Below are 57,426 nucleotides of genomic sequence, written 5' to 3'. Positions count from 1 at the left end.
GAAGAACAAGCTCAAGACACTTTCCGATCTGGGAAAGTCGAAGCTCAAGGTCAAGATCGCGGCCGGTGACGAATGCGCGACCCGCCCGTTCTGCGCGCCCGGACTCAAGAAGACCTACGGCATCGACGTCACCGGCATCGACCCGAAGGGCGTCGGCACGCCCCAGTCGAAGCAGGCCGTCAAGGACGGCACGGACCAGCTCGCGCTGACCACGACGACCGACGCGACTCTGGAGAGCTACGGCCTGGTCGTCCTGAAGGACGACAAGAAGCTCCAGAACGCGGACAACATCCTGCCCGTGGTCAACACCAAGGACGCGGGCGGCCAGGAGACAGCCGACGCCCTCGGCGCACTGACGAAGACCCTCACGACCGAGGACCTCGTGGACCTCAACCGCAAGGTCGACGCCGAGCGGCTCAAGGAGAAGGACGTCGCGGCGGACTACCTGAAGGCCAAGGGACTGATCAAGAAGTAGTCCGGGGCCGACCAGGAAGGGGGCCGGAGCCGACCAAGAAGGGGGCCGGAGCCCGGGTCGGCAAGCAGGGCCCTGGGCACGGCTCGGCAGCAAGCCCGAGGGCTCGGTCTGCGGCAGGAAGTGGCGGAAAGCAGTCGGCGTGGGACCGGTGGGGGGAAGCAATCGCCTCCTCACCGGTCTTCTCACCGCTCTTCTCACCGCTCTTCTCGCCGGTCACATCCTTCCGCGATTCCGCTGCCTCCCCCATACGGATCCTTCCGGTCGCGGTCCCTTCCGGTCGCGGTGACTCCCCGTCCTTCTCGGCCCGTCCGCAGCCGCCCCAATCCGGGTCCTCGGCGGGCCCTCGATCCGGAATATTGAGATCCGTAAGTGCGGGCTTGGGAGAGTTCCGGAACTGACGGGTCAACAGATTTCCGGCCGGGGGTCCGTAAATCGCCTACGCGCGGTAAGTTTCTGGCCATGCCACACGGACGTCACCGCCACTCTCCTCCCCTGCACCGGCTGATGCCTCCCACGACCATCGCCGTGGTGGCCGTCCTGGGCGCCGGAGGTACCTGGGTCAGCTCACAAGCCCTCGTCCTGCGTGCCCTGGCCGCGGTCGTGGCGCTCGCCGCGCTGGCCGGTTCCTTCGTCATGCGCCGCTGGGACAGCGTCGCCGGGCTGCGGGTCGCGGAGCTCGGACGGGCGCGCGAGGCCGACCGGTGGCGGCACGAGGAACAGGTCGCGGAGCTGGAGAGCGAGCTGGAGGAGTCCCGCGAGCTGCGGGCCAAACTCGCCGGGAAACTGCGCGCCAAGCGCGGTGAGCTGTCCGCGCTGCGCGGGGAGCACGCGGCGCTGCTGCGGCGGTACGCGACCGCCGAGACCGAGCGGGCCAGCGCCCTCGAAGGCCGCAGGCAGCTGGCCATCGAGGCCTCTACTCCGGCCAGGGCGCTTCTGCCCGCCGCACCGTCAGCCGGTGCCTCCACGCCGGTGAGCCTGTCGCCCGGTGCTCGCGACGCCGCTCCGGCACAAGCGACCGCCGGCCTGTACGCGCGGGCCAACGCCGCCCTCGACCGCCTGGCATCCGGCCCGCGGCCCACCGGGGCCGAGGAGCCGAGGGACGAGGTCGCCGTCGCGCCCGCGGTGCCCTTCCCCGTGCCGGTGGCCGCCGCCCCGATCACGCACGGACGTCCGCAGATCGCCGCCGCGACGGCTGTCGCCCCGGCCCCGCCGGCCCGGCGCAGCCTGCCGCAGGGCGGTTTCGACTTCTTCGGTACGCAGGCGGGGGAGAGCGCCGCGCACAGCGAGGCCATCGAGGCCGTCCAGCGGGAGGACCTCGCCGACGTCGTCGGCCACGAGAGCGTCGCGCAGGCGCGGGCCCAGGACCAGGCGCCCGCGGGCCCGCAGGCCGGACCGGAGTCCGAGGAGCGGCAAGTCGCGGACGGGGCCGGGTCCGGGTCCGGTGGCGCGACGGGCGAGGTCATCGACCTGACCGCGCACGACGAGACCGAACAGTTCGACGTCGTCGGACTGCGCCAGGCCATGCGGGCCTGAGCGGAACGACAACGGACGGTACCGGCCGAGCCGTTGGGTCTGCTGGGCCCACTGGGCCACTGGCCCGCTGGGCCACTGAGCCCGCCGAGCCGCTGAGAACGACCGAGCGCCGGGGCGCGTACGACGGTGAAGGCCGCGTACGCACCCCGGCGCTCTGCCGTCGTGCGGTGTGGTCGTGTGCGTGCGTGGTGCATGGCGGTGGGACCGCGTGCTCAGTCCCCGGTCCCGGGAGTCTCCGCCGCTCCTCCACCCGGCCGCATCCACTGGTCGGGGAGCGCGAGCCGGCGGCCGGTGCGGGAGCGGTCGGCCTGTTCCAGGAGCAGGGCCCGGGACTCGTCGACGTCCCGCAGGCGCAGCCGTACCGTCTTGTTCGCCCCCGTGTCGACGGCCGCGCCGCCCAGCCGCAGCGCCCGCTCCCACGGCCCCTGCTCCCAGCGGACGCTCTGCACCTTCGCGTGCGGAACGAGGGAGGTGGTGCGCCGCACCAGCCCGGACCGCGAGACGAGCACCTCGTCCGTGACGGCGAGACCGTGCCCGCGCCACCACAGCGGCAGCCGCCAGCGCGCCCGGCGCGGCGGCCGGGACAGGACGGTGGGCACGGCGGCCCCGGGCAGCACGCGCGCTATGACCCGCTCGGCCCGCTCACGCGGGGCGACCGGAACGAGGACGGTGTTCGAGGAGCCCGCGACGTGGAGTTCGACGCGGACCCAGCCGGCCCGCCGCCACAGCACGGGTTCGACGATCCGCACCGTCTGCACCCGGCCGGGCGGCACCGTCTCGTGCGTACGGTCAAGCAGCCCGTGGTCCAGCCGCAGCCCGTCGGGCGACTCGCCGACCGTCCAGTCGTACTCGGTGACGAACCGGCGCACCGTCCGCGTCGCCCCGGCCCCCACGATCGGCACGGCGGTGACGAGGATCGACCACACGCTGTGCGAGGCGAACCACAGCATGGCCGGGACCAGGACCGCCGCGAGCAGGGTGCCGCCCGTCGAACCGCTCAGCAGGACCGAGACCGCGAGACTGCGCGGCGGTACCCGCAGCAGTTCGCTGACCTCCGCCTCACCGACCTCGCGGGCCGCGTCCGGCGCGAAACCGGCGGCGCGGGCCAGCAGCTCCGCGCGCAGCGCCCGGGCCTCCGGTGCGCCGAGGAAGGCCAGCTCGTCCTTGGACTTCGCGCCGACCACGTCCAGCTTGAGCTTCGCGACCCCCGCGATCCGCGCGAGCAGCGGCTGCGTGATGTCCACGGCCTGGAGACGGTCCAGGCGGATGTGCGCCGTACGCCGGAACAGCAGTCCGGTGCGGATGCGCAGCTCCGTGTCGGTCACCGCGAAATGCGTCACCCACCAGGACAGCACGCCCCACAGACACGCGGCGGGCACCACGACGGCGACGGCGATCAGGAGCGTGCTGGTCGCGAGCGAGGAGAGACGCTCGTACGCGCCGTTGGGATCGTGCACGGCCCAGCCCGCGACCACCGCGACCGGCGCCCAGGCCCGCCGCAGCGGCGTGAGCGGATGCAGCCGCCGCTCCAACAGCGCGATGTCGCCGGGGCCCGTGCCCGGCCCCCGCGCACCGAGCCTCTCCGTACCCGGCTTCTTGAGTCCGGCCGGTTCGGGCGCGGCCGGGGTGCCGTCGGCGAGGCCGCTCACAGCCCGGCCGATCGCGCCTGGCCGAGTTCGGTGAGCCGGTCCCGCAGCCGTTCCGCCTCGACGGGCAGCAGACCGGGGATACGGGCGTCGGTGGCGGCGGCCGCCGTGTGCAGCTGGACGGTCGCGAGCCCGAAGCGGCGCTCGACCGGGCCGGAGGTCACCTCGACGAGCTGCATCCGCCCGTACGGCACGATCGTCTGCCGGCGCCACAGCACGCCCCGGCTGATGAGCAGGTCGTCGGCGCGCTCCCGGTAGCGCCACGAGCGCCAGTTGCGCGCCAGCAGCCGCCGGCCCCAGGCGAGGACGAGCAGCGGGAGCAGCGCGAAGAGGACCCACGCGGGGCCCGCGAACAGGCCCAGCAGTACCCCGAGGAGCGCCGCGACCGGCACCGTCGCCAGGGCGAGCAGCAGTCTGCGCAGGCCGAGCAGTTGCCGGGGCAGTTCGTGCCAGTCCCCGGCCACCGGTGTCGCGGCGTGCTCGGCGCCGCCCGGTTCGTCTCGCGTCCCCGTCTCCATCGCTCCAGCGTAGGTGCGAGACACTGACTCCCATGACGGAGACCACGATCGGTATCGGCGGCGCGGCGGAGAGCACCGACATGGTGCTCAACATCGGACCGCAGCACCCTTCGACGCACGGCGTGCTGCGGCTGCGCCTCGTCCTCGACGGAGAGCGCATCGTCAGCGCGGAACCCGTCATCGGCTACATGCACCGGGGCGCCGAGAAACTCTTCGAGGCCCGCGACTACCGGCAGATCGTCATGCTCGCCAACCGGCACGACTGGCTGTCCGCGTTCTCCAACGAACTCGGCGTCGTCATGGCCGTCGAGCGGATGCTCGGCATGGAGGTCCCCGAGCGGGCCGTGTGGACGCGCACCCTGCTCGCCGAACTGAACCGGGTCCTCAACCACCTCATGTTCCTCGGCTCCTATCCGCTGGAGCTGGGCGGCATCACGCCTATGTTCTACGCCTTCCGCGAGCGCGAGGACCTCCAGGCCGTCATGGAGGAGATCTCCGGCGGCCGCATGCACTACATGTTCAACCGGGTCGGCGGCCTCAAGGAGGACCTGCCGCTCGGCTGGCTCGGCCGGGTCCGCCAGGCGGTCGCCACGGTCCGCTCCCGCATGGACGTGTACGACCGGCTGATCCTCGGCAACGAGATCTTCCGGGGCCGCACCCGGGGCGTCGGCGAACTCTCCGTGCGCGACGTGCACGCCTACGGGGTCAGCGGCCCCGTCGCCCGCGCCTGCGGAGTCGACTTCGACCTGCGCCGCGACGAGCCCTACCTCGCGTACGGGGAACTCCAGCGGGACCTGAGGGTCGTGACCCGCGAGGAGGGCGACTGCCTGGCCCGCTTCGAGTGCCTGCTGGAGCAGACGTACAACTCCCTCGACCTCGCCGACGCCTGCCTGGACCGGATGGCCGAACTGCCGCCCGGGCCGGTCAACCAGCGCCTGCCGAAGGTGCTCAAGGCGCCCGAGGGCCACACCTACGCGTGGACCGAGAACCCGCTCGGCATCAACGGCTACTACCTCGTCTCCAAGGGCGAGAAGACCCCGTACCGGCTCAAGCTGCGCTCCGCCTCGTACAACAACATCCAGGCGCTCGCCGTGCTCCTGCCCGGCACCCTCGTCGCCGACATGGTCGCGATCCTCGGCTCACTGTTCTTCGTCGTCGGCGACATCGACAAGTAGCGCCCGCAACACCTCCGACGCTCCGGGCCCCGGCTGCGCCCCGGGCCCCGGCTGCGGCGTGGGCAGCCGGACGGGCTGGAGCAGCCACAGGAAGTCGCCGAGCCCGCCGCGCCGCGTCAGCTCCGCGCCCTGACCGGCGAGCGCCAGCTCCCGGACGTACGCCGCCGGATCGCGGGTCGCCAGCGACAGCGGCGGGCGCCGCCCGTCCACCCCGAGCAGCCGCAGCGCCTCCCGCTGGGTGCGCAGCACGCCGCGCCCCAGGTGCGCGCCCGCGGCCGCGCAGGCGTCGAGTGCGACGTGCGCGGTCAGATCGCAGCAGCCGTCCGGTACGGGGGTGACCTCGCGGCCCTCCCGGAAGCCGGTGAGCGTCCCGAACGGGGGCCGGGCGCCGGCGAGGTGCGCGTAGTCCACGGCCACCGCGAGGCCCCTCTCCAGCCCGGAAGCGGCGGCGGCCCACGCCTCGTCCCTGGGCCGGCCGATCTCCGCGCGCCGCCCCGGCTCCGCCGCCGGTCCGGGCCCCTCCACCGGCCACCAACGGCGCAGCCACCGCGCGTCCTCGCCCACCACGGGCGGCCCCGGACGCTCGCTGCCGTCCGGGGCGACGAGCACCTGCCGCACCACCCCCTCGGCGTCGGTCTCGGCGACGTCCAGCGGAACGTTGTCCAGCCACTCGTTGGCGAACAGCAGGCCGGTGATCCCGGACGGGGGCCGCGCGCACCACTCGACGCGCGGATCGAGCCCGGCGGGACGCGGCGCGCGTTCCACCGCGTACGCCCGGACCCGGGCCGCGAGCCCCTCGGGGAGCGCCGCGAGGACCCCGGCCGCCAGCTCCCCGTGGCCCGCGGCCATGTCCACGAAGTCCAGCCGGGGCGGTGCGCCGAGCAGCGCGTCCACCTCCCCGAGCAGCCGCGCCACGGCCCGCGCGAAGCGGCCCGAGGCGTGCACCGAGGTACGGAAGTGCGCGGCCGGTCCCGCCGTACCCCGGTAGAAGCCGTCCGCCCCGTACAGCGCTTCCTCGGCCGCCGCCCGCCAGCCCCGCCACTCGTCGTCCACGTACCGAAGGTTAGGCTCCGCTTCCGGGGTACTCCACCTCCACCTTGGGGAGTACGCCCCGACTCCCGGATCGACCCTCCGGGCGACTCCCGCCGCCTTTCCTCCTGCCTACGCTGGGTGACGTGCAGCGTCTCTACGACTTCGTCCGCAGACACCCGACGTGGGTCGACGGCATCCTCGCCGTGCTCCTCCTCGGGCTGTCCGCGCCGGGCATCGCGCAGACCTGGCACCAGCGGAGTGCGGTCGCGCAGGTGGCCGTCTTCCCGGTCCTGCTGCTGCTCGGCGTCGTCGTCACGCTGCGGCGCCGGGCCACCGGGCACGTGCTGCTGCTCGCCGCCTTCGCCGGGGTCGCCCAGCTCGCCTTCGACGTGCAGGTGCTGCCCGCCGACTTCGCGCTGCTCGTCGCGATCTGCACCGCCGCCGCCGAGGGGCCGCGCTGGGCCTCCCGCTTCGCCCTCGTCGGAGGGCTGTTCGCCGCGCCGCTGGCCCAGCTCAGGTGGCCCCCCGACATCCACGGCACCTCCCAGTGGCTCTTCTTCACCGGCATCATGGTGGTGCCCTTCGTCCTCGCCTGGGTGCTCGGCGACTCGCTGCGCACCCGCCGCGCCTACTTCGCGCAACTGGAGGAGCGGGCGGCGCGTCTTGAGCGGGAACGCGAGGCCCAGTCGAAGGTCGCGGTCGCCGCCGAACGCGCCCGGATCGCCCGGGAACTCCACGACGTCGTCGCCCACAACGTGTCCGTCATGGTCGTGCAGGCCGACGGCGCCGCCTACGTCCTCGACGCCTCGCCCGAGCAGACCAGGGCCGCCCTGGAGACCATCTCCGGCACCGGCCGCCAGGCCCTCGCCGAGATGCGCAGGCTGCTGGGCGTGCTGCGCACGGGGGAGCACGAGGAGGGCGGCGAGTACGTGCCGCAGCCCGACGTGGGACAGATGGACGAGCTGATCGAGCAGGTGCGCGGGACCGGACTGCCCGTGGACTTCAGCGTCGAGGGCACCGCGAGGCAACTGCCCAGCGGCGTCGAGCTGACCGCGTACCGCATCGTGCAGGAGGCCCTGACCAACACCCGCAAGCACGGCGGGCCCGAAGCGGGGGCCCGGGTCCGCCTCGTCTACTTCGACGACGGGCTGGGCCTGCTCATCGAGGACGACGGGCGGGGCGCCCCGCACGAGCTGTACGAGGACGGGGGAGCCGACGGCGCCGGGCACGGACTCATCGGCATGCGGGAACGCGTCGGCATGGTGGGCGGCACCCTGGACGCCGGGCCACGCCCGGGAGGAGGCTTCCGTATCAGCGCCCTGCTCCCGCTCAAGGGGGCACACTGAACCCGGCCCGCGGCCCGGGGCCGGTGCGGCGGGGGACGGGGCCTGTGCGTCGGGGAACCGGCCCGGCGTGGCGGGGACCAGGGCGCGCGCGGTGCGGCCACCACGTACCTTCGCGGCCGGACCGCCCGGCCACCCGCGGCCCGGCCCCACCGCCGCCCTCGAACCACCGAACCCCCGCACCACGGACCGCCTCACCACCCCCGAAGGGACCTGACTCCTCATGCCGGCCACCCCCGAAGCGATCCGAGTGATGCTCGTCGACGACCAGGCGCTGCTGCGTGCCGGTTTCCGGATGGTGCTCGCCGCCCAGCCGGACATGGAGGTGGTCGCCGAGGCGGGCGACGGCGTGCAGGCCCTGGCCGAACTCGACCGGGTGCCCGTCGACGTCGTCCTCATGGACGTGCGGATGCCGCGCCTCGACGGGGTGGAGACGACCCGCCGCATCCACGAGCGCGCGACACCGCCGAAGGTCCTCATCCTCACGACCTTCGACCTCGACGAGTACGCCTTCTCCGGGCTCAAGGCCGGGGCCAGCGGCTTCATGCTGAAGGACGTGCCGCCCGGCGAGCTGCTGTCCGCGATCCGTGCCGTGCACAGCGGCGACGCCGTCGTCGCCCCCTCCACGACCCGCCGGCTCCTCGACCGCTTCGCCCCGATGCTGCCGGGCGCCGCCCAGCCCGGCCACCACGCCCTGGAACGGCTCACCGGCCGGGAACGCGAGGTCATGGTCCTGGTCGCCCAGGGCATGTCGAACGGGGAGATCGCCGCGCGCCTCACCCTGTCGGAGGCCACCGTGAAGACCCACGTCGGCCGCATCCTCACCAAGCTCGGCCTGCGCGACCGCGTCCAGGTCGTCGTCCTCGCGTACGAGACGGGGATCGTGCGCGCGGGCGGCGGCGGGGCGTAGGGCCGCGACGGGCCCGCTCCGGCGGAGTGGCGGCGCCACCGAAGCCCGGCCGGTGCCCGCTGAGGCCGCTCCGTCGGGTCCGTCCGCCCCGTGCGGTCCGTCCGCGCCGTGCGGTCCGTTTGCCCCGTCCGGTCCGTCCGCCCCGATCGCTCCGCCCGTTCTGCCCGGTCCGTCTGCCCCGATCGGTCCGGCCGCTCCGTCAGCGCAGGACGCCCTCGATGAAGTCGGTGCCGATCCGGGCGACCAGCGCCAGATCCAGCCGGTGCAGCACATAACGGCCCCGGCGGCGCGTGCTGACCAGGCCCGCCTTCTTCAGGACGGACAGGTGCCGGGAGATCTCCGGGGCCGTCATGCCGTGCGCGTCGGCCAGTTCGCCCGTCGTGTACTCGCCGCGTGCCAGCAGCCGGCACAGCCGCATCCGCACCGGGTGGGCGAGCGCCTCCATCCGCCGGGTCAGGTCCGCGACCGGGGCCGGAGCCGCCGGTCCCGGGCCGGGCAGCGGGTAGTGCACGACGGGCTGCCAGCCGTACCGGTGCAGGACCATGAGGTGCGGGGAGCCCAGCCGGGTGGGCACCAGCGTCAGCCCCCGGTCCGCCAACGCCGAGGTCCGGCCCGTCACCAGCTTGTCGACGGTGATCCGGCCCGCCGCCTCGTCCAGGGAGATCGCCGGGGAGGCCTCGTGCAGGGCCGCCGCGAGCCCCTTGCGCCGCAGCAGCTCCGCCTTGTGCCGCGCGTCGGCCGCCAGTTCCGGGCCCACCCGCCGCCAGGTGTCCGCGAAGAACGCCTCGTCGCACTCCTCCACGAGCCGCCGCAACCAGGACCGCGTCGCCTCCGGAGCGGCGAGCACCCGTTCCGTGAAGTGCGTCTGCCGGGGGCCGCGCGCCGCCGCCTGCTCCAGCGCCCGGTCCCGGCTCGCCGCGTCGGACAGCGGGCTCGGTACCGGCAGCCCGTACGAGGGATCGCAGGTGAACTCCAGCGCGGCGGCCACGAAGACCTCGTCGCTGAGCCGGTCCAGCAGGTCCAGGTCCTCGCCGACCGTCCGCCCCGGCCCGGCGGCGGCCGCCGCGGGGAGGCCGGCGAAGGGCAGGAACACGTCCGAGAACGTGGAGCCCCACAGGAAGTCCGCCTCGGCCAGCCGGTCGGCCAGGTGCGGTTCCAGGGCGCTCGCCGTGGCCGCGGCCCAGCCCGACAGGTGCGGGTGGTGGGCCGGTTCGGTGAGCGCGTGCAGCGCCATCCCCAGCTCGCTCAGCGGGGAGGGCTGGACTCTGACCCGTTCGTGCGGAAGGCCCGCGATGTCGATCGTCACGCTCACCCGTCCATGGTGCCCCAGCGCGGATCGCGGGCCGCCGCGGATTGACGGCTCCCGTCAATCCGCGCGACCACGGCCGGGGTCCCGATCCAGGCCGGCCCGCATGAGCCTCACCCAGGACCACCTCGTCGCCACCGCCCGTGAACTGCGTCACGGCACACCTCCCCCTCCGGTCTGGGGCGCCCACCCCTTCTGGCGCCCTCTGTGGTCCGCCCTGCGCGGACCCCGCCGACGTCCCCGCCCCGCCCGCCTCAGCCGCCGACCGTGATCCGCGCGAGGAACCCCCGCAGCGCCTCGTCGATCTCGGCCCGCGACCAGTCCAGGCCCGTCGAGGACACCGTGAACTCCGTCATCGACAGGCCGGGCAGGCCCGGCTCGAACCAGCGCTGGAACAGCGCCGTGCCGGTCTCCTCGGCCTGCCGCACCGCCGCCTCGGTCAGCGCCTGCGCCGGATACGGCAGCCACACCTGGAACTGATGGATGTGCGGCACCTCCGGGTGCACGCGGGACCACGGGACGCCCGCCGCCGCGAACCCCTCGCCCAGCGCCGCCGCGAAGAAGCGGGCCTTCTCGACGTACGAGGGGAGCCTCGGCAGCTCCCGGTCCAGGCCGATCAGCGCGGAGACGGCCGTCGGGAACTGCTGAAAGATCTGGCCGCCGTACCGGTGGCGCCAGGTGACCGCCTCGTCGACGAGCTGCCGTGGGCCCGCCAGGGCCGCCCCGCCGAACCCGTCGAGCGACTTGTAGAAGGACACGTACACGCTGTCCGCGAGCGCCGCGATCTCCCGCAGGCTCCGCCCGAAGTGCGTGGTCGTCTCCCACAGCCGGGCCCCGTCGAAGTGCACGACGGCGTCCCGCTCCCGGGCCGCCTCCACCACCTCCACCAGCTCCTCCCACGTCGGCAGGGTGAACCCGGCGTCGCGCAGAGGCAGTTCGAGCATGAGTGTGCCGAAGGGCTCACCCAGCCCCCGCACCTCCTCGGCGGTGGGCAGCCGGGGCGCGTGCGTCGGATGCACCGTGCGCAGGCCGCTCACCTCGCGGAGGGCGTCGCGCTCGTGCAGCTCGGGATGGGCCAGCGGGTGCAGGGCCACGGCGGGGTTGCCGGTGCGCCCGGCCCAGCAGCGCAGCGCGACCTGCTGCGCCATCGTGCCGCTCGGGAAGAAGGCCGCGGCCTCCGTTCCCAGGAGTTCGGCGACCCGCTCCTCCAGCCGGGCCACCACTCCGTTGCCGTAGATGTCGGCGGGCTCGTCGAGATCCGTCACGGAACCCGCCAGCTCGGCCAGCTCCGCGATCCGCTCACCGACCGTCGACCGCATCCCCTGCCCGGCCGGCTGCCGCCGCGCACCGGCGAACGCGGCCTGCCGCCGCCGCTGAGCCCGCTCCTCCGCGCCTTCGGCGTCCCCGTCCGCGGCCTCGTCGGCCGGGCTCTCCGCCTCGACGGCCGCCTCGTCCACGGCCCGCGCGTCCACACGTGCCGGCCCCGCCTCCGCGCTCGCCGCGGTGCCGTCGTCACTGTTCAGCACGGCTGCCCCCTCGTTTCCGGACGGGTCGTGTCCGGTGCTGTCGTTCGTGTCCCGATTCATGTGTCGATCATGGCAAAACCCACCTCCCGGCCGTCCACAGCTTTGTTGTGACAAGCGGATCAGCACACAGCTGCGCACAGCCTGTGGACAGCGGACCGCGCGTCCCGAACCATTAGCGTTAGCATGACGAGAAATCGTCCGGTACCCCGAGCGGACTGGAACGGAAGGCCCGTCGCGTGAACACACCCCACCCCCCCGACCCCAAGGACCGCCCCGCGCGCCTCACCGTCGGCGTCGTCGGCGCCGGCCGCGTCGGTCCCGCCCTCGCCGCGTCCCTCGCCCTCGCCGGGCACCGGCCGGTCGCCGTCTCCGGCGTCTCGGAGGCGTCCCGCCGCCGCGCCGCCGCGCTGCTGCCCGAGGTCCCCCTCGTCACGCCGGAGGAGGTGCTGGCCAAAGCCGACCTGGTCCTCCTCACGGTCCCGGACGACGCGCTGCCCGGCCTGGTCGAAGGGCTCGTGGACACCGGCGCCGTGCGCCCCGGCCAGCTCCTCGTGCACACCTCGGGCCGCTACGGCACGAGCGTCCTCGACCCCGCGCTGCGGGCGGGGGCGCTGCCGCTCGCGCTGCACCCCGTCATGACCTTCACCGGCACCGCCGTCGACGTGCAGCGCCTGGCCGGCTGCTCCTTCGGCGTGACCGCCCCCGAGGAGCTGCGGCTCGCGGCCCAGGCGCTCGTCATCGAGATGGGCGGCGAGCCCGAGTGGATCGAGGAGCGGGCCCGTCCGCTCTACCACGCGGCCCTGGCCCTCGGCTCCAACCACCTCGTCACCCTCGTCGCCCAGTCCATGGACCTGTTGCGCGCGGCCGGGGTGTCCGCGCCCGACCGGATGCTCGGCCCGCTGCTCGGCGCGACCCTCGACAACGTCCTGCGCTCCGGCGACAGCGCCCTGACCGGGCCCGTCTCGCGCGGCGACGCGGGCACCGTCGCCGCCCACATCGCCGAACTGCGCCGGCACGCCCCGCAGACCGTCGCCGGGTACGTCGCCATGGCCCGCGCCACCGCCGACCGCGCCCTCGACCACGGGCTGCTCAAGGCCGAACTCGCCGAGGACCTTCTCGACGTACTCGCCGACGAAACCACGGGAGGCACCCAGTGACCCCGGACCCCGGCCCCCGGGCCGACCTGGAGCGGCAGCCCGTCGGCGGCGGCACGCGCCCCTTCGCCCTCGTCCACACCGCCGAGGCGCTGCACGCCCTGGAGCGGCCCGCCGGGCGCCGCGCCCTCGTCATGACGATGGGCGCGCTGCACGAAGGCCACGCGAGCCTCGTCCGCGCCGCCAGGGAACACGTCGGCGAACACGGTCAGGTCGTCCTCACCGTCTTCGTCAACCCGCTCCAGTTCGGCGCAGGCGAGGACCTCGACCGCTACCCGCGCACCCTCGACTCCGACGTCGTCCTCGCCCAGGAGGCCGGGGCCGACGCCGTCCTCGCCCCCTCGGCCGAGGAGGTCTACCCCGGCGGCGCCCCCCAGGTCAGGATCGGCGCGGGCCCCATGGGAGAGCGGCTCGAAGGCGCCACCCGGCCCGGGCACTTCGACGGCATGCTCACGGTCGTCGGCAAGATGTTCCACCTCACCCGCCCCGACCTGGCCTTCTTCGGGCAGAAGGACGCCCAGCAGCTGGCCCTGGTCCGCCGCATGGTGCGCGACCTCGCCTTCGGCATCGACATCGTCGCCGTCCCCACCGCGCGGGAGCCCGACGGCCTCGCCCGCTCCAGCCGCAACCGCTACCTGTCGCCCGCCGAGCGGCGCAGCGCCGTGGCGCTCTCCCGCGCCCTTTTCGCGGGCCGCGACCGGCTCGCCGCGCAGAACGCGCTGCACCACCGGGCCGCCTGGGCCCCGGCGGGCCCCGGCCGCGCCCTCGCCCTCGACGCGCTCGGCGAGTCCCGGGCCGCCGCCGACGCGCACGCCGTGGCCCGCGCGGTCGCCGCCGGTCCTGAGGAGGTCAGGTCGGCCGCCCGCCAGGTCCTGGAGGAGGCGGCGCGGCTGAGCCCACCCGTCGTCCTCGACTACCTCGCGCTCGTCGACCCGTCCGACTTCACCGAGATCACCGAGGACTTCCGGGGGGAGGCGGTGCTCGCCGTCGCCGCGAAGGTCGGCGCGACCCGCCTGATCGACAACCTCCCGCTGACCTTCGACACCCCTCGCGCCCACCCCGTCCAACACCCCGGAGGCGCCGTATGACCGGCCCGTCCACCCCCCGCCCGCCCCACACCGCGATACGGCTGCCCGCCGCCCCGCCCGGCTGGGAACACGAGGCCGACGTCGTGGTCGTCGGCTCCGGCGTCGCCGGGCTCACCGTCGCGCTGCGCTGCCGCGCCGCGGGGCTGCGCACCGTCGTCGTCACCAAGGCCCGGCTGGACGACGGCTCGACCCGCTGGGCGCAGGGCGGCATAGCGGCCGCCCTCGGCGAGGGCGACACCCCCGAACAGCACCTCGACGACACCCTCGTCGCGGGCGTCGGACTGTGCGACGAGGAGGCCGTGCGTGTCCTGGTCACCGAGGGCCCCGGCGCCGTACGGCGGCTCATCGACACCGGCGCCCGCTTCGACACCGCGCCCGGCGGCGAGGAGATCGCCCTCACCCGGGAGGGTGGCCACCACCGCAGCCGCATCGCCCACGCGGGTGGTGACGCGACGGGCGCCGAGGTCTCCCGCGCCCTCGTCGCCGCCGTCCGCGAACAGGGCGTGCGCACCGTCGAGAACGCCCTCGTGCTCGACCTCCTCAAGGACGCCGAGGGCCGTACGGCCGGCGTCACCCTGCACGTCATGGGCGAGGGCCAGCACGACGGGGTGGGCGCCGTCCGCGCGCCCGCCGTGGTCCTCGCGACCGGCGGAATGGGCCAGATCTTCGCCGCGACCACCAACCCCTCGGTGTCCACCGGCGACGGGGTCGCGCTCGCGCTGCGGGCCGGCGCCGAGGTCAGCGACCTGGAGTTCGTGCAGTTCCACCCGACCGTGCTGTTCCTGGGCGCCGACGCCGAGGGGCAGCAACCGCTCGTCTCCGAGGCGGTACGCGGCGAGGGCGCCCACCTCGTCGACGCGGACGGCGTGCGCTTCATGACCGGCCAGCACGAACTCGCCGAACTCGCCCCCCGCGACGTCGTCGCCAAGGGCATCACGCGCCGCATGCTGGAGCAGGGCGTCGACCACATGTACCTCGACGCCCGGCACTTCGGCGCCGAGATGTGGCACAACCGCTTCCCGACGATCCTCGCCGCGTGCCACGCGCACGGCATCGACCCCGTCACCGAGCCGATCCCGGTCGCGCCCGCCGCGCACTACGCCTCCGGGGGCGTACGCACCGACCTGCACGGCAGGACGACCGTCCCGGGCCTGTACGCGTGCGGGGAGGTCGCCTGCACCGGGGTGCACGGCGCGAACCGGCTCGCCTCCAACTCCCTCCTCGAAGGGCTCGTCTACGCGGAGCGCATCGCCGGGCACCTCGCCGAGCGCTTCGCCGCAGGCGCCGCGAACCCCGCAGGCGCCGCGGACGCCGCGGACGCGCCCCCCGCCGAGGCGAGCCGCGCCCTCGCCGAGGCCGCCGTCCCCGACGCCGCGCTCGCCGACCTGGCCCTGGCCGACCTCGCCACGGGCACCGGAACCGGAGCGGGCCGTGCCCCCGAGGCCGCCGCGCCCCCCGCGGTCGCCGAGAACTTCGTCTCCGAGACCCTCCAGCCCGCCGAGTCCCGGTTCGCCGTCCAGCGGATCATGACCGAGGGCGTCGGCGTGCTGCGCTCCGCCGCCTCCCTGCACACCGCCGCCGAACGCCTCGAAGGTCTCGCCCTGGGGGCCGCCGAGGGCAAACAGGCCGAGCCGGGCGTCGACAGCTGGCAGGCGACGAACCTGCTGACCGTGGCCAGGGTCCTGACCGCCGCCGCCCTGCGGCGCGAGGAGACGCGCGGCTGCCACTGGCGCGAGGACCACGCCGGGCGGGACGACACCGACTGGCGGCGGCATATCGTCGTCACCCTGAACGCGGATCACGGCCTGGCGGTGCACACCACCGGCACGGCCGCGCTGCCGCCGACCCTGCCCGCCCTGCCGACCCCGAGCGCCCGTCCCCAGGAGCACTGACCGTGAGCAGTACGCCCGAACCTTCCGAACTCCCCCTCGTCTCCGCAGGAGGCTGCGGCGACGGCTGCGCGTGCGGCCACGAGGGGCCGGACGACGACCCGGCCGAGAGCGGCCTCGACCCCGCGCTCGCCGAACTGCTCACCGAGGCCGGACTCGACCCGGTCCTGGTCGAGGACATCGCGTACCTCACCATCGCCGAGGACCTCGACGGCGGCGAGGACGTCACCTCCGCCGCGACCGTCCCCGAGGACGCCGTGGCCACGGCCGACTTCACCGCGCGCGAGAACGGCGTGGTCGCCGGACTACACATCGCCGAGGCCGTCATCTCGCTCGTCGCCTCCGAGGAGTTCGAGGTCGAGCGGCACGTGTCCGACGGGGACGCGGTGCACGCCGGGCAGAAGCTGCTGAGCGTCACGACCCGCATCCGCGACCTGCTGACCGCCGAACGCGGCGCGCTCAACCTGCTGTGCCGCCTCTCCGGCATCGCGACCGCGACCCGCGCGTGGGCCGACGCCCTGGAGGGCACCGACGCGAAGGTCCGCGACACCCGCAAGACGACGCCGGGCCTGCGCGCCCTGGAGAAGTACGCGGTGCGCTGCGGCGGCGGCGTCAACCACCGCATGTCCCTGTCGGACGCGGCGCTCGTGAAGGACAACCACGTCGTCGCGGCCGGCGGCGTCGCGCAGGCGTTCAAGGCGGTGCGCGAGATGTTCCCCGGCCTCGCCGTCGAGGTCGAGGTGGACACCCTCCACCAGCTGCGCGAGGTCCTGGACGCGGGCGCCGACCTCGTCCTGCTCGACAACCTCACCCCCGCCGAGACCGAGGAGGCCGTCACGCTCAACGCGGGCCGGGCGCTGCTGGAGTCCTCGGGCCGGCTGACCCTGGAGAACGCGCGGGCCTACGCCGACACCGGCGTCGACTACCTCGCGGTGGGCGCCCTGACCCACTCCGCGCCCATCCTCGACATCGGCCTCGACCTGCGCGAGGCCACGGCCTGATGGCGGCCTCGGACAGGGCGCCCCGCGCGGGAAGGAGCCCCCGATGCTGCTGACGATCGACGTCGGGAACACGCACACCGTCCTCGGGCTCTTCGACGGGGAGGAGATCGTCGAGCACTGGCGCATCTCCACCGACCCCCGGCGCACCGCCGACGAACTCGCCGTGCTGCTCCAGGGCCTCATGGGCATGCACCCGCTGCTCGGCGTGGAACTGGGCGAGGGCATCGACGGCATAGCGGTCTGCTCGACCGTCCCCTCCGTCCTGCACGAGCTGCGCGAGGTCACCCGCCGCTACTACGGGGACGTCCCCGCCGTCCTCGTCGAGCCCGGCATCAAGACGGGCGTGCCGATCCTCATGGACCACCCCAAGGAGGTCGGCGCCGACCGCATCATCAACGCGGTCGCCGCCGTCGAGCTGTACGGCGGCCCGGCGATCGTCGTGGACTTCGGCACCGCCACGACCTTCGACGCGGTCTCGGCGCGCGGCGAGTACACCGGCGGCGTGATCGCACCCGGCATCGAGATCTCGGTCGAGGCGCTCGGCGTGCGCGGCGCCCAGCTGCGCAAGATCGAGCTGGCCAGACCGCGCAGCGTGATCGGCAAGAACACCGTGGAGGCCATGCAGTCCGGCATCCTCTACGGGTTCGCCGGGCAGGTCGACGGGGTGGTGCAGCGCATGAAACGCGAGCTGGCCGCCGAACCGGAGGACGTCACGGTCATCGCGACCGGTGGCCTCGCCCCCATGGTCCTGGGCGAGGCGACCGTCATCGACGAGCACGAACCGTGGCTCACCCTCATCGGCCTGCGCCTCGTCTACGAGCGCAACGTCTCCCGCAGGTGACGTCCCCGCGGACGTCGTCCGCCCGCTGAGGAGCGCGTCCCGCGCGACCGGGCCGAGGGCCCCGCGCGGGACGCGACCGCTACTACCGCGTCGCACCGCGTACTCACGGGCGCCCCGCCGCCCCCCGCTCCGAGGGACCCCGCCCCGCCGCCCCAATAACCCGACTTTTGTCCGCTTTGTGCGTATCGTCGGCTCATGCCCACGCCATACGGATCCTCCCGCGGCGGCATGGTGTTCGGCGCAGACGAGCTGCGTGTGCTGCGTCGTGCCCTCGCCCTCGCCCTGCTGCCGGGCCCCGCCCGTGAAGAAGACGTCCGCGACTGTCTACGGCTGGCCCGGGCGGTCGACGAGGCGGTCGAGGAGGTGGCCCGGCTGCGCGCCTTCCTCGTGGCCGATCTCGGCCGCTACCGCGCCGCCCTGCCCGGCAGCGCCGCCGGGTACCTGCCGCTCCTGGAGGAGGCCCTGGGGGCCGGTCACCGGCCGGGCCCCGACGATCTCGCCGCGCTGCGCGCCCTGCGCGGCGACCCGGCCGCCGCCCGGCTGCTGGAGCGCTGCCGCGAACTGGCCGGGCACTCCCTGCGGGGCGGCCTCGTCGGCCAGTCCGCCGCGCCCGTGGCCCGCACCCGGCTGCTCGCCCTGCCCGGGGGTCGCAAGTCCGCCGACGACCGGGGCGAGAAGTCCGGGAGCGAGCCCGTCCGCAAGCCCGCCCCCAAGGCTCCCGGCCGTCCCGCGCCCACTCCGGCCGAGGTGTTCCCGCCCAAGCGGCGCCCCGTCCCGGCCCCGCAGAAACCGGACATGCCACCCCAGAAGCTGGCGGCGGGATGACGCGGCTACTCTGAAACGTATGGACTACGTCTCCGCACTCGTACCCCCCGTGGTGATGGCCGTGTTCTTCATCGGCCTGGTCGTGACGATAGTGAAGTCGCAGGGCGGTGCGAACAAGTCCAAGGAGGACGCCGCGGTCGACGCGGCGCTCGTCCGTTCGCAGGCCGAGCCGGCCTCCGTACCGCCCGCCCAGCGCGCGGGCGACGCGGGCTGAGACGCCCGGCCCCTCTCCCCGCCACGCCGTGCGGCGTCCCGCCGCACCAGCAGGTACCGAAAGGGCGTGCGATCCGGTCCTCGACCGGATCGCACGCCCTTTTTGTCGCCCTTGTCGTCCATGCCGTTCATTCGTTGGGTTACGTCTTTTGTCAACGTAGAGTGCTTTCGTGGTCCGCCCCCTGGGAGATCTGGAAGACGCGGTGATGACCCGCGTATGGAAGTGGAACCGTCCCGTCACGGTCCGGGAAGTTCTGGAGGACCTGCAACAGGAACGCTCGATCGCCTACACCACGGTGATGACCGTTCTGGACAATCTCCACCAGAAGGGCTGGGTGCGACGCGAGGCCGAAGGGCGCGCTTATCGATATGAGGCCGTCTCCACGCGTGCCGCGTACGCCGCCGCCCTCATGAACGAGGACTGGGCGCGCAGCGACAACCAGGCCGCCGCGCTCGTCGCCTTCTTCGGCATGATGTCCGCGGAACAGCGCGAGGCGCTCCGGGACGCCGTACGCATGGTGCAGGGACCCGAGGAAACGGGGGAGGCCGGTACGCCGGACCCGGAAACCCCGAAAACCCCCGAAACCCCGGAAACGGCGGAAACGGCGGAGCCTTCGGCGACCGGCCCGGAAGGCGAGGCCCCCGGAGAACCCGGCGGGCCCGGCGAACCCGCCCCGCCACCGGAGGAACCGCGGCCGGAGTCCCAAGAACCCGGGCCGGAGCCCGAAGAACCCGGGCCGGAGTCCGAAGAAGCCGGGGCCGAGTCCGAAGAACCCCGGGACCCCCGAGTGGAACCCGCGGCATCCGCGCGCGAGGAAGAGCGATAGCGTCCCCCGCATGTCAGCTCACGCGTCCGAACTCAAGCCGAATGCCGTCACCGTGCGCCGGGCGCGGACCGCGGATGTTCCCGCCGTACGCGACCTCCTGGACGCCTACGCGCGCCGGGGCATCCTGCTGGACAAAGCCACGGTGACGCTTTACGAGGACATCCAGGAGTTCTGGATCGCGGAACGCGACGACAACGCGGAGGTCGTCGGCTGCGGGGCCCTGCACGTGATGTGGGAGGACCTCGCGGAAGTGCGGACTCTCGCGGTGAACACCGAGCTGAAGGGCGCCGGCCTCGGCCATCTGCTGCTGGAGAAGCTGCTGCACACCGCCCGCTGGATCGGCGTTCGCCGGGTATTCTGCCTGACCTTCGAAGTCGAGTTCTTCGCGAAGCACGGCTTCGTGGAGATCGGCGAGACTCCCGTCGACACCGACGTCTACAGCGAACTTCTGCGTTCTCCCGACGAAGGGGTGGCGGAGTTCCTCGGTCTCGAACGGGTGAAACCCAACACCTTGGGCAACTGCCGGATGCTTCTGCATCTCTGACCGGATGACCGCGCACGTTCCCCTGAAGCCGTGAAGCGGACTATCCGCGCTCCTCGCCGGAACATGCGGGTGCGCCGTACAACGAGCTTCCGCCGCGGTCACCGGCGGTCTCCCGCGCGCTCTCTTACGAGAGCCGACTACCGGCCGGGGTAGTCGGCCGACTACTCCGACTACCCCGGCCGACTTACCGGACTCCACAAGCGGCCGTCTTTGTCGGGGGCGCACGGAGTTCGCCGGGTGAAGGCAGGGACTTCGGGGGCCGGAGATGATCGGTCAATCACCCCCGCCTTTCCGTGCCCAGGCTGCCCCTGCTACCTATGTCCGAAACGCGCATGTTTCCCGGGCTCTTCGTCTGCGCAGGCTCTCCCCAGTCTCTCCCCCGCTCTCTCCGAAGGGTTTGTGTTTTCCCGGAAAAAGCGGTTTGCTTTCGGCGTACTGCATTTATCGATGAAAGGAAATCCTGGTGGCGCAGAAGGTACAGGTCCTTCTTGTCGACGACCTCAACGGCGGCGAGGCCGATGAGACCGTGACGTTCGCACTCGACGGCAAGAGCTACGAAATCGATCTCACCACGGCGAACGCGGACAAGCTCCGCGGTCTGCTGGAGGACTACGTCAAGCACGGCCGGCGCACCGGTGGCCGCGCGGCGGGCGGCCGGGGCAAGTCCCGCGCCTCCTCCGGTGGCAACCAGGACACCGCGGCGATCCGCGCCTGGGCCAAGGAGAACGGCCACAAGGTCAACGACCGCGGCCGCGTTCCCGCCGAGGTCCGTCAGGCGTACGAGGACGCGCACCGCTGAGCGGACCGGGCCGCAGGGCCCCACAGTCCGATCCGGTGACATTCCGTGGCCGCCGCGTCCACCAGCCGAGCGAGTCCGGGGGCGCCCCCACCGCCCCCGAGCCCGTCCAGCCCCGGAAACGACTCCGGTCGCCCGGCCCCGCTCTCCCCGGCGGCCCCGGCGTGGGGCGCGACGAGCCAGTCGCAGCGCGCCCCCGGGCCGCTTCGGGCCGGTCCTCCGCCACCGGCCCCGGTCGGCTCACGCCCCGCCCTTCCCTCTCGCGCCGCCCCGGCCGTCCCGCGCCCGGCTTCTTCTTCCCGCCCCGCCGCGGACGCCGTTCCCAGGGCGCTGCCCGTCTCCGTCCGCCCGCAGGAGGGCAGGTGCGGCGCTTCGACGCAGGCGCCCGCGCCGTACGCGCGCAGTCCGGTGGCGAGTCCTCCCCATTCCAGCCACTGAAGGAGCCCGGGCAGTTCCTCCGCGCTCCCCGCGGCCACCAGGAACCGCGTCGTCCGGCCGTCCAGGACGACGGGGGAGCCGAGGCGCAGCCTCTCCACTACGGCCAGACCGGCCGGGGCCGGGACCTCCAGTACGTCGAAGAGCGCTCCCGTCTCCAGCAGCACCGGCCCCTCGCCCCCGCCCCCTCGGACCGGCCAGCCGAGCACCGTCCGGTACCAGTGGGCCCGGGACCGCTCACCGCACCGGCACGCGGACGGCTCCGCGGGTGCCGGGCGGGACGGGGGAGAAGACGGGTGGCGACGCATGTCCGGAGCAACAGCCGCCCCGGCGCCGAAGTTACGACTGGTGATCGTCGGGTCACGTTGAGTGCGCGAAGGGTGGGCGCGCGGGCGGGCCGGACGGCGCAAGGGTGTTCGCCCGTAGCGGAGGGAACGGGGGTGCGCCGCATGGACTGTCGGTGTTTGCGGGTAAGACATCCCTAGTGGGGAGGGGCGACACGCGGTTTCGGGCGCGGTGCGTTCGCCATCGGCGTAGTGATGGCGCGGGTATCCGCTTGGCCTGCGGGAACATCGTCTCGCACCATCAGGTTGAGGCAGTTGTCGGCGTCACGGTGCAGGAGGCCATCGCAACAGTCGGCAGTTGGAATGAGCGGTCCCCGCCTGCGGGACTAAGCTGCGGAAGGACAGGGAGGGGACCGACCCCTTTACTGCCTGACCGCTCTGAGGAGCGATTAACGATGTTCGAGAGGTTCACCGACCGCGCGCGGCGGGTTGTCGTCCTGGCTCAGGAAGAAGCCCGGATGCTCAACCACAACTACATCGGCACCGAGCACATCCTTCTGGGGCTGATCCACGAAGGTGAAGGTGTCGCCGCTAAGGCCCTGGAGAGCCTCGGGATTTCGCTCGAGGCGGTCCGCCAGCAGGTGGAGGAGATCATCGGTCAGGGCCAGCAGGCCCCGTCCGGCCACATCCCCTTCACCCCCCGTGCCAAGAAGGTCCTGGAGCTGTCGCTCCGCGAGGCCCTTCAGCTGGGCCACAACTACATCGGCACGGAGCACATCCTGCTCGGCCTGATCCGCGAGGGCGAGGGCGTCGCCGCCCAGGTCCTCGTGAAGCTGGGCGCAGACCTCAACCGGGTGCGGCAGCAGGTCATCCAGCTGCTGTCCGGCTACCAGACGGGCAAGGAGACGGCCACCGCCGGCGGCCCCGCCGAGGGCACGCCGTCGACCTCGCTGGTCCTCGACCAGTTCGGCCGCAACCTCACCCAGGCCGCTCGTGAGTCCAAGCTCGACCCGGTCATCGGGCGCGAGAAGGAGATCGAGCGGGTCATGCAGGTGCTGTCCCGCCGCACCAAGAACAACCCGGTCCTGATCGGTGAGCCCGGCGTCGGCAAGACCGCCGTCGTCGAGGGCCTCGCGCAGGCCATCGTCAAGGGCGAGGTGCCCGAGACCCTCAAGGACAAGCACCTCTACACCCTGGACCTGGGCGCGCTGGTCGCCGGCTCCCGGTACCGCGGTGACTTCGAGGAGCGCCTGAAGAAGGTGCTCAAGGAGATCCGCACCCGCGGCGACATCATCCTGTTCATCGACGAGCTGCACACGCTCGTCGGCGCGGGTGCCGCCGAGGGCGCGATCGACGCCGCCTCGATCCTCAAGCCGATGCTGGCCCGCGGCGAGCTGCAGACCATCGGTGCCACGACGCTGGAGGAGTACCGCAAGTACCTGGAGAAGGACGCGGCGCTTGAGCGTCGTTTCCAGCCGATCCAGGTCGCGGAGCCCTCGCTGGCGCACACCATCGAGATCCTCAAGGGCCTGCGCGACCGTTACGAGGCGCACCACCGCGTGTCCATCACGGACTCCGCCCTGGTCGCCGCCGCGACGCTCGCCGACCGGTACATCTCGGACCGCTTCCTGCCGGACAAGGCGATCGACCTGATCGACGAGGCCGGTTCCCGGATGCGCATCCGCCGGATGACCGCGCCGCCGGACCTGCGCGAGTTCGACGAGAAGATCGCCGGCGTCCGCCGCGACAAGGAGTCCGCGATCGACTCGCAGGACTTCGAGAAGGCCGCTTCCCTGCGGGACAAGGAGAAGCAGCTCCTCGCCGCGAAGACCAAGCGGGAGAAGGAGTGGAAGGCCGGCGACATGGACGTCGTGGCCGAGGTGGACGAGGAGCTGATCGCCGAGGTCCTGGCCGCCTCCACGGGCATCCCGGTCTTCAAGCTCACCGAGGAGGAGTCCTCGCGTCTGCTGCGCATGGAGGACGAGCTGCACAAGCGCGTCATCGGCCAGACCGATGCCGTCAAGGCGCTCTCCCAGGCGATCCGGCGTACCCGTGCGGGTCTGAAGGACCCGAAGCGTCCCGGTGGCTCGTTCATCTTCGCCGGCCCGTCCGGTGTCGGTAAGACCGAGCTGGCCAAGACGCTCGCCGAGTTCCTCTTCGGCGACGAGGACGCGCTGATCTCCCTCGACATGTCGGAGTTCAGCGAGAAGCACACGGTCTCGCGGCTCTTCGGTTCGCCTCCCGGCTACGTGGGCTACGAGGAGGGCGGCCAGCTCACCGAGAAGGTGCGGCGCAAGCCGTTCTCCGTGGTCCTCTTCGACGAGGTCGAGAAGGCCCACCCGGACATCTTCAACTCGCTGCTCCAGATCCTGGAGGACGGTCGTCTGACCGACTCCCAGGGCCGTGTCGTGGACTTCAAGAACACGGTGATCATCATGACCACCAACCTGGGGACCCGCGACATCTCCAAGGGCTTCAACCTGGGCTTCGCCGTCCAGGGCGACACGAAGACCGGCTACGAGCGCATGAAGGCCAAGGTCAACGACGAGCTGAAGCAGCACTTCCGCCCGGAGTTCCTCAACCGTGTCGACGACACGGTGGTCTTCCCGCAGCTCACCGAGGCCGACATCACCCGCATCGTCGACCTCATGGTCACGAAGGTGGACGAGCGGCTCAAGGACCGCGACATGGGTCTGGAGCTGAGCCAGTCGGCGCGCAAGCTGCTCGGCAAGCGCGGCTACGACCCGGTGCTCGGTGCTCGTCCGCTGCGCCGCACGATCCAGCGCGAGATCGAGGACGTGCTGTCGGAGAAGATCCTCTTCGGCGAGCTGCGGCCCGGTCACATCGTGGTCGTCGACACGGAGGGCGAGGGTGAGAACACCCAGTTCACCTTCCGCGGCGAGGAGAAGGCGCAGCTGCCGGACGCCCCGCCGGTCGAGTCCGCGGCGGGTGGCGGCCCGAACCTGAGCAAGGAGGGCTGAGACCCTTCCCGGGGCCGTTCGACGGCCCCGGGAAGCCTCGGGCCTCAGGGCCCGGAAGGTCTGGGCAGGCCCGGCACGTCCCGGGCACGTCCGCGAAGGCGGTCCGGAACCGGTGTACGCACCGGTTCCGGACCGCCTTTCGCTTTTCCGGGGGAGACGGGGGCGGTGTACGCCCCGGCGCGGTGACCCCCCGCGCGCACAAGCCTGCGGAGGGTCACGGAAAAGGCCGTTCCCAGGGCCGGCCGAGGCGCGTCCGGGTGGTGCCGACGGGCCGGATCAAGGGCGGGAAAGCGCGAAATCCGGGCCCGTGGAGGGGCCCGCGCGTGAGGTGGGGCATAGGGCCTGCGTCACGTACTACATGCATTAGTTGGATAATACGGACTTTTCGGTACAAGTCGTCCTGAGGGTGGAGAGGGTGCGCGTGCGTCGGCAGCGGGCGCGGCGGGTGCCGCACCCGTCGTGAGCTGGTGTTTTCCTGTGTGAACGGCGTCACGTCGACTGCGTCACGGCGGCCTGGTGATCGCCCGGCGCGGTAGCCCAGGAAGGGGCTGATTACGAGGTTTGGTAGTACAAGGGCCGTTTTGGGTCCTTCTGGGGTCCGGGTTACCAATGTGAGTGTCACCCCGGCAGTGCGCCGGGTTTCCCCCACCCGGAGGTAATCCCCCCATGCTGAAGCGCGCCACGACCTCGATCTCCAGCAACACCCCCCGTCTCCGTACCCGTGCCGCCGTCATGGCCGCCGGTCTCGGTGCGGCCGCGGTGCTCGGAGCAGGGGCCGCGAACGCCGCTGACAGCGGTAAGGCCACCGCCGCTCTTCCGGGCGTGAACGCGTCCGCCGTCCAGGCCCAGGCCGATGCCCAGGCCAAGGCGGTGCAGAACACCAAGAAGGCCGCCGAGCAGGCGAAGAAGGACAAGGCCGCCGAGCAGGCCGCCGCCAAGAAGAAGGCGGCCTCCTGGATCGACCCGGTCACCAAGTACACGCTGTCCGCCAGCTTCGGCAACGACGGCTCCCGCTGGGCGCACAAGCACTCCGGCCAGGACTTCGCCGTGCCGCTGGGCACCAACGTGATGGCCGCCCACACGGGCACCGTCGTGAAGGCCGGCGGCAACGGCGCGGGCGACGGACCGGCCTACGGCAACGCGATCGTCATCAAGAACGGCAACGGCGTGTACTCGCAGTACGCCCACCTGTCGCGGATCGACGTGAAGGTCGGCCAGCAGGTCACGACCGGCCAGCACATCGCCCAGTCCGGCAACACCGGTAACTCCAGCGGTCCTCACCTGCACTTCGAGATCCGGACCACCCCGAACTACGGCTCGGCCGTCAACCCGGTGAACTTCCTGCACAAGGAGGGCGTCAAGGTCTGACCTTGGCCCCTCAGCCCACAGGGACACGGCGCCCCGCGCGTCCTGACCCGCCCCAACGGCCCCGAGGCCGGCGAAAGCCGGCCTCGGGGCCGTTGGGGTAGGGGGCGGCCCCGCCCCCTACCCGTCCGTGCTCGTCGGCGCGTGTTCCGGGAGCCACAGGACGGCGACCGCGCCCTGCGCCGGGGACTCGGGGCCCTGGGTGTCCGGGGCGGTGATGTTGCGGAAGGTGAGCCGGGCGCCCAGTACCCGGGCCTGGCCCGTCGCGATGGTCAGGCCGAGCCCGTGACCGCGCCCCGCCCGGTCCTCGCTGCCGGTACGGAAACGGCTCGGGCCCTCCACGAGCAGCGCCTCGGGGAAACCGGGGCCGTGGTCGCGCACCCGCACCACCCGGCCCTCGACGGACACCTCGATCGGCGCCCGCCCGTGCTTCGCGGCGTTCGCGAGCAGGTTGCCGAGGATGCGTTCCAGACGGCGCGGGTCCGTCCTGACCTCCGACTCGTGCAGCACCCGCACCGAGGCCGCCGGGTCGAAGACCCCGACCCGGCGCCGGACGAACTCGCCCAGCATCAGGTCCTGGAGCTCGGCGCGCTCCGCCGAACTGTCCAGCCGGGCGACCTCCAGCACGTCCTCGACGAGGGTGCGCAGCAACTGAGCACGATCCCTGACCAGCTCCGTCGGCCGCCCGGGCGGCAACAGCTCGGCCGCCGTGACCAGCCCGGTCACCGGGGTGCGCAGCTCGTGCGCGATGTCGGCCGTCACCCGGCGCTCCGCCTCCAGGCGCTGGCGCAGCGTGTCCGCCATGGCGTCCATGGCGCGCGCGAGATCGTCCGTCTCGTCCCGTACGACCCCGCCGATCGCCTGCCGCACCCGTACGTCCGTACGGCCCCGGGCCACCTCGCGGGCCGCTGCGGCGGCCTTGCGCAGGCGGCGCGAGAGCTGCCCGCCGATGAGGACGCCGAGCGCGCTGCCGCCCAGCACCACCGAGATCGAGCCGATCACGAGGGCCTGGTCGAGGTCCTTCATGATGTCCCCGCGACGCCCCGTGGAGTGCGTGTGCAGGGACAGTACGTGCCCGTTGCTCAGCGGAAGCGCCGCCCACACGTCGGGGCCGCCGCTGGCATGGTCCTGGATGTAGGTCGCGCGGCGCTTCTTCGCGACCCGGTCGCGCAGCGCCTTCGGGAGGGCCGGATCGTCGACCTTGGCGCCGAACTGGAGCCGGCCGGTCGCCTCGTAGATGCGCTGGGCGAACTGCACCCGCTGGTCCTGCACATCGCGCGAGGAGTCGAGCATCGAGACCTGCGCCGCATTGTGCACGACGAGACTCAGCGCGAGCGCCACGAGCGCGCCGACCAGCGCGATCGCCGCGCTCAGCTTCCAGCGCAGCCCCGTGCGCAGCGAGCTGCGCAGCCGGTACAGACGCGGTCGCGGACCGGTCGCGGTGGTGCCCGAGGAGGAGGCACCCGAGGAACCCGCGGAAGCGGGGCCGGTGGCTGGGCGGAAGGACGGGCCGGTGGTGGCGTGGGCGCGGCCGAAGCGGGAGGTCACGAGGTGCTCATCCGCCCGTCAGGCCCGCAGCTTGTAGCCGAAACCGCGCACCGTCTCGATGCGGTCCTGGCCGATCTTGGTGCGCAGCCGCTGCACATGGACGTCCACGACCCGGGTGTCGCCGCCCCACCCGTAGTCCCAGACCCGCTCCAGCAGCTTGTCCCGGGACAGTACGGTGCCGGGCGCCGCCGAGAACTCCAGCAGCAGCCGCATCTCCGTCGGCGTCAGCGCGATCAGCGTCCCGTCCCTGCGCACCTCCATGCCCTCGGTGTCGACCTCCAGGTCCCCGAAGCGCAGCGGGCCGTCGTCCGCCCCGCCCTCCGGCTCGCCCGCCGTCCGGTCGGCCGGGCCCGCCGCGTGCCCGAAGCGGCGCATCACCGCGCGCAGCCGGGCCACGAGCACCGACACGTCGAAGGGCTTGGTCACGTAGTCGTCGGCGCCCGCCTCCAGGCCCAGCACCACGTCGATCGAGTCGGCCCGCGCGGAGAGCAGGATCACCGGGACCGTCGACTCGTCACGGATACGGCGGCACAGGCTCACCCCGTCCATGCCCGGCACCATCACGTCGAGCAGGGCGATGTCGGGGCGTCCGGACCGGAACGCCTCCAGGCCCCGCAGCCCGTCGGGCACGGCGGTCACCGCGAAACCGACGCGTTCCAGCGCGAGCTGGGTCGCCTCCCGGATCACGTCGTCGTCCTCGACGAAGAGGACCCGTGGACCCGCTGCCTGCGCGGAAGTCTGCTCGGTCATGGTGGCGCGCTGCTCCGGTCGGTACGGCTTCTGAATCCTGCATGAGGGACGCTGAGGGACGGGGCGGTCAGTTGCCGGCGGAGCCGGACTTGTCGTCGCCGCCGACCGCCTTGCTGTAGTCGTTGTGCAGCCGGTACGTCTCCTTGAAGACGTCGCCGTGCCAGGCGTACGTGATGACCTCCTCGCTCGACGGATAGGCGACCGGGTCGCCCTTGCGGTACAGCTGCTTGGTCACCACCAGATCACCCCGGTCGATCTCCGCGTACACCGGAGGGTCCTCGGCCTGGAAGACGTTGACGTACGAGCCGTCGCGCACGCGGTACACGTACGTCGCCACGCCCACCGCGTCCCCGCAGGTCATGACGTTGACCAGGACGTCGGGCGCGGCGGCGCGCGTGAGGTCGCCGAGGCTGACGTCCACCGGGTAGTCCCGGCCGCAGGGCTTGAGGTCGTCCTTCGTCTCCTCGCTCACCTCGGGGTCGGCCCGCAGCATCCGCACCACCTGGGCCTGGCTGAGCGAGGGCACCGGCGAGGAGGTCGCGGCCGGGCTCGGCGAGGGCGAGGGACGGCTGACCACGTCGGTGCGGGCCGGGCCCTCGTCCCTGGTACCGGTGCCGGAGGCGCCGCAGGCCGCGAGCGCGACCGTTCCGAAAGCGGTCAGCACGGCCGTGCCCACCAGGGCCGGCCGCCGTCTGCGCCCGGGGTGCCTCCCGGCCCCCCGTGCGGACCACTGTCCGGAAGAACCTAGGCCGCGCACCGCTCCCGCTCCTCACGTTCCTGCGCGCGGTCCTCCCGCGCGCGGGTCTCCAGCTCCTCACGGAGCCGGGCCAGCGCACGGTGCAGCGTGCTCTTGACCGTGCCCGCCGACATGCCGAGAGCGGCCGCCGTCTCCTCCGTGGACATCTGCTCCCAGTGTCGCAGCACGACGACGCTGCGCTGCTTCGGAGCGAGAACCGACAGGATGTCCATGAGCAGGGAGCGGTCGGCGTACTGGCCGGTGCCGTCCTCGATGCTCGGCTCGGGCAGCTGCTCGGTGGGCACCTCGTCGAGCCGGCGCGCCCGCCACCACTCGGTACGGGTGTTGATCATGACGCGGCGCAGATAGGCGTCGGCCAGCCGCTTGTCGGCGATGCCCTCCCAGCGGCCGAAGGTGCGCACCAGGGCGGTCTGCAACAGGTCCTGCGCGTCGACGGGGTCGGGCACGAGACGGCGCGCGCTGCGCAGCAGGGCGTCCTGCCGGGCCCGCACGTACTCCTCGAAGTCCAGGATCTCGCCGGGCAGCCCGTCGCCCCCGCCCCGGACCTCCGTCCGCTCGTCCCCGCCGTGCCGCATCGCCGGCACCGCCCCCAGAACCTTGCCCCCGGCCACCCCGTGCGCCATGGTCTTCGCCTCCGTCGTTCCCCGTGTGCTCTGGTCGGAGCACGTGAGAAGGACGCTACGGAGGAGGTGTAACGGAGCCTCGCGCTCCACCGGTAGACCACCGCACGGCTGTGCGTAGGTTGTGTAACAGCCCAGCGTGCGCCGCTACGGGCGAGGTGTTACGGGTGATATGAGGCTTTCGCGCAGGGGGCGGGCCGGGGTGTCAAGGGCGTTCCACCGGCGCGTCGGCCGGCCGGGCCTGCGGCGGACGGCCCGCCCCCGGCGGCTGCTGCTGCCCGGCCCGTACAGCGTGCTGCGCCGCCCCGGCCGGTGACACACCGTACGGAGAGGTGCCCGGCGGCCGATGGCCCGGCAGCCGGTAGTAGCCGCCCTCCAGCGGTTCGACCAGCCCGTCCGCGACCAGCCCGTCGAGCGCCCGGGCCCGCTGCACCGGCTCGTGCCACACCCGGTCCAGCGCGGACTGCGGTACGGCGTGGTGCGCCTCGCGCAGCACCGCGAGCAGCTTCCCGCGCACCTGCCGGTCGGTACCGGCGTACGTCTGCCCGCGCCGCGGCGGCCCCACGTGCTCGGGCTTCCCGGCCAGCAGCCACGCGCAGCGCGCGGCGAGCGGGCAGTGCCCGCAGTCCTCGTTCTTCGCGGTGCACACCAGGGCGCCCAGCTCCATGGAGGCGGCGGCCCAGCGGGCCGCCGTCGCCTCGTCCTCGGGCAGGACGGAGCGGGCGAGCCGGCGTTCGGCGGCCGTCGTCGCGTTCGGCGGGAAACGGTCACCGCTCACGGCGCGCGCCAGCACCCGCCGCACGTTGGTGTCGAGCACCGCGTGCCGCTGGCCGTACGCGAACGAGGCGACGGCGGCGGCCGTGTACTCGCCGATCCCGGGCAGCGCGAGCAACTGGGCGTGCTGGTCCGGTACGTCGCCGCCGTGCCGTTCCGTTATGGCGACGGCCGCGCCATGCAGCCGCAGCGCCCTGCGCGGGTAGCCGAGCCGGCCCCAGGCCCGCACCGCCTCCCCGGAGGGTTCCTTCGCGAGGTCGGCGGGGCGCGGCCAGCGGGCCATCCACTGTTCGTACACCGGCAGCACACGGCTGACCGGGGTCTGCTGGAGCATGAACTCGCTGACCATCACACCCCAGGCCCCCGCCTCGGGCCGCCGCCAGGGCAGGTCCCGGGCGTGCGCCTCGAACCAGGCGATGACGGGGGTGTGCAGCGAGCTGGAGTCCTGGGCGGGCGAGGGGGCGGGTACGGGCGCGGTCTTCGTCGGCAAAGTCATGGCGCTCCGATCCTGCCACGCCCCACCACCACGACGCCGCCGGGACACATCGCGCCGGGCCGTGAGCAGGGGCGACGCGGGGCGCGCGGGGGGCGCGCAGGGGGCGGACGAAACGGGTGGAAGCCCCGGCGGGGGAAGGGAGGAGGCCGGTGGAGGCTACGCGCGGCCTCTTCCCGGGGGTGCCCGGCTGCCGGATGCACCGCGCGTGCGGCGGGGCGTCCGCCCGCCGGCCACCGCAAGAGCCGGACGTTCGGCCGCCGGTCGCCGCCGCGAGGTGCTCGCGCTGGTGGGCGCGGGGCTGTCCCATCCCGAGATCGCGGCCCGGCTGGACCTGGTCGAGGGCACGGTGAAGGCGTACGTCAGCGTCGTACTGGAGCGCCTGGGGGTCCGTAACCGGGTGCGGGCCGCGATCGTCGCGTACGAGGCGGGGCTTCTGGCCGACTGAGGGGGCCCGGACCGAGGGTCAGGACTCAGCGCGCGTAGGGCGCGGCGTGCGCGGCGCGGCGTTCGCCCGGGCCCGCGAGCCACTGCGCGGGGCCGAAGGAGGAGGCGCGCATCGCGCTCGCCAGGGCCGCGAGCGGGCGGCTGCCGAGCTTCACCACCAGGATCGAGACCAGCGAGCCCAGGGCCAGGCCGACCGCCACGTCGTGCGGGTAGTGCACGCCGACGAACACCCGGGAGAAGGCCATCAGCAGCGCCATCGGCACCGTCAGCCAGGCGATCACCCGCCAGGCCAGCAGCAGGCCGACCGCCGCGCCGCCCGCGATCGTCGCGTGGTTGCTCGGGAAGGACCAGTCCCCGCGCACGGGGCACGCGATGAGCGAGACCGCGCCCTGCACCGCGCGGCACGGCCGCTCCTCGGTGATGCCCGACTTCGCGATCTCGCTGATGACGTACGCCACTCCGGTACCCAGCGGGGCCAGCACCGCGACGGCCAGCGCCATCGGGTCGCCGCGCCGCGCCCGCCACCACGCCACGAGGAACAGCACCGCGAACAGCAGCAGTCCGGCTTCCGTCCAGGCTTCGGCGACGTGCTGGAACCACCCCGGCGTGCGGTGGCCGAAGTTCACGATGTCGAGATAGAGGTCTGAGTCGACGCTGGTCATGCCATCCATGGTCGGGGACGCTACGCGGTGCTCCCGACCACGCGCGTCCCTCCCCGGTGCCGTCCGTACCCCTGTCGTTCGGCAGGGGTACACCCGCCGTTCGGCAGGGGCGTCGCCTTCGGGAGGTCTCGCCCACAGGGCATAGACGGGCAATACGGGGCGAATCGAGTGGTGGGGTGGGGTGTTGGTGTCGCGCCGGGGCCGCCGGTCGGTCACCGGGGGTGCGGGCGGCGCCGGCCGGGACCGGAATGATGATCCGCAAAAGTTGTACGCCAAGCGGCGGGTGGCGCCGGAAGCCGCGGTGATCTCTCGTAGAGTTTGCGCCGTGGGATCTATGCGTAATCCGGTCGGGCCGCTTCCCTCCAGTATCTACTGGCGACGGAGGGGGATTCTCGGCGTCGTCCTCCTGCTCGTCGTCCTGCTGGTCGTCTGGTTGCTGAGTCTCGGCGGCTCGGGCGGCGGCAAGAAGGACGGCGCGAGCGGGTCCAACGGCGGCCACCCCGCGCCCTCGTCCATCACCCCCGGCCCGGGCGACTCGGGTCCCGCCATCAGCCAACACCCGGGCGGGCGGGACGAGTCGGGCGATTCCGCCGGTTCCGGGGGCGGTTCGGGCGGCGACTCGGACGGCGGCCCGGGGGACGGCTCCTCGGCGGGCTCCGGTGCTTCCGGGGGCTCGGGGGACGCCAAGGGCTCCGGCGGGTCCGGCGATTCCGCCGGTTCCGGGGGCGACAGCGGTCAGGGCGGAGGCAGTTCGGGCGCGGCGGGCTCCGGCTCCGGCGCCTCCGGTGCCGTGGCCGGCGGTCCCGCGAACCTGCTCCCGGCCGGCTCCTCGCTCGCCGACTGCACCTCCTCCTCGGTCGAGTTGACGCTGCGCAGCAAGCACAACACGTACGAGCCCGACCAGAAGCCGGTCCTCCAACTGACCGTCAAGAACAGCTCGGGCAGCGCCTGCAAGGTCGACCTGGGCCCGCGCCGTACGGTCGTGACCATCGCGCTCACCGGCGAGGACAGCAGCTTCTGGGCCTCCGACGACTGCCCCGCCGCGGGCGGCGTGCTGCTGCGGGTGCCCGCGCACGACAGCGTCCGCTACGACGTCACCTGGGACCGCGAGGCGAGCGCCGGGCAGTGCGCGACTCCGAAGGCGAAGACGAAGACGGCCAGGCCCGGCACCTACCTCGTGGAGGCCAGGGCGCCGGGACTGCCGAAGGCCCGCACCTCGTTCCGCCTCGACAAGGACTGAGGCCGCGCGGCACAAAGGCAGGACAAAGGAGGAGGGGCGGGACCCGGATCGAACGGGTCCCGCCCCTCACACGTACCGCCTGCCGCCGTCTCCCGGCCGGGGCGGGTCAGACGTAGCGCTCCAGGATCGAGGACTCCGCGAGCCGCGACAGGCCCTCGCGGACGCTGCGGGCCCGGGCCTCGCCGACGCCGTCCACCGTCTGGAGGTCGTCCACGCTCGCCGCGAGCAGCTTCTGCAGACCGCCGAAGTGCTCCACGAGCCGGTCGATGATGGCGCCCGGCAGCCTCGGCACCTTCGCGAGCAGCCGGAAGCCGCGCGGGGAGACCGCCGAGTCCAGCGCCTCGGGCGAGCCCGTGTAGCCCAGGGCGCGGGCCACCACCGGCATCTCCAGCAACTCCGTGTGGGTCAGCGCGTTCAGCTCGGTCAGCGCCTCCTCCACGGTGCGGGAACGCTTCGCGGTCGGCTCGGGCACGTAGTCCCGCACGACCAGTTCGCGTTCCGGCTCGACCCCGGCGATCAGCTCGTCGAGCTGGAGCGCGAGCAGCCGCCCGTCGGTGCCCAGCTCGACCACGTACTCGGCGATCTCGGTCGCGATCCGCCGGACCATCTCCAGCCGCTGGGCGACCGCCGACACGTCGCGGACCGTCACCAGGTCCTCGATCTCCAGCGCCGAGAGCGTGCCCGCGACCTCGTCCAGACGCAGCTTGTACCGCTCCAGCGTCGCGAGGGCCTGGTTGGCGCGGGACAGGATCGCCGCCGAGTCCTCCATGACCCGGCGCTGCCCGTCCACGTACAGCGCGATGAGCCGCATCGACTGGCTCACCGAGACCACCGGGAAACCGACCTGCTTGGAGACGCGGTCGGCGGTGCGGTGCCGGGTGCCGGTCTCCTCGGTCGGGATCGTCGGGTCGGGCACGAACTGCACGCCCGCCCGCAGGATCTTGGTCAGGTCCTTGTCGAGGACGATGCCGCCGTCGAGTTTGCACAGCTCCCGCAGCCGGGTCGCGCTGAACTCGACGTCCAGGATGAACCCGCCCGTGCACATCGACTCGACGGTCTTGTCCCAGCCGAGCACGATGAGCCCGCCGGTGTTGCCCCGCAGAATGCGCTCCAGGCCGTCCCGCAGGGCGGTGCCCGGCGCGACCGCGCTCAGTGAGGCGCGCATCAGCCCATCGGAACGGGAACCGCCGCCCGATTTGCCGGGAGCCGCTCCCCGGTCGCCTGCTGCCACTGCATTCCTCCGGTCGCAGATCTACTGTGCCTCGGGTGCCCAGGAGCCAGTCACGGGTGCGGACGGAGAGCTGCCGGCGCTCGGCGACCTCCCGACTGGATCCGATGTCCGCACGGCGGACCAAGGACGGGACACGCGGACCGCACCGTGGGGGCTGGGCCGCCGACTGACCTGTGGACTTCCGTACGGACGGGCGAGACCAGGGCAAAGTCTACCGGCGCCGCCCCCGCCGGCGGCGGGGCCGGGGCCAGGCGCCCCGCAACCAGTACCGAAATGTCCCGAAGTGCCGAGGTGAGGTCCGACGTGCTGGGCGCGTGCGCGCCCCCTCGGCGCGGGGTGCGCGCCCCGCGTCACGAGTGCGCGGACTCACAACTCCTCGGTCCGGGGCTCGCGGGGCTCCCGGGCCGGGCGCGGGGCGCGGGAGCGGCCCCGGGGCAGGACGCGCAGCGCGTCGCCCATGTCCGCGACCTCGGTGACCCGCATCCCGGCGGGGACCTTGCCCGGGTCGGAGGGGACGAGGGCGTGGGTGAAGCCGAGCCGGTGCGCCTCGGAGAGCCGCCGCTGTACGCCGGTGACCCGCCGCACCTCGCCCGCGAGGCCCACCTCGCCGATCGCCACGAGGTTCTTCGGCAGCGGCACGTCGCTCGCCGCGCTCGCGAGGGCCAGCGCGATGGCGAGGTCGGCGGCCGGTTCTGACAGCTTCACGCCGCCCACCGTCGCGCTGTAGATGTCGCGTTTGCCGAGCGCGGTGATCCGGCCGCGCTGCTCCAGGACGGCGAGCATCATCGACACCCGGGAGGTCTCCAGGCCCGAGGTGGTGCGCCGGGGCGAGGGGATCTGCGAGTCGACGGTGAGCGCCTGCACCTCGGCGACCAGCGGACGCCGCCCCTCCAGAGTCACCGTCAGACACGTGCCCGGCACGGGCTCGTCGCGCCGGGTCAGGAACAGGCCCGAGGGGTCGGACACGCCGGTGATGCCCTCGTCGTGCAGTTCGAAGCAGCCCACCTCGTCGGTCGCGCCGTAGCGGTTCTTGACGCCGCGCACCAGCCGCAGCCGGGCGTGCCGGTCGCCCTCGAAGCTCAGCACCACGTCGACCAGGTGCTCCAGCAGCCGGGGGCCCGCGATCGCGCCGTCCTTCGTGACGTGCCCGACCAGCAGCGTCGCCATGCCGCGGTCCTTGGAGGCCCGGATGAGGGCGCCCGCCACCTCGCGCACCTGGGCCATGCCACCGGGCGCGCCGTCGATCTCCGGTGAGGCCACCGTCTGCACCGAGTCCAGGATCAGCAAGGAGGGCTTGACGGCGTCGAGATGGCCGAGGACGGCGGACAGGTCCGTCTCCGCCGCGAGGTACAGCTCGTCGTGCAGGGCGTGGATGCGGTCGGCCCGCAAGCGCACCTGGGAGGCGGACTCCTCGCCCGTGACGTAGAGCGTGCGGTGCTCGGGGCCGGCCGCCTTCGCCGCGACGTCCAGCAGCAGCGTCGACTTGCCCACGCCCGGCTCCCCGGCCAGCAGCACGACCGCGCCCGGCACCAGCCCGCCGCCCAGCACCCGGTCCAGCTCCGGGACGCCCGTGGAGCGCGCGGTGGCCTGCCGGCTGTCAACCTGGCCGATCGGCAGGGCCGAACTCGTGACCCGGCCGGGCGTCGTCGTCCGCACGGCGGGCGCGCCGTACTCGTCGACCGTCCCCCACGCCTGGCACTCGGGGCAGCGACCGAGCCACTTGGCCGTCTGCCAGCCGCACTCGGTACAGCGATAGGAAGGACGGTCTTTCGCGGACTTGGTACGGGCAGCCATGCCGTCACCGTAACGGGCGCCTCGGACAGCGCCGTACCGCGCGCCCGGGCCCGGTCGGCGCCGGGTGTGCGAGACCCGTGCGCGGGTCCGTGACAGCAGCGAAACCCTGTCCCCTTTCGAGTGATCTGTTCACCCGTAAGGATTAAAAGGGCTCAAGCTGGGTCAAGTGGTCGCGCGCGGGCGCCTACGGTCGCCGGGTGATGAGCAGCAGGACGGACCACGCCACGCGCACGCCCCGTGCACGCCGACGGCGCCCCGACGCCCCGTCCGGCCCGGACTCCGGGACCGGACGGGGGGCCGGGTCCGGGGCGGGCGCGGACCCGGCGGCCGACGTGGGCCCCGGCGCGGGCGAACAGCCCTTCTCCCGTCACCAGAACCCGCACGGGGACCGTGTCGGGGCCCCCGGCGCGGACGGGCACCGGAGCCCCGGGGGGGACCGGCCGGGAGGGCCGCGCGGCGACGTGCGCAAGGGCCGCTCCGAGGGCCGGCACGAGGGCCGTCACGAGGACTGGCTCGACGGGCTGTTCACCTACTGCCTGTCCGTGCTGTGCGACCACGACGCCGCCCTCGACGTCCTGCGCGAGGTCCTCGACCTGGCCGAACGCCGCCACACCCGCGCCCCCAAGGACGCGGACGACCTGTGCGCCTGGCTCTACGCGCTGGCCCGCTGGATCTGCCTGCGCCGCATGGCCGAGGACCGGCGGCTCCGGCACACGGCGAGCGCGACCGCACGGGCGGGCGGTCGCGCGGGCCGGTTGCCGGAGCCCGACGAGGAGACCGCGCACGCCCGGCGCCTCGAACTGGCCTCCCTGGCCTGGCCGGAGGCCGCGGGCACCAGCCCCGAGCAGCGCGAGGCCCTCGAACTCGCCGTCCGGCACGGGCTGAGCCCGCAGCAGGTCGCCTCCGTCGTCGGGCTGGCCCCGATCGCCGCGCGCGAACTGCTCGCGGCCGCCGCCTGCGAGGTCGAACGCACCCGCGCCGCCCTCGGGGTCGCGGCGACCGGCGGCTGCCCCGTCGCCATCCGGTACGCGGGCGACCGCCGTATCCCGCTCGGTGCCGCCCTGCGCGGGGAGCTCGTCCGGCACGTCGACGACTGCCCGCGCTGCCGCCGTACCGCGGAACGGGCGGGCGCGGGCGATCCGTGGCCGGGCACGGCGGTCACCCCCGACTCGCTGCCCGTGATCCCCGCCCCGAGGGCCGCGCTCGTCGCCCTCGCGAAGCTGCCCGTGCCCCGCCGCAAGGGCGCCGCCGCCCCGCGCTTCGACCGGGGCGGCTTCCCGATGGACCCCAAGGACCGGGCCGCGCGCCGCGAGCGGCTGCGCGCCCGCGCGGTGACGACGACGGTGGTCGCCACGGTCGTCGCCGCGCCCGTCTTCGCGCTCTGGGCCGCCTACCGGGGCGTCCCCTTCACCGACCACAGCCCCGAGGGCCGTCACGCGGTCACCGCACCGGACGCCGACGGCCGCGGCGGCCCGGGCCAAAACCGGTACGAGGACTCGGGCGGCGCCAAGGGCGGTGACGGCCGCCCGGGGCACCGGGCGGGCAAGGGAGCCAAGGGCGTGTCCGCCACCGTCATCGACCCGGGCGGGAAGCACGGCAAGGGGACGACGGGGCTGGCCGTGGCCGCCCGTACCAGCGGCGACACGACGTTCGTCACGCTCACCGCGAAAGGCGCGGGAGACATCCGCTGGACGCTCGCGAGCCGCGCCGCCTGGCTGAGCATCGGCCGCTCCTCGGGCCGGCTCGCACCGGGGGAGTCGGTCACCGTCCCGGTCCGCGTCGTACCCGACCGCACCCCGGAGCGTCCGTGGAGCGCGGCCGTCACCGTGGCCCCGACCGGCGCGCTGGTCCAGGTCAGCGGCCCGGGCCGGAGCAGGCCCGCACCCCCGCGTCCGCCGGCGGGCGGCAACGGCGCGGGGCACTCGACGGCCCCCACGCCGCAGGTGACCGACGAGGCCCCGCAGCCGCCCCCGGAACCCGAACCGCAGCCCAGCAGCCCCGAACCCGAGCCCACCGAACCGGCCGCCACACCCCCGCCCGACCCGCCGGTCACCGAGCCGACGACGGCGCCCACCGAGGAACCCGCCCCGGCCCAGGACGGCGCGGTCCGCAAGCACCGGCACCACTGAGGAGCCGGGGCGGCACCCGCCCACCGGACCGGCGCCGGGTCACTTCGCGGGGGGCCGTACCGGGTCCGCCGGGTGCGGGGCGACCAGCGGGAGCTGGGAGGCCAGCCGCGCCTCGCACAGTTCGACGAGCCGTTCGTAGCCCGCCTTGCCCATCAGCTCGATCAGCTCGGGCCGGTACGACACGTACACCGGATCGCCCGCGCCGTGCGCCGAGGTCGCCGAGGTGCACCACCAGTGCAGGTCGTGGCCGCCCGGGCCCCAGCCCCGCCGGTCGTACTCGCCGATGGACACCTGGAGGATCTGCGAGTCGTCGGGCCGCTCGATCCAGTCGTAGGTCCGGCGCACCGGGAGCTGCCAGCACACGTCCGGCTTGGTCTCCAGCGGCTCACGGCCCTCACGCAGCGCGAGGATGTGCAGGGAGCAGCCCGCGCCGCCCTCGAAACCGGGCCGGTTCTGGAAGATGCAGGAGCCGTTCCAGCGGCGGGTCTGCCGCTCGCCGTCGTTCTCGTCCTCCTGGACCCAGCCGCTGTCGGTGCCGACGTCGTGGTGCTGCCAGATGTCGGGGGTCAGCCGCTCGACGAAGCCGGCCACCCGCCGCTCGTCCTCCTCGTCGGAGAAGTGCGCGCCCAGCGTGCAGCAGCCGTCGTCGGCCCGGCCCGCCTGGATGCCCTGGCAGCCGCTGCCGAACACGCAGTTCCAGCGCGAGGTCAGCCAGGTCAGGTCGCAGCGGAACACCTGCTCCTCGTCGGCCGGGTCGGGGAACTCGGCCCAGGCGCGGGCGAAGTCGATCGGCTGCTCGTCGGACTCGGCGATCAGCGCCACCCGCGGCTCCTTGCCGGCGGCCTTCCGCTTCTTCCCGCCCGCCTGCTTCGGCCGCACCGCCTGCTGCCCGGTCCGCTGCTCGTCCTGCTTCCGCTTCCGCTTCTGCTGCGGCATGTCCGGCTCTGCGTCGCGCGGCATTTCTGCGGGCTTCGCCTTTTTCGTCTTCGGCACGGGGCCCAGCGTAAGCGCGCGGGGGCCCGCACCGGGAACGACGGCCCCGCGCGCCTCGCGGTAGTGCCGGGGGAGGCACGCGGGTCCGGGAGGCGCGCGGGGGCCGTCGACCGCGTCACCTTCGCGGGAACGCGGGCCCCGGGGCCCCGTGGCGGCAGTAACGTTCGCGTCCATGAGGCTCGGAGTTCTCGACGTCGGCTCGAACACGGTGCACCTGCTGGTGATGGACGCCCACCCCGGCGCCCGCCCGCTGCCCGCGCACTCCCACAAGGCGTACCTGCGGCTCGCCCAGCTCCTCGACGAGCGCGGCGCGATCGGCCCGGACGGCGTCGACGCCCTCGTCCGCACCGTCCACGAGGCGCTGCGGGCCGCCGAGGACAAGGGCGTCGAGGAGCTGCTGCCCTTCGCGACCTCCGCCGTGCGCGAGGCGGTCAACGCCGACGAGGTCCTGCACCGCGTCGAGACGGAGACCGGCGTACGGCTCGACGTCCTCAGCGGCGCCGACGAGGCCCGGCTCACCTTCCTCGCCGCGCGCCGCTGGTTCGGCTGGTCGGCGGGGCGCCTGCTGCTGCTCGACATAGGCGGCGGCTCCCTGGAGATCGCGTACGGCATGGACGAGGAGCCCGACACGGCGGTGTCGCTGCCGCTGGGCGCGGGCCGCCTCACCCACACCTGGCTGCCCGGCGACCCGCCCGCCCCGGAGAGCCTCCGGGAACTGCGCAAGCACGTACGCGCCGAGATCGGCCGCACCGTGGGCGACTTCGTCCGCCTCGGCCCGCCGGACCACGTCGTCGCCACCTCCAAGACCTTCCGGCAGCTCGCGCGGATCGGCGGCGCCGCCCGCTCCTCCGAGGGCGTCCACGTCCACCGCGAGCTCAAACGCCGCTCCCTGGAGGAGTGGGTCCCCCGGCTCGCCGCGATGAGCACACGGGAACGCGCGGAACTCCCGGGGGTCTCCGCCGACCGCGCCGGACAGCTCCTGGCGGGCGCGCTCGTCGCCGAGGGCGCGATGGACCTCCTGGGCGTGGAGAAGGCCGAGATCTGCCCCTGGGCCCTCAGGGAGGGCGTCATCATGCGCCGCCTCGCCCACCTGCCGACCGCGAGCGCGAAGCAGGCGACCGCGAGCCAGAGCAGCCCGTCCGGCGTTTGAGGACACGGAGGCCGCAGGCCGACGACGCCCGGGCCCCCAGGGCCCGGGCCCAGGGGTGTCCAACCGCACACCCCTCACAACCCCCCAGCTGAGCCCCCGGGCCGGCCCGCCCCGCCCCGCACCCCTGACCCCCGGTCCGCCCCCACGCCCTTACGCTGGTTCCGTGGCAGAACCAACCGTGCGCGTCCCGGATGCGAAGGTCGCCCTGTCGACGGCCTCGGTGTACCCGGAGTCGACGGCGACGGCCTTCGAGATCGCCGCGCGCCTCGGATACGACGGCGTGGAAGTCATGGTGTGGACCGATCCGGTCAGCCAGGACATCGAAGCGCTGCGCCGCCTCTCCGACCTGCACGGCGTCCCGGTGCTCGCCGTGCACGCCCCCTGCCTGCTGATCACGCAGCGCGTGTGGACCACCGACCCGTGGACGAAGCTCCAGCGGGCCGGGGCCGCCGCCGAGCGGCTCGGCGCCTCGGCCGTCGTCGTGCACCCGCCGTTCCGCTGGCAGCGGCAGTACTCCCGGGACTTCGTGAACGGGATCTGGCGGATGGCCGAGGAGACCGACGTCCGCTTCGCCGTCGAGAACATGTACCCGTGGCGCTACCGGGACCGGGAAATGCTCGCGTACGCGCCCGACTGGGACGTCACCAAGCACGACTACCGGCACTTCACCGTCGACCTGTCGCACACCGCGACCGCCCGCACCGACGCGAGCGACATGATCGCGCGCATGGGCGACCGCCTCGCCCACGTCCACCTCGCGGACGGTTCCGGCTCCGGCAAGGACGAGCACCTCGTCCCGGGGCGGGGCACCCAGCCCTGCGCGAAGACCCTGGAGAACCTCGCGGACTCCGGTTTCACCGGGCACGTCGTCATCGAGGTCAACACGCGCCGCGCCATGTCCAACGCGGAACGCGAGGCCGACCTCGCCGAGGCCCTCGCCTTCACCCGGCTCCACCTGGCCACGCGCCAGCGGGAGCCGGACCCGCAGCAGGCACGGAAACCTTGACGGGCCAGGGCCAGGGGCCCGTCGAAGCGTCCGGGGCGGGCTCCGGCTCCCGGCCCGGCTCCGGCTCCGGACCCGCCCCCGGCAGGCCCGCCCGCCGTCGCGGCCGCCCCCCGAAGACCGCCGCCGAGGACGGGCCGGGGGCCCGCGACCGTATCCTCGACGCCGCCCGCACCGTGTTCGCCGAGCGCGGCTACGACAAGACCTCGGTCCGGTCCATCGCCGCGCTCGCCGGGGTCGACGCCTCGCTCGTGCACCACTACTTCGGCACGAAGGACGAGGTGTTCGCGGCGGCGATCGAGGTGTCCTTCGAGCCCGCCGCCGGGCTGCCCGGGGCCCTCGCCCACGACCCCGGGCGGATCGGAGAGCGGCTGGCCCGCTACTTCCTCGGCGTGTGGGAGGACCCCGTCACCCGGGCCCCGCTGCTCGCGATCGTCCGCTCGGCGCTCACCCACGAGGCCGCCGCGAAGGTCCTGCGCGGATTCGTGCTGCGCCGGCTGCTGGAGCGCATCGCCCACGAACTCGACGTGCCCGACGCCCGGTTCCGCGCCGAACTCGCCGCCTCCCACATGGTCGGCATCGCCGTCCTGCGCTACGTCGTCCAGGTCGAGCCGATGGCCTCCGCCGACCCCGAGCACATCGTCGCGGCCGTCGCCCCCGCCCTCCAGCGCTACCTGACCGACCCGGAGCCGCAGGGACCGCTCCCGGCCCCCGGCGCCGGAGACTGAGGTCCGGCCGCCGAGGTAGCCGCGAGACCGCTCCCGGCCGCTCTCCGAACTCTGAGACGATTCCCGCACATCTGTCCCGGATTCCGGACGCCCTGTCCAGATCTTGGAGACGCGGCGTACGCTCGACCACAGTCACCCTGGCCGCACCGGAGCCCGGGACACCCGGAGAGGCCACGCGCCGACCCGGCGAAACCCTGGCCCCCATCTGTCTTACGAGGAGCGAGCGACGATGCCCGAGCTGAGGTCCCGCACTGTCACCCACGGCCGCAACATGGCGGGTGCGCGCGCCCTTATGCGGGCGTCGGGCGTAGCCAGTGAGGACATCGGCAAGCCCATCGTGGCGATCGCCAACTCCTTCACCGAGTTCGTGCCCGGCCACACCCACCTCCAGCCGGTCGGCCGGATCGTGTCCGAGGCGGTCAAGGCGGCGGGCGCGGTGCCCCGCGAGTTCAACACGATCGCCGTGGACGACGGCATCGCGATGGGCCACGGCGGCATGCTCTACTCGCTGCCCTCCCGCGACCTGATCGCCGACTCCGTCGAGTACATGGTCGAGGCGCACTGCGCCGACGCGCTGATCTGCATCTCCAACTGCGACAAGATCACCCCGGGCATGCTGATGGCCGCCCTGCGCCTCAACATCCCGACGGTCTTCGTCTCCGGCGGCCCGATGGAGGCCGGCAAGGCCACCCTGGTCGATGGCACGGTCCGCAAGCTCGACCTGGTCAACGCGATCAGCGACGCGGTCAACGAGGACGTCTCCGACGAGGACATCCTGCGCATCGAGGAGAACGCCTGCCCGACCTGCGGCTCCTGTTCCGGCATGTTCACCGCCAACTCGATGAACTGCCTGACCGAGGCCATCGGCCTGGCCCTGCCCGGCAACGGCTCGGTCCTCGCCACGCACACCGCCCGCAAGGCGCTGTACGAGAGGGCCGGCGAGACCGTCGTCGAGATCACCAAGCGGTACTACGAGGACGACGACGACTCGGTCCTGCCCCGCAACATCGCGACCCACGCGGCCTTCGAGAACGCCATGGCCCTGGACATCGCGATGGGCGGCTCGACCAACACGATCCTGCACCTGCTGGCCGCCGCCAAGGAGGCGGGGGCCGACTACGACCTGCACGACATCGACGCCGTCTCGCGCCGTGTGCCCTGCGTCGCGAAGGTCGCGCCGAACGTCGCCCCCACCACCACGTACTACATGGAGGACGTGCACCGGGCCGGCGGCATCCCCGCGATCCTCGGCGAGCTGTACCGGGGCGGACTGCTCAACGAGGACGTGCACACCGTGCACTCCCCCTCCATCAAGGACTGGCTGGAGCGCTGGGACATCCGCAGCGGCTCCACGGCCCCGGAGGCCGTCGAGCTGTGGCACGCGGCCCCCGGCTGCCGCCGTTCCGCCGAGGCCTTCTCCCAGTCGGAGCGCTGGGACACCCTCGACACGGACGCCGCGAACGGCTGCATCCGCGACGTGGCGCACGCCTACTCCCAGGACGGCGGCCTCGGTGTCCTGCGCGGCAACCTCGCGGTGGACGGCGCGGTCGTGAAGACCGCCGGGGTCGACGAGTCCATCTGGACCTTCGAGGGCCCGGCCGTCGTGTGCGAGTCGCAGGAGGAGGCCGTCGAGAAGATCCTCACCAAGCAGGTCACGCCCGGCGACGTCGTCGTGATCCGCTACGAGGGCCCCAAGGGCGGCCCCGGCATGCAGGAGATGCTGTACCCGACCTCGTTCCTCAAGGGCCGGGGCCTGGGCAAGGTGTGCGCGCTGGTCACCGACGGCCGCTTCTCCGGCGGCACTTCGGGCCTGTCCATCGGCCACGCCTCCCCGGAGGCCGCCTCGGGCGGCACGATCGCCCTGGTCGAGGACGGCGACCGCATCCGCATCGACATCCCGAACCGCTCGATGGAGCTGCTCGTGGACGACGAGACCCTCGCCGCCCGCCGCGCGGCCCTCGGCGGGGTCTACGCCCCGAAGAACCGCGAGCGCAAGGTGTCGGCGGCCCTGCGCGCCTACGCCGCCATGGCGACCAGCGCCGACCAGGGCGCGGTCCGCGACGTGACCCTCCTCGGCGGCTGAGGGCCGCCGTACCCTCGTCCGGCGCCGTGACCCCACCAGGGTCACGGCGCCGCGCCGTTCCGCGCGCCCGGCGCCCCGGCCCCGGTGACACAATCGGCGCGTGAGCACTCAACCGGCCCGCGAGGACGAGACGACGGGCCCCGCCCCCACCCCCAAGGGCCCGCTGCCCGAGCCGATCCGCTTCTTCGGCACGACCTGGCTGCACCACGACGGCGGCTACGCCTGGCGCCGCGTCGCCGTGGCCGCGGGCTCCCTGCTCGGCGCGGTGGCCGGGGCGTACGTCCTGCGCCTCGCCTACGACGGGGTGCGCCTCTCCGAGGCCGGCGGCTTCGTCACCGTCCTGCTCGCCGGGATGTTCGCGCTCTGCACGGTGCTCGCCTTCGTCCGCACCTGGGAGTCCTACGGCACCCGCCCCGACCCCGCGACCCAGCAGTCCCTGCGCGGACTGCTCGCGATCGGCTTCGTCGGCCGCCTCGTCGCCCACTTCCTCCGCTGCCTGAGCGAGGCACCCGGCGAGGGCCTGCACCGGGCCGAGTACGAGAAGGCCCGTGCCCGCTACGCACGCCGTACCGGCGACCGCGCGGGCGGACGGCCCTCGGGACAGCGCCGGACGAAGAAGTAGGAGCCGCCGCCGGGCCCCGCCCGGAACACCCGGAACACCCGGAAGAAGCCCCTTTCCCCGCGCCCCCCGCCAGGCGCAGGATGATCACATGACGAAGCCCCCCGCCCCCGCCGCCGTGGACCGCTCCCGGGCCCACTCCTTCAACGCCGTGGCCGCCTCCTACGCCGCCAACCGGCCGTCCTATCCGGCCGCCCTCCTCGACGCCGTCGAGGAACTGTCGGGCCGGCCCCTCGCGGGCGCCCGGGTCGTGGACGTCGGCGCCGGCACCGGCATCGCCACCCGCCTGCTGCGGGAGCGCGGCGCGCGGGTCCTCGCCGTGGAACCCGGGGAGGGCATGGCCGCCGAACTGCGCCGCGGCCTGCCCGAGGTGCCCGTCGTACGCGGGGACGGCGACGCCCTCCCGCTCGCCGGGGCCGGCGCCGACCTCATCACCTACGCCCAGTCCTGGCACTGGACCCAGCCCGAGCGCTCCGTCCCCGAGGCCCTGCGCGTGCTGCGCCCCGGCGGCGCGCTCGCCGCGTGGTGGAACGTGTCGGACGCGGGCGTCCCGTGGATCGCGGCCCAGGACGCGCGGCTGCGCGAACGCTTCGGCCCGCAGGGCGGGGCCCTCGGCAAGCACGCCTCCCCGCCCGGGAAGGAGCAGGCGCCGGAGCCCAACCCGATGCCCGGCCCCGGCGGCGGCAGCGTCAGCCCGCGCTACGGCAGCGGACGCGACCGCTCCCTCGCGTACTGGCCCGAGACCCGCCACCGCGAGGTCCGCTGGAGTCGCCGCATCCCGGTCGACACCCACCTCGCCAACCTCGCGAGCCACTCGATCATGCTGATCCAGGACGAGGAGACCGCCACCGCCTTCCTCACCGCCGAACGGGCCGCGCTGCTCGCCGAGTTCCCCGACGGCCAGGTCAAGGAGACCTACGTGACCGAACTCAGCGTCGCGATCCGTCCCGCCTGAGACCGGCCCCGGCCGCCGGTGGCTTCCGGCGGCCAGGACTTCCGGCGGCCAGGACTTCCGGCGGCCGGGCACTCCCGGCGGCCGGTGGGCCGCCCCGACCTAGGTCAGGACGAGCGCGTGCCGATCGGCACCCCGGGCCCGCCCCCGGCCCCCGCGCCGACCCCGCCGCGCGCCGCCGTCCAGGTCTCCAGCGCCGCCGCCGAGGCGTGGTCCAGGTGCCGCACCCCGCTCAGGTCCAGGGCCACCGGCCGGCCCGCCGGTACGGCCTCCAGCGCGTCGAGCAGCTTCGGCAGCCGCAGGAAGGTGACGTTGCCGCTGACCCGGACGACGAGCGGCCCCGTACCCTCCCGGCCGCCGACCTCCACGTGCGCGTGGCTCATGTCCCAGGCCGTCTTCGCGACCGACAGCAGCAGCCCCAGCAGGACCCCCTCGAACAGATTCGTCAGGACGATCGCCGCCGCCGTCACCGCGAGGACCACGGCCTCGCCCCGGTGCCCGCGCCACAACGGGAGCAGTTCACGCAGCGGGATCAGCTTGCACCCGGCGTGCACCAGCACCGCCGCGAGCGCCGCCACCGGGATGACCTCAAGCGCCCACGGCAGGAGCGCCGCGAACAGCAGCAGCCAGCAGCCGTGCAGGACCCGGGACGCCTTGGTCCGCGCCCCCGCCCGCACGTTGGCGGAGCTGCGCACGATGACCGCCGTCATCGGCAGCGCCCCGAGCGCCCCGCACACCGCGTTTCCCGCCCCCTGCGCGAGCAGCTCGCGGTCGTAGTCGGTACGCGGACCGTCGTGCAGCCGGTCGACGGCGGCCGCGCTGAACAGCGACTCGGCCGACGCGATCAGCACGAACGCGACGAGCGTCCCCAGTACCCCGACCTCCACGAGCCGCCCCAGCTCCTCGGGCTTCGGCGGCTGTACGGAGCCGAGCAGCCCCCGCACCTCGACCCGGTGCACCGGCAGCCCGAACCCGCCGGTCAACGCCGCCGCGAGCCCCACCGCCACCAGGGGCGCGGGCAGTACCCGGGCCCCCGCCCGCCACCTCGGCCACAGCACGAGCACCGCGAGCGTGCCCAGGCCGATCGCCAGCGCCGTCCCGTCCGCCTCCCGGACCAGTCCCGCCAGCCCGGCGAACTTCGCGGGACCGCCCGAGGGGGCCTCGACGTCCGCGAGCGCGTAGACCTGACCGGCGATCAGCACGAGGCCGATCCCCGCCAGCATCCCCTGCACCACGGCCACCGACACGGCACGGAACCAGCGCCCGAGCCGCAGCAGCCCCAGCAGGATCTGCGCGAGCCCCGCGACCAGGACCAGCAGCCCCAGCGCCCCGAGGCCGTACCGCTGCACCGCCTCGTACACCAGGACGGTCAGCCCGGCGGCGGGACCGCTGACCTGGAGGCTGCTGCCGGGCAGCGCGCCCGCCACCAGACCGCCCACGATCCCGGTGATCAGGCCCAGTTCGGCCGGCACTCCGGAGGCCACGGCGACCCCGACGCACAGCGGCAGCGCCACCAGGAAGACGACGAACGAGGCCGTGACATCGGCCCGCCACCTGCCGGGCCCGGCCCCCGTGGCCTTGGCGGAAACGGGACGAGGGACATCAGGGGAGTCGACGGGATCAGGGAGATCAAGGGGATCAGGGGGATCAGGGGGAGAAGGAACGGACGGGGTGGACGACATGGCACCTCCAGCTGCACGGACGGAGAGGAGACGCGTGGGTCGCCGGTGCGGGGGAGCACACCGGCCGGCCGACCACGGCACCCCCGAACACGCGGAGCGCCACCGCACAGTCGACCACCTGTGACGAGAGCCATCCTCTCCGTGACCGGAACGCCCTGTCCGGGCTTCGCGCACCTCCGCCCCCTTGACGGAAGCACAGGGCCGCGCCCGCCCCGCCCCGTGCTTCCGCCGCGCCCCTTCGAGCCCCCTCCCTTGGCGGCACTGTTCTCCCGAAGCTACGACGAAGTGACAAGTAGCTCTCTGTCATCAGAGTGACGCTCGGTAAGGGATAGTGGGGCGGGGTCCGGGGACTTCGCCGACCTGGAGGGCGGCGAAGTCGGCGTGGGCCTGCTCGACGGCCTCGGGGTACGCCTCGCGCTTGGCGTGTTCGGCGAGCGCCCGGTAGATGCTGGCGACGGAGGGGGTCTGTCCCTTGCGCTTGCCGCTAGGAATGATCAGGCCGGGCTGGATCTGCTCGACGGACTCGCCGCCCGCGCGGCGACGCGGCACGGTGTGGAGCATGTCATCGGTGATGACCGGGGGCCGGCCGCCGTGCTTGCCCTTGCGGGCCGCGGTGTCGAGCCCTTCCAGCGTGGACTCGCGGATGTTCTCCCGCTCGGTCTCCGTCATCGCGGCGAAGAACGCGTACAGCGGCTTTCCGGGGCCCGTGGGGTCGTAGATGCCGGGCAGGGGCCCGGCGAGCATCTCCAGGACGAGGCCGTGGGCGGTGAGGTGGTCGGCGAGCGCGGTGAGTTCGGCGGCGTCGCGGCCGAGGCGCTTCATCTCGTACACGGTGAAGATGGCCCGGCAGTGCGGGGCGTGCGCCTTGACCTCCCGCGCGGTCGGCAGCGCCTCCTCGAACTTCGGTCGGACCCGCACCCGGGTGCTGATCTTCTCACTGAAGATCTTCTCCCTCGGGATGCCGTGCTTGCTGAGCGCATCGAGCTGGGAGTCGAGTTCCTGCCCGAGCGTCGGGCACCTCGCGTAGCCGATGCGGATGTCCGCGCTCGGCAGGTCCGGGTCGATCGGCGCCGGCGGCGGGGTGCCCGGCCGCCACAGCCGCCCAGGACCTCGGCCGGCGGGGGACGGGCGGCCGGTGATTGATCTTGCTCGCGCAAAGGATCGTTTGGGACAGCCCTTAGGCGTCGCGCCGACGGTTCCGGCTGTGGGGAACGCCGGTACAGCGGATACCGGTGAAGATCATCAGTGGTCGGCGGGGGCGGCTGGGGTCATCTGTTCGGGCTTCGAGGGCAGCGGCTTGCAGTCGGCGACGGCGTCGTGCGGGCCGCCCGGAGGGTTGGTCGCGGTAGGCGCCGCGCTTGACTGCCCATCAGCAGCTCCCCGACCTGTCATGACCGCGCGGCGAGGCCGCGTCAAGGAGAGCACGTCCAGCCTTGGTGAGCTCGTGCGTGGCCGTGCGACCGGCCCGGCTGCTGTCGATCAACCCGGCGTCTCGCAGGATTGCCAGGTGTTCGCTGGCCGTCGGGGGAGTGACGCTCACCAGTCTGGCCACAACGGTCGTCTGCAGCGGAGTGGCGAGCGCGGCCAGGATCCTCGATCGGGTCATCCCCAGAAGCCGGTCAAGCGACCTCGGAGTGGGAGGTGCCGCCCATAGGTACCGCCCGGATGCCGGGTAATAGATCGCCGGTGTCCAGTGGTCCGAGGTGGTGCACTGTATGCGGTCGGTGATGAACAGCGACGGAACGAGAATGAGTCCCTCAGGGCAGTCGACGTCGATGTCGACGGCCTTTTCGACGGTGATGGTGTCGCCCTCGCACGCAGCAGAAGGGTGCAGGCGCGGAAGGACTGCGCGCAGTCCCTCGCGGTTGACCTGGATGGCCCGGTCCAGCGTCTCGGCACGCAACGCCTGCCGCATGGACGGCCATTCCGGTTCGATAACTGCCTTCCAGAGGCGGCGCAGCGCATCGGCGGCCTCGGACCTGGCTCGGCCGGGGTCATCGAGCAATCGGCGGCCTATTTCTGCCCCGCGTCCCCTCGTGGCGTCGACCAGTTCGGCGTACGTCTGGTCCGCCGGCGCGGCGAGGAGGGCATCCATGCCTTCCTCGAACGTTGGCTCACTGGACATCGGCGATGGGTCAAGGAAGTCGGGTCGATACGCGCCATCGGCCATGAAGACCGTGAGCGCCCTCAGGTCCGGGAGCGAGAGACGGTGGCGGCGACGGCGAAGCCACGGGTGGAACATCGGGTGACGCTGCGGTTCGGTCAAGAGCTGGGCAAGACTGACCACTTCGTGCATCGGCGACATCGCCCACCGCACGCTCGCAGCACCAACGCCCAATCGGTAGCGGATCACTCCACCATTGTTAGGCCACCGCCGAAGTGAGCGCGAGGAGAACGGCGAAGCACCGAGACTCGGGGCATGACCGACACGGAGTCGATTGCCCGGTGTTCCACGGAGCCCGAGCGAGCTCAACAGACGCGAACGATCCGGCTGGGCGCCAGCGGGTCGACCATCGAAGTCCTCGCGGGTCCGGCGGAGACCAGCGGGATCGTGAGCATCTACCGGTGGCGCATGTCGCCCGCCAGCCGGGGACCTGCCCCGCACTTTCACACGACCTTCAGCGAAACCTTCATCGTTGAAGAAGGTGAAGTCGACTACTTCGATGGGCATGCCTGGCGAACACTGCTGCCCGGCGACACCGCGCATGCCGCGGTGGGTGACGTCCACGCCCTCCGGAAGGAGCGCGCCGAACCTGCCACCCTCCTGATGGCACTCTCGCCAGGTGTACCGCGGGAGGAGTACTTCGCACAGCTCGCCACTGTGAACGAGCGTGACCTGAACCGGCTTCACGAAGCCCACGACAACCATTTCGTCGACGACTACGGACGGTGAGGGCACTGGCAACGGCATGTGCCCCGCCCCCGGCCCACCCCACTACCTGTACTGCGGTCGTAGAACTGCTCCCGCGCGTACCGCCGAGCCGGGTCCGGAGGCCGACTTCGTCCTCAGTGGTCCTCAAGGTGTTGGTGATCTCTGCCTGCGGCCTGGTGCAGGCTGGCGAGGCGTTCGCCGCGTTCGGCGCCGGCATCCTCGGCAAGATCGCGCTCACCGTCGCCTGGTCCACCCCCTTCCTACCGGCTTCCCAGTAAAGGAATTCACTGTGCCCAGCATCGCCATCGTCGGAGCCGGCCCCGGTATGGGCCTGGCTATCGCCCGTACCTTCGGCTCCCACGGCTTCGACGTCGCTCTCATCGCCCGCAACCGCGACAAGCTCAACGACCTGGCCGGCCGGCTCGACGCCGAAGGCATCACCGCCGCCGCGTTCCCCGCGGACGTACTCGACCATGACGCACTCACCCAGGCGCTCAAGGACGCCGCCACCCGCTTCGGCGGCATCGACGTCCTGGAGTACTCCCCAGGCGGGAGCCTCGAATCCACGCCGCTCACCGCTCCGTCCGAGACCAACCCGTCCGATGTGCAGTGGGCGATGGACATCCTGCTCTACGGGGCCATTGCCGCCACACGGGCCGTGCTGCCCGTAATGCGCGAGGCCGGCGCCGGCACCCTGCTCTACACCAACGGCGCCGGCTCGGTCGACCCCACTCCGATGCTCGGCAACCTCAACGCCGCCCAGGCCGCGCTGCGCAACTGGGTGCTCAGCCTGCACAAGGAACTGGCCGACACCGGCGTCCAGGCCGCGCACGTCGCCATCGGCGTGTGGATCGGCACGGGCGGCCCACCCGGAGTACCGGCGGCCTCGGCCGAGGAGGTCGCCCCCCTCTACTGGGACCTGCACACGCAGCGCGACGAAGTCGAACGCGTCTTCACCGTGTGACGCCGTCCCGGCCCCCCGTCCCACCATCGTTGATCTCTGATCCGCCGGTACGGTGGTGGCCGGCCTCGGTACCTTGGGACAACCGATTGCGACAGGAAGTACCGAAGACGGCCGAGCTGTAGAGCCTGGACTCGAACACGCCGGTGTTCGCACAGTTCAAGGAGGAGACCGGGCCCATCGCCTGGCCAACACCTTCTTGGTTCCGAAGGAGAGGACCGAGGCGAGGCGTTCCTGACCCTCTTTCGGAGGCAGGCGGAGTTCATGACGGCTCAGCCGGGATTCGTCTCCCTGCAGATGCACAAGGGACGGCGGGCAGTCGACTTCTGATGAACGTCGCGGTCCGGGAGCCGATCGAGGCTCTTGCCACGACGTTCGGCAGCCCGAAGTCCCAGCGCATGGCTGCCACGTTCCCCGACGACGTCGTGTCGTACCCGCACATCTTCGAGCGGGTCGACGTATGGCACCGGAGCTGTAGAAGCGTCACGGTGCTCGTTAGCGACCCTGCCCTGCACGGCACCCTCGCCACTCGCTCGGCCAGCGACACTCCTGACGAACGCTCCATGCCCATCCCCTCCTCAAACCATGGCCAGGCCCTCCCCGGCCCGGCATTTCACCCCGGGAGCGACGCCAGGCGGACAGGTCTTCAGGATGCCGACCCGGCCGCACCGTCCGCAGCCGACCGTGCGGTTTCCGCCTCGGGCACGGTGCGGGGGCCGGGCGCCGCGGCCGTGGCGGCGGCGAGGTCGAGATGGGATTTCATGTCCAGCTCGAACCGGCCGTAGGGGTTCACGTGGGTCCAGAACAGCGGGGGCAGGGCCCGTCGGCCGGCGTCGGTGAGCCGCTTGTGCCATAACTCCTCGCTCAGGATGTCCTGGAGGAGCAGGGTGTTGACGTGCACCAGCGCGGACTGGAGCAGGTGCAGGGCGAGCATGGACACCTCCTGGGACTCCTTGTCGGAGCCGGTCAGGTCGCCGTCGTTCCCGTAGAACAGGTCGTGGTTCGCGCTGTTCCAGTTCTCCACGACCTGGAGCCCGTCGTTGATCTCGCGCCGCAGGTCCGCGTCGGCGAGGTAGTCGCAGATGAACGCCGTACGCACCGCGCGGCCCCGTTCCTCGATCGCGCGGTAGGTGGGGTGCTTGGGCCCGCCGCGGGTGAAGCGGCGCAGAACCTGCTCGTCCCCGGCGGTGTCCAGGCGCAGGGCGGTGGTGTACTTCACGATCTGGTCGTACTGCTGGCGGATCAGGTCCCAGTCGATCGTCTTGGTCGACAGCACCGGCGCCAGGTTCGGCCACTTCTCGTCCTCCCCGGCCGAAGCCGGTGGCGAACTCGGCCTCCTTGAGGATGTCGATCAGGTCGATGGTGCCCCAGTGCGGCGTTCGATCTCCGCCTTCAGCGCGACGAGGTTCTCCGGCTGCCACTCCTGCCGCACCCCAGGCTCGCTGACAAGCACACCTCGGATCCGCTACAGAGAGCTACTTTTCACTTCGCCGTAGCTTCGGGAGGACAGGGCCTTGACACGTGATCCGCGCCGCACGAAGAATTAACCAGTCGATGAATAAAAATCGGCCCACCGCCCGACCGGCACACATCGCACCGGAACCACCTGAACCACCCGCCCCCAGGTCACCTGGAGCCCCTGGATGCCCAGCTCAGCGTCCTCCGCGCCCGCCGCGCCCTCCGCTTCCGTCATGACGACCCGTACCGGGCCGGAACAGGGGGCCGCCGTGCACGCCCGCGGCCTCACCGTGCGGCGCGGCGCCCGCAACGTCCTGCACGCCCTCGACTTCACCGTCCCCGCCGGGACCGTCACCGGACTGCTCGGGCCCTCCGGCTGCGGCAAGTCGACCGTGATGCGCGCCGTCGTCGGCACCCAGGCCCGGGTCGGCGGACACCTCGACGTCCTCGGCGCCCCGGCGGGTGCCCCGGCCCTGCGCCCCCGCGTCGGCTACGTCACCCAGGCGCCCTCCGTCTACGACGACCTGACCGTGCGACAGAACCTGGACTACTTCGCCGCGGTCCTGGACCCGGGCCACGCCCGCGCGGGCCACCGGGACGCCGAGGTCGCCCGCGCCCTCGCCGACGTCGACCTCACGGAGCGGGCCGACACCCGCGCGGGCGCGCTCTCCGGCGGCCAGCGCAGCCGGGTCTCCCTCGCCGTGGCCCTGCTGGGCACCCCCGAACTCCTCGTCCTGGACGAACCCACCGTCGGCCTCGACCCGGTCCTGCGCCGCGACCTGTGGGCCCTCTTCCACCGCCTCGCCGAGGAACGCGGTACGACGATCCTGGTCTCCTCGCACGTCATGGACGAGGCCGAACGCTGCCACCACCTGCTGCTCCTGCGCGAAGGCAGGCTCCTGGCCGCCGACACCCCGGCGGGACTGCGCACCCGCACCGGCACCGCCTCGGTCGAGGCAGCCTTCCTCCAGCTGATCACCGAACCCGGACCGGAACCCGAACCGGAACCGGAACCGGAACGCGAATCCGAGCCGGAGCCCGAATCCGAGCCGGAGCTGGAGCCGGAACCCAAGCCGGAGCCCGAGCCGGAGCCCGAGCCGGAACCCGAGCCCGAACGCGAACCGGAACCCGAGCCGGAGACCACGAACGCCCCGCCCCCAGCCATCGCCACGACCCCGACCCCCGCCCCCGTCAGGCCCCCCGCCCCCCTCAGGACCCCGCCCCCCGCCACCACCCAGCCCCCGGCTCCCACCGACCGCACGCGCCCCCTGACTCCCGCCCGTACCCTCGCGACGGCCGCCCGGGTCCTGCGCCAGCTGCGCCACGACCCGCGCACGATCGCCCTGCTGCTGCTGATCCCCTGCCTGATGATCTTCCTGCTGCGGTACGTCTTCGACGCGGACCCGCGCACCTTCGACAGCATCGGCGCCTCGCTGCTCGGGATCTTCCCGCTCATCACGATGTTCCTGGTCACGTCCATCGCGACGCTGCGCGAACGCACCTCGGGCACCCTGGAGCGCCTGCTGTCCCTCCCGCTCGGCAAGGGCGACGTGATCGCCGGGTACGCCCTGGCCTTCGGCGCGCTCGCCGTCGTCCAGTCCGCGCTGGCCACCGCCCTGTCGGTGTGGGCCCTGGGACTCGACGTCACCGGCTCCCCGTGGCTCCTGCTGCTGGTCGCCCTCCTCGACGCCCTGCTCGGCACGGCGCTCGGCCTGTTCGTCTCGGCGTTCGCCGCCTCCGAGTTCCAGGCCGTCCAGTTCATGCCTGCGGTGATCTTCCCGCAGCTCCTGCTGTGCGGACTGTTCACCGCCCGCGACCGCATGCACCCCGCTCTGGAGGCCGTCTCGGACGTGCTCCCCATGTCGTACGCCGTCGACGGCATGAACCAGATCCTGCGCCACCCCGACGTGACCGGCGCCTTTTCGCGGGACGCCCTCGTGGTGGCGGGGTGCGCCCTGCTCGTCCTCACCCTGGGCGCCGCGACCCTGCGCCGCCGCACCGCCTGAGCACACCGCCTGAGCGCACCGGCGCCCACGGAACGCTCGCCGTACCGCTCCTCGGACAGCCACCCGTACCCCGGCCTCCCGGTGCGAGACTGGCGCACGGACGACACAGCCCCACGCGGAGGGTGACCACCCCGATGACCCTGAAAGTCGCCGTGCTCGGCACCGGAAAGATCGGCGAAGCGCTGCTCAGCGGCATGATCCGGGCAGGCTGGGCCCCACAGGACCTGCTCGTGACGGCCCGCCGCCCCGAACGCGCCGAGGAACTCCGCGCCCGCCACGGCGTGGCCCCGGTGAGCAACGCGGAGGCCGCGAAGTCGGCGGACATCCTCATCCTGACCGTCAAACCGCAGGACATGGCGGCGCTGCTCGACGAACTCGCCCCGCACCTGCCCGCCGACCGGCTCGTCATCAGCGGCGCGGCCGGCATCCCCACCTCGTTCATCGAGGAGCGCCTGACGGACGGCGTGCCCGTCGTCCGCGTCATGACCAACACCCCGGCCCTCGTCGACGAGGCGATGTCCGTCATCTCGGCGGGCACGCACGCCGACGAGCAGCACCTTGCCCACGCCGAGACGATCTTCGGCGGGGTCGGCAAGACCCTCCGGGTCCCCGAGTCCCAGCAGGACGCGACGACCGCGCTGTCCGGCTCGGGACCGGCGTACTTCTACTTCCTGGTCGAGGCGATGACGGACGCCGGGATCCTCCTGGGCCTGCCGCGCGACAAGGCGCACGACCTCATCGTCCAGGCCGCGATCGGCGCCGCCGTCATGCTGCGCGACTCCGGCGAGCACCCCGTCAAGCTCCGCGAGAACGTCACCTCGCCCGCCGGGACGACGATCAGCGCCATCCGCGAGCTGGAGAACCACGGGGTGCGCGCCGCCCTGATCGCCGCGCTCGAAGCGGCCCGCGACCGCTCCCGCGAACTCGCCGCCGGGGCCTGAGCACGAGACTGGGCCCCGCACCCTTCCCCGACGAGTACCCGCCGAGGAAGGGTGCCGGTGCCCGGCCGCCCCGCGCCTCCGCCCGGTCTGTCCGATCTATCCGGCGGCGGCCGGGAGCAGCCCCACCGCCGCGTAGGCGGCGTCCACGACGGGCCGTGCGAGCGCCCGCGCCCGCGCGGCCCCCTCGGCGAGCACCCGCTCGACCTCCCCGGGTTCGGCGGTCAGCTCCCGATGCCGCTCCCGCACCGGCCGCAGGGTCTCCACCACGACCTCGGCCACCTCCTTCTTCAGCGCCCCGTACGAGGGGTGGGCACCGGCGAGCGCCGCCGGGTCCCCGCCGGTGCAGGCGGCGAGGATCTCCAGCAGATTGGCGACGCCGGGCCGTCCCGCCGGGTCGTACACGACCTCGCGCCCGCTGTCGGTGACGGCCCGCAGGATCTTCTTCCTGATCACGTCGGGCTCGTCCAGCAGATAGACGATCCCGGCCGTCGAGGCGTGCGACTTCCCCATCTTGGACGCGGGGTCCTGAAGATCCATGACCCGCGCCGCCACCGGGGGCCTGGTCGCACGCGGCTGGACGAAGGTCTGCCCGTACCGCTGATTGAACCGCACCGCGAGGTCCCGGGTCAGCTCCACGTGCTGCGTCTGGTCCGCACCGACCGGTACCTCCTCGGCGCGGTAGGCGAGGATGTCGGCCGCCATCAGCACGGGATACGTGAGCAGGGAGAGCCGGACGCTGCCACCCCGCGCCTGCTCGACGACGGACTTCTCCTTGTACTGGATCATGCGCCGCATCTCGCCGTCGGTGGCGACGCACTCCAGGAGGTACGAGAGCCGGGCGTGCTCGTCCACGTGGCTCTGCACGAACAGCGTGCACCGCGCGGGGTCGAGCCCGGCGGCGAGCAGCAGGCTCGCGGCCTGCCGGCTGAGCCGCCGTACTCTGGCCGGATCGTGCTCCACGGTGAGGGCGTGCAGGTCCACGACGCAGAACAACGCCTCGGCCTCGTACTGATCGACCTGCACCCAACGCCGCACGGCCCCCAGGTAGTTGCCCAGCGTCAGGTGTCCGGTCGGCTTGATCCCACTGAAAACGCGTGTCATCGCGAGTCTCTCCACTCCGTGTCGGTCTCGGTCTCGGTGCCCGCGGCAGTCGCCCCGGCGGGGACCGTGCCGGCTCCCAGGGGGGAGAAACACGAACGGCCGCCGGAAGCGGCGGCCGTGGGAGAGGTGCGTACGGAAGGCGGCCGCCGTCAGGCGGCCCGCCAGCACTGGGTGCGTGTACGCGAGGTCATGCCCCCACCGTAGCGAGAGACCGGCCCCCGCACACGGGGTTTGACACGCGTGGGGCGGGTACGTAAGGTTCTTCGAGTTGCCACGGAGCCGCCAGGTTCCGGGACGACATCTCTCACCGCGCAAGCGGTACCCCACTCAGCAGGATCTTCCTTCACGGGATCGCTTTCGGCACCCCATTTTCTTGGTGTGCCCGGAATTCGATTGCGAGGGGCTCGATTATGAGCTTCGAGGAGAATCCACTACTGTCTGGGACGTCGGAACGGCCCGCAAGGCCGGGAAGGCAAACCCCGTCTGACCGGGGATCAGGCCCGAAAGGATCTGATAGAGTCGGACTCGCCGGAAAGGGAAACGGAAAAGCCGAAAGGCCGGACCGGGAACCGGAAAGGCACCGAGGAAATCGGGACCGCGAGGATCTGATAGAGTCGGGAACACGAAATGCCGAAGGGAAGCGCCCGGAGGAAAGCCCGAGAGGGTGAGTACAAAGGAAGCGTCCGTTCCTTGAGAACTCAACAGCGTGCCAAAAGTCAACGCCA

48 protein-coding genes and 4 pseudogenes (1 of these 52 only partly in view) are annotated in these 57,426 nt (G+C 73.0%); 32 read left to right on the top strand and 20 right to left on the bottom strand.

The features are described from left to right. Both AB0J21_RS32635 and AB0J21_RS32630 read left to right on the top strand, forming a co-directional pair. On the top strand, positions 1-475 hold the final stretch of the coding sequence (locus tag AB0J21_RS32635) for an ABC transporter substrate-binding protein (protein WP_363149774.1). Its footprint begins 527 nt before the window's first position; only the last 475 of its 1,002 coding nucleotides appear in the window; its start codon lies beyond the left edge, outside the window; it ends in the stop codon at positions 473-475. Positions 476-934: 459 nt separating this feature from the next. Then, positions 935-2,008 (top strand): hypothetical protein, encoded by a 1,074-nt coding sequence (locus AB0J21_RS32630; RefSeq protein WP_363149773.1) that lies wholly within the window; start codon positions 935-937, stop codon positions 2,006-2,008. 212 nt (positions 2,009-2,220) lie between these two features. Here the strand turns inward: AB0J21_RS32630 and AB0J21_RS32625 are convergent, their stop codons facing one another. Beyond that, entirely contained in the window at positions 2,221-3,549 is a 1,329-nt protein-coding gene (locus tag AB0J21_RS32625) for a PH domain-containing protein (RefSeq protein ID WP_363149795.1), read from the bottom strand. A 104-nt stretch (positions 3,550-3,653) separates the two neighbouring features. Then, a complete protein-coding gene (locus AB0J21_RS32620) occupies positions 3,654-4,172 on the bottom strand; it encodes a PH domain-containing protein (RefSeq protein ID WP_363149772.1) in 519 nt (172 codons plus the stop codon). Between the two features lie 32 nt (positions 4,173-4,204). On the opposite strand from AB0J21_RS32620, the gene AB0J21_RS32615 reads away from it, so the two are divergent. After that, entirely contained in the window at positions 4,205-5,347 is a 1,143-nt protein-coding gene (locus tag AB0J21_RS32615) for an NADH-quinone oxidoreductase subunit D (RefSeq protein WP_363149771.1), read from the top strand. Here AB0J21_RS32615 and AB0J21_RS32610 read toward each other — a convergent pair. Then, positions 5,312-6,400 (bottom strand): SAM-dependent methyltransferase, encoded by a 1,089-nt coding sequence (locus AB0J21_RS32610; protein WP_363149770.1) that lies wholly within the window; start codon positions 6,398-6,400, stop codon positions 5,312-5,314. The genes AB0J21_RS32615 and AB0J21_RS32610 overlap by 36 nt on opposite strands. A 122-nt stretch (positions 6,401-6,522) precedes the next feature. Here AB0J21_RS32610 and AB0J21_RS32605 point away from each other — a divergent pair, with 122 nt between their 5' ends. Together AB0J21_RS32605 and AB0J21_RS32600 are read left to right on the top strand one after the other, a co-directional pair. Further along, complete coding sequence (locus AB0J21_RS32605) at positions 6,523-7,725, top strand: sensor histidine kinase (protein ID WP_363149769.1); 1,203 nt, start codon at positions 6,523-6,525, stop codon at positions 7,723-7,725. A 220-nt stretch (positions 7,726-7,945) separates the two neighbouring features. Beyond that, positions 7,946-8,632: a response regulator transcription factor gene (locus AB0J21_RS32600; protein ID WP_363149768.1), complete on the top strand. Its 687-nt coding sequence runs from the start codon at positions 7,946-7,948 to the stop codon at positions 8,630-8,632. Between the two features lie 199 nt (positions 8,633-8,831). On the opposite strand, the gene AB0J21_RS32595 is transcribed toward AB0J21_RS32600, so the two are convergent. Both AB0J21_RS32595 and AB0J21_RS32590 read right to left on the bottom strand, forming a co-directional pair. Continuing rightward, positions 8,832-9,944 carry a DUF5937 family protein gene (locus AB0J21_RS32595; RefSeq protein WP_363149766.1) on the bottom strand — a complete coding sequence of 371 codons (1,113 nt, stop codon included), beginning with the start codon at positions 9,942-9,944 and terminating at the stop codon, positions 8,832-8,834. A gap of 248 nt (positions 9,945-10,192) precedes the next feature. Beyond that, positions 10,193-11,524 (bottom strand): beta-eliminating lyase-related protein, encoded by a 1,332-nt coding sequence (locus tag AB0J21_RS32590; protein ID WP_363149765.1) that lies wholly within the window; start codon positions 11,522-11,524, stop codon positions 10,193-10,195. Positions 11,525-11,700: 176 nt separating this feature from the next. Between AB0J21_RS32590 and AB0J21_RS32585 the strand changes: the two genes are divergently transcribed. The 10 genes from AB0J21_RS32585 (at position 11,701) to AB0J21_RS32540 (ending at position 20,645) form a co-directional block, all read left to right on the top strand. Beyond that, positions 11,701-12,621: a DUF2520 domain-containing protein gene (locus tag AB0J21_RS32585; protein WP_363149764.1), complete on the top strand. Its 921-nt coding sequence runs from the start codon at positions 11,701-11,703 to the stop codon at positions 12,619-12,621. Positions 12,622-12,647: 26 nt separating this feature from the next. Next, the gene (gene panC, locus AB0J21_RS32580; RefSeq protein ID WP_363149794.1) at positions 12,648-13,706 is read left to right on the top strand and encodes a pantoate--beta-alanine ligase; all 1,059 of its coding nucleotides are present in this window, start codon (positions 12,648-12,650) and stop codon (positions 13,704-13,706) included. Continuing rightward, the gene (locus AB0J21_RS32575; protein WP_363149763.1) at positions 13,703-15,598 is read left to right on the top strand and encodes an L-aspartate oxidase; all 1,896 of its coding nucleotides are present in this window, start codon (positions 13,703-13,705) and stop codon (positions 15,596-15,598) included. Before panC ends, AB0J21_RS32575 begins: the two co-directional genes overlap by 4 nt. A gap of 2 nt (positions 15,599-15,600) precedes the next feature. Further along, positions 15,601-16,596, top strand: coding sequence for a carboxylating nicotinate-nucleotide diphosphorylase (nadC, locus tag AB0J21_RS32570; RefSeq protein WP_363149762.1), 996 nt, complete (start codon positions 15,601-15,603; stop codon positions 16,594-16,596). 43 nt (positions 16,597-16,639) lie between these two features. Next, a complete protein-coding gene (locus AB0J21_RS32565) occupies positions 16,640-17,437 on the top strand; it encodes a type III pantothenate kinase (RefSeq protein WP_363149761.1) in 798 nt (265 codons plus the stop codon). Between the two features lie 228 nt (positions 17,438-17,665). Next, complete coding sequence (locus AB0J21_RS32560; RefSeq protein WP_363149793.1) at positions 17,666-18,262, top strand: hypothetical protein; 597 nt, start codon at positions 17,666-17,668, stop codon at positions 18,260-18,262. Positions 18,263-18,281: 19 nt separating this feature from the next. Continuing rightward, the gene (locus tag AB0J21_RS32555; RefSeq protein ID WP_363149760.1) at positions 18,282-18,476 is read left to right on the top strand and encodes a hypothetical protein; all 195 of its coding nucleotides are present in this window, start codon (positions 18,282-18,284) and stop codon (positions 18,474-18,476) included. A 169-nt stretch (positions 18,477-18,645) separates the two neighbouring features. Then, positions 18,646-19,302, top strand: coding sequence for a BlaI/MecI/CopY family transcriptional regulator (locus AB0J21_RS32550; RefSeq protein WP_363149759.1), 657 nt, complete (start codon positions 18,646-18,648; stop codon positions 19,300-19,302). Positions 19,303-19,312: 10 nt separating this feature from the next. Further along, on the top strand, positions 19,313-19,846 hold the full coding sequence (locus AB0J21_RS32545; protein WP_363149758.1) for an amino-acid N-acetyltransferase: 534 nt from the start codon (positions 19,313-19,315) through the stop codon (positions 19,844-19,846). 463 nt (positions 19,847-20,309) lie between these two features. Continuing rightward, positions 20,310-20,645, top strand: a complete 336-nt coding sequence (locus AB0J21_RS32540) for an Lsr2 family protein (RefSeq protein WP_363149757.1) — start codon at positions 20,310-20,312, stop codon at positions 20,643-20,645. Here AB0J21_RS32540 and AB0J21_RS32535 read toward each other — a convergent pair. Further along, a complete protein-coding gene (locus tag AB0J21_RS32535; protein ID WP_363149756.1) occupies positions 20,618-21,385 on the bottom strand; it encodes an SCO3374 family protein in 768 nt (255 codons plus the stop codon). The two genes, AB0J21_RS32540 and AB0J21_RS32535, sit on opposite strands and share 28 nt — an antisense overlap. Positions 21,386-21,816: 431 nt before the next feature. On the opposite strand from AB0J21_RS32535, the gene AB0J21_RS32530 reads away from it, so the two are divergent. Then, positions 21,817-24,342 (top strand): ATP-dependent Clp protease ATP-binding subunit, encoded by a 2,526-nt coding sequence (locus AB0J21_RS32530; protein ID WP_363149755.1) that lies wholly within the window; start codon positions 21,817-21,819, stop codon positions 24,340-24,342. 666 nt (positions 24,343-25,008) lie between these two features. After that, entirely contained in the window at positions 25,009-25,710 is a 702-nt protein-coding gene (locus AB0J21_RS32525; protein ID WP_363149754.1) for a M23 family metallopeptidase, read from the top strand. A gap of 117 nt (positions 25,711-25,827) precedes the next feature. On the opposite strand, the gene cseC is transcribed toward AB0J21_RS32525, so the two are convergent. The 5 genes and pseudogenes from cseC to AB0J21_RS32500 all read right to left on the bottom strand — a co-directional run. After that, complete coding sequence (cseC, locus tag AB0J21_RS32520) at positions 25,828-27,126, bottom strand: two-component system sensor histidine kinase CseC (protein ID WP_363149792.1); 1,299 nt, start codon at positions 27,124-27,126, stop codon at positions 25,828-25,830. A gap of 147 nt (positions 27,127-27,273) precedes the next feature. Then, a complete protein-coding gene (cseB, locus tag AB0J21_RS32515) occupies positions 27,274-28,005 on the bottom strand; it encodes a two-component system response regulator CseB (protein ID WP_363149753.1) in 732 nt (243 codons plus the stop codon). A 67-nt stretch (positions 28,006-28,072) separates the two neighbouring features. Further along, complete coding sequence (locus AB0J21_RS32510) at positions 28,073-28,681, bottom strand: hypothetical protein (RefSeq protein ID WP_363149752.1); 609 nt, start codon at positions 28,679-28,681, stop codon at positions 28,073-28,075. Between the two features lie 68 nt (positions 28,682-28,749). After that, positions 28,750-29,337 carry a SigE family RNA polymerase sigma factor gene (locus AB0J21_RS32505; protein WP_363149790.1) on the bottom strand — a complete coding sequence of 196 codons (588 nt, stop codon included), beginning with the start codon at positions 29,335-29,337 and terminating at the stop codon, positions 28,750-28,752. Between the two features lie 397 nt (positions 29,338-29,734). Further along, positions 29,735-30,652, bottom strand: a pseudogene (locus AB0J21_RS32500) (A/G-specific adenine glycosylase); the annotation flags it as partial. Positions 30,653-30,920: 268 nt separating this feature from the next. On the opposite strand from AB0J21_RS32500, the pseudogene AB0J21_RS32495 reads away from it, so the two are divergent. Continuing rightward, positions 30,921-31,097 (top strand): annotated as a pseudogene (locus tag AB0J21_RS32495) (LuxR C-terminal-related transcriptional regulator); the annotation flags it as partial. 25 nt (positions 31,098-31,122) lie between these two features. Here AB0J21_RS32495 and AB0J21_RS32490 read toward each other — a convergent pair. Next, positions 31,123-31,767, bottom strand: a complete 645-nt coding sequence (locus tag AB0J21_RS32490) for a phosphatase PAP2 family protein (protein WP_363149751.1) — start codon at positions 31,765-31,767, stop codon at positions 31,123-31,125. Positions 31,768-32,083: 316 nt separating this feature from the next. Between AB0J21_RS32490 and AB0J21_RS32485 the strand changes: the two genes are divergently transcribed. Beyond that, positions 32,084-32,998, top strand: coding sequence for a hypothetical protein (locus AB0J21_RS32485; RefSeq protein ID WP_363149750.1), 915 nt, complete (start codon positions 32,084-32,086; stop codon positions 32,996-32,998). 106 nt (positions 32,999-33,104) lie between these two features. Here AB0J21_RS32485 and disA read toward each other — a convergent pair whose 3' ends face one another. Together disA and radA are read right to left on the bottom strand one after the other, a co-directional pair. After that, positions 33,105-34,229 (bottom strand): DNA integrity scanning diadenylate cyclase DisA, encoded by a 1,125-nt coding sequence (disA, locus tag AB0J21_RS32480; RefSeq protein WP_363149749.1) that lies wholly within the window; start codon positions 34,227-34,229, stop codon positions 33,105-33,107. A 366-nt stretch (positions 34,230-34,595) separates the two neighbouring features. After that, positions 34,596-36,023 carry a DNA repair protein RadA gene (radA, locus tag AB0J21_RS32475; RefSeq protein ID WP_363149748.1) on the bottom strand — a complete coding sequence of 476 codons (1,428 nt, stop codon included), beginning with the start codon at positions 36,021-36,023 and terminating at the stop codon, positions 34,596-34,598. 200 nt (positions 36,024-36,223) lie between these two features. On the opposite strand from radA, the gene AB0J21_RS32470 reads away from it, so the two are divergent. Then, the gene (locus AB0J21_RS32470; protein ID WP_363149747.1) at positions 36,224-38,152 is read left to right on the top strand and encodes a sigma-70 family RNA polymerase sigma factor; all 1,929 of its coding nucleotides are present in this window, start codon (positions 36,224-36,226) and stop codon (positions 38,150-38,152) included. Positions 38,153-38,191: 39 nt separating this feature from the next. Here the strand turns inward: AB0J21_RS32470 and AB0J21_RS32465 are convergent, their stop codons facing one another. Continuing rightward, positions 38,192-39,088 carry a hypothetical protein gene (locus AB0J21_RS32465; RefSeq protein ID WP_363149789.1) on the bottom strand — a complete coding sequence of 299 codons (897 nt, stop codon included), beginning with the start codon at positions 39,086-39,088 and terminating at the stop codon, positions 38,192-38,194. Between the two features lie 229 nt (positions 39,089-39,317). Here AB0J21_RS32465 and AB0J21_RS32460 point away from each other — a divergent pair, with 229 nt between their 5' ends. From AB0J21_RS32460 to AB0J21_RS32435, 6 genes are all read left to right on the top strand, one after another. Beyond that, on the top strand, positions 39,318-40,295 hold the full coding sequence (locus AB0J21_RS32460; protein WP_363149746.1) for a Ppx/GppA phosphatase family protein: 978 nt from the start codon (positions 39,318-39,320) through the stop codon (positions 40,293-40,295). A 163-nt stretch (positions 40,296-40,458) separates the two neighbouring features. Further along, positions 40,459-41,301: a sugar phosphate isomerase/epimerase gene (locus tag AB0J21_RS32455; RefSeq protein WP_363149745.1), complete on the top strand. Its 843-nt coding sequence runs from the start codon at positions 40,459-40,461 to the stop codon at positions 41,299-41,301. Beyond that, a complete protein-coding gene (locus AB0J21_RS32450; protein ID WP_363149744.1) occupies positions 41,298-42,026 on the top strand; it encodes a TetR family transcriptional regulator in 729 nt (242 codons plus the stop codon). The genes AB0J21_RS32455 and AB0J21_RS32450 overlap by 4 nt, the downstream gene beginning before the upstream one ends. A 229-nt stretch (positions 42,027-42,255) precedes the next feature. Then, complete coding sequence (gene ilvD, locus AB0J21_RS32445; RefSeq protein WP_363149743.1) at positions 42,256-44,109, top strand: dihydroxy-acid dehydratase; 1,854 nt, start codon at positions 42,256-42,258, stop codon at positions 44,107-44,109. Positions 44,110-44,209: 100 nt separating this feature from the next. Then, positions 44,210-44,731, top strand: a complete 522-nt coding sequence (locus AB0J21_RS32440; RefSeq protein WP_363149742.1) for an EamA/RhaT family transporter — start codon at positions 44,210-44,212, stop codon at positions 44,729-44,731. Between the two features lie 88 nt (positions 44,732-44,819). After that, a complete protein-coding gene (locus AB0J21_RS32435; protein WP_363149741.1) occupies positions 44,820-45,683 on the top strand; it encodes a class I SAM-dependent methyltransferase in 864 nt (287 codons plus the stop codon). Between the two features lie 104 nt (positions 45,684-45,787). On the opposite strand, the gene AB0J21_RS32430 is transcribed toward AB0J21_RS32435, so the two are convergent. From AB0J21_RS32430 to AB0J21_RS32420, 3 genes are all read right to left on the bottom strand, one after another. Next, the gene (locus tag AB0J21_RS32430) at positions 45,788-47,362 is read right to left on the bottom strand and encodes a SulP family inorganic anion transporter (RefSeq protein WP_363149740.1); all 1,575 of its coding nucleotides are present in this window, start codon (positions 47,360-47,362) and stop codon (positions 45,788-45,790) included. A gap of 306 nt (positions 47,363-47,668) precedes the next feature. Further along, on the bottom strand, positions 47,669-48,394 hold the full coding sequence (locus AB0J21_RS32425) for a recombinase family protein (RefSeq protein WP_363149788.1): 726 nt from the start codon (positions 48,392-48,394) through the stop codon (positions 47,669-47,671). Positions 48,395-48,731: 337 nt separating this feature from the next. Next, positions 48,732-49,715, bottom strand: coding sequence for a DUF5937 family protein (locus tag AB0J21_RS32420; protein WP_363149739.1), 984 nt, complete (start codon positions 49,713-49,715; stop codon positions 48,732-48,734). Positions 49,716-49,781: 66 nt separating this feature from the next. On the opposite strand from AB0J21_RS32420, the gene AB0J21_RS32415 reads away from it, so the two are divergent. The 3 genes from AB0J21_RS32415 to AB0J21_RS32405 all read left to right on the top strand — a co-directional run bounded on the left by AB0J21_RS32415 (position 49,782) and on the right by AB0J21_RS32405 (position 51,198). Further along, on the top strand, positions 49,782-50,255 hold the full coding sequence (locus AB0J21_RS32415; RefSeq protein ID WP_363149738.1) for a cupin domain-containing protein: 474 nt from the start codon (positions 49,782-49,784) through the stop codon (positions 50,253-50,255). 128 nt (positions 50,256-50,383) lie between these two features. Next, complete coding sequence (locus AB0J21_RS32410; protein WP_363149737.1) at positions 50,384-50,512, top strand: hypothetical protein; 129 nt, start codon at positions 50,384-50,386, stop codon at positions 50,510-50,512. 11 nt (positions 50,513-50,523) lie between these two features. After that, entirely contained in the window at positions 50,524-51,198 is a 675-nt protein-coding gene (locus AB0J21_RS32405) for an SDR family NAD(P)-dependent oxidoreductase (RefSeq protein ID WP_363149736.1), read from the top strand. A 643-nt stretch (positions 51,199-51,841) separates the two neighbouring features. Here AB0J21_RS32405 and AB0J21_RS32400 read toward each other — a convergent pair. Beyond that, positions 51,842-52,489: pseudogene (locus AB0J21_RS32400) on the bottom strand (Tn3 family transposase); the annotation flags it as partial. 349 nt (positions 52,490-52,838) lie between these two features. Between AB0J21_RS32400 and AB0J21_RS32395 the strand changes: the two are divergent. The 3 genes and pseudogenes from AB0J21_RS32395 to proC all read left to right on the top strand — a co-directional run. After that, positions 52,839-53,483, top strand: a pseudogene (locus AB0J21_RS32395) (ABC transporter ATP-binding protein); the annotation flags it as partial. 333 nt (positions 53,484-53,816) lie between these two features. Continuing rightward, on the top strand, positions 53,817-54,659 hold the full coding sequence (locus AB0J21_RS32390; RefSeq protein WP_363149787.1) for an ABC transporter permease: 843 nt from the start codon (positions 53,817-53,819) through the stop codon (positions 54,657-54,659). Positions 54,660-54,793: 134 nt separating this feature from the next. Then, on the top strand, positions 54,794-55,600 hold the full coding sequence (gene proC / locus AB0J21_RS32385; RefSeq protein ID WP_363149735.1) for a pyrroline-5-carboxylate reductase: 807 nt from the start codon (positions 54,794-54,796) through the stop codon (positions 55,598-55,600). A 96-nt stretch (positions 55,601-55,696) separates the two neighbouring features. Here proC and trpS read toward each other — a convergent pair whose 3' ends face one another. Further along, entirely contained in the window at positions 55,697-56,701 is a 1,005-nt protein-coding gene (gene trpS / locus AB0J21_RS32380) for a tryptophan--tRNA ligase (RefSeq protein WP_363149734.1), read from the bottom strand. Positions 56,702-57,426 lie beyond the last annotated feature (725 nt).

Origin of the sequence: Streptomyces sp. NPDC049954 (assembly GCF_040656295.1) — a bacterium.
Lineage (GTDB): Bacteria > Actinomycetota > Actinomycetes > Streptomycetales > Streptomycetaceae > Streptomyces.
Note: the sequence above shows the minus strand (reverse complement) of the source record. Positions and strands in the feature narration are given on the sequence as shown.

Excerpts from the sequence above, each read along its gene's own strand:
- AB0J21_RS32630 (WP_363149773.1), top strand. The coding sequence starts at position 935 with ATGCCACACGGACGTCACCGCCACTCTCCTCCCCTGCACCGGCTGATG.
- AB0J21_RS32620 (WP_363149772.1), bottom strand. The coding sequence starts at position 4,172 with ATGGAGACGGGGACGCGAGACGAACCGGGCGGCGCCGAGCACGCCGCG.
- AB0J21_RS32615 (WP_363149771.1), top strand. The coding sequence starts at position 4,205 with ATGACGGAGACCACGATCGGTATCGGCGGCGCGGCGGAGAGCACCGAC.
- AB0J21_RS32600 (WP_363149768.1), top strand. The coding sequence starts at position 7,946 with ATGCCGGCCACCCCCGAAGCGATCCGAGTGATGCTCGTCGACGACCAG.
- AB0J21_RS32590 (WP_363149765.1), bottom strand. The coding sequence starts at position 11,524 with ATGAATCGGGACACGAACGACAGCACCGGACACGACCCGTCCGGAAAC.
- AB0J21_RS32575 (WP_363149763.1), top strand. The coding sequence starts at position 13,703 with ATGACCGGCCCGTCCACCCCCCGCCCGCCCCACACCGCGATACGGCTG.
- AB0J21_RS32565 (WP_363149761.1), top strand. The coding sequence starts at position 16,640 with ATGCTGCTGACGATCGACGTCGGGAACACGCACACCGTCCTCGGGCTC.
- AB0J21_RS32560 (WP_363149793.1), top strand. The coding sequence starts at position 17,666 with ATGGTGTTCGGCGCAGACGAGCTGCGTGTGCTGCGTCGTGCCCTCGCC.
- AB0J21_RS32555 (WP_363149760.1), top strand. The coding sequence starts at position 18,282 with ATGGACTACGTCTCCGCACTCGTACCCCCCGTGGTGATGGCCGTGTTC.
- AB0J21_RS32545 (WP_363149758.1), top strand. The coding sequence starts at position 19,313 with ATGTCAGCTCACGCGTCCGAACTCAAGCCGAATGCCGTCACCGTGCGC.
- AB0J21_RS32535 (WP_363149756.1), bottom strand. The coding sequence starts at position 21,385 with ATGCGTCGCCACCCGTCTTCTCCCCCGTCCCGCCCGGCACCCGCGGAG.
- AB0J21_RS32530 (WP_363149755.1), top strand. The coding sequence starts at position 21,817 with ATGTTCGAGAGGTTCACCGACCGCGCGCGGCGGGTTGTCGTCCTGGCT.
- AB0J21_RS32525 (WP_363149754.1), top strand. The coding sequence starts at position 25,009 with ATGCTGAAGCGCGCCACGACCTCGATCTCCAGCAACACCCCCCGTCTC.
- cseB (WP_363149753.1), bottom strand. The coding sequence starts at position 28,005 with ATGACCGAGCAGACTTCCGCGCAGGCAGCGGGTCCACGGGTCCTCTTC.
- AB0J21_RS32505 (WP_363149790.1), bottom strand. The coding sequence starts at position 29,337 with ATGCGGCACGGCGGGGACGAGCGGACGGAGGTCCGGGGCGGGGGCGAC.
- AB0J21_RS32490 (WP_363149751.1), bottom strand. The coding sequence starts at position 31,767 with ATGGATGGCATGACCAGCGTCGACTCAGACCTCTATCTCGACATCGTG.
- radA (WP_363149748.1), bottom strand. The coding sequence starts at position 36,023 with ATGGCTGCCCGTACCAAGTCCGCGAAAGACCGTCCTTCCTATCGCTGT.
- AB0J21_RS32470 (WP_363149747.1), top strand. The coding sequence starts at position 36,224 with ATGAGCAGCAGGACGGACCACGCCACGCGCACGCCCCGTGCACGCCGA.
- AB0J21_RS32465 (WP_363149789.1), bottom strand. The coding sequence starts at position 39,088 with ATGCCGCAGCAGAAGCGGAAGCGGAAGCAGGACGAGCAGCGGACCGGG.
- AB0J21_RS32460 (WP_363149746.1), top strand. The coding sequence starts at position 39,318 with ATGAGGCTCGGAGTTCTCGACGTCGGCTCGAACACGGTGCACCTGCTG.
- ilvD (WP_363149743.1), top strand. The coding sequence starts at position 42,256 with ATGCCCGAGCTGAGGTCCCGCACTGTCACCCACGGCCGCAACATGGCG.
- AB0J21_RS32435 (WP_363149741.1), top strand. The coding sequence starts at position 44,820 with ATGACGAAGCCCCCCGCCCCCGCCGCCGTGGACCGCTCCCGGGCCCAC.
- AB0J21_RS32430 (WP_363149740.1), bottom strand. The coding sequence starts at position 47,362 with ATGTCGTCCACCCCGTCCGTTCCTTCTCCCCCTGATCCCCCTGATCCC.
- AB0J21_RS32415 (WP_363149738.1), top strand. The coding sequence starts at position 49,782 with ATGACCGACACGGAGTCGATTGCCCGGTGTTCCACGGAGCCCGAGCGA.
- proC (WP_363149735.1), top strand. The coding sequence starts at position 54,794 with ATGACCCTGAAAGTCGCCGTGCTCGGCACCGGAAAGATCGGCGAAGCG.
- trpS (WP_363149734.1), bottom strand. The coding sequence starts at position 56,701 with ATGACACGCGTTTTCAGTGGGATCAAGCCGACCGGACACCTGACGCTG.